45 protein-coding genes and 1 pseudogene (1 of these 46 running past the window's edge) are annotated in these 57671 nt (G+C 51.6%); 21 read left to right on the forward strand and 25 right to left on the reverse strand.

The window, feature by feature from the left end; genetic code table 11:
* The coding region (locus X965_RS09905) for a mechanosensitive ion channel family protein (protein WP_036417942.1) at positions 1–1149 on the forward strand (1149 nt) is incomplete at its 5' end.
* Between the two features lie 21 nt (positions 1150–1170).
* Here X965_RS09905 and X965_RS09910 read toward each other — a convergent pair.
* Positions 1171–1323, reverse strand: a pseudogene (locus X965_RS09910) (TetR family transcriptional regulator); the annotation flags it as partial.
* A 131-nt stretch (positions 1324–1454) separates the two neighbouring features.
* On the opposite strand from X965_RS09910, the gene X965_RS09915 reads away from it, so the two are divergent.
* Positions 1455–2564 (forward strand): S-(hydroxymethyl)glutathione dehydrogenase/class III alcohol dehydrogenase, encoded by a 1110-nt coding sequence (locus X965_RS09915; RefSeq protein ID WP_004236057.1) that lies wholly within the window; start codon positions 1455–1457, stop codon positions 2562–2564.
* Between the two features lie 21 nt (positions 2565–2585).
* Entirely contained in the window at positions 2586–3416 is an 831-nt protein-coding gene (gene fghA, locus X965_RS09920; RefSeq protein WP_036417946.1) for an S-formylglutathione hydrolase, read from the forward strand.
* Between the two features lie 6 nt (positions 3417–3422).
* Here fghA and X965_RS09925 read toward each other — a convergent pair whose 3' ends face one another.
* Together X965_RS09925 and X965_RS09930 are read right to left on the reverse strand one after the other, a co-directional pair.
* Positions 3423–3974 (reverse strand): RNA 2'-phosphotransferase, encoded by a 552-nt coding sequence (locus X965_RS09925; RefSeq protein WP_004236055.1) that lies wholly within the window; start codon positions 3972–3974, stop codon positions 3423–3425.
* 146 nt (positions 3975–4120) lie between these two features.
* On the reverse strand, positions 4121–5350 hold the full coding sequence (locus X965_RS09930) for an MFS transporter (protein WP_036417948.1): 1230 nt from the start codon (positions 5348–5350) through the stop codon (positions 4121–4123).
* 260 nt (positions 5351–5610) lie between these two features.
* Here X965_RS09930 and X965_RS09935 point away from each other — a divergent pair, with 260 nt between their 5' ends.
* A complete protein-coding gene (locus X965_RS09935; RefSeq protein WP_036417950.1) occupies positions 5611–7239 on the forward strand; it encodes a DUF4139 domain-containing protein in 1629 nt (542 codons plus the stop codon).
* A gap of 56 nt (positions 7240–7295) precedes the next feature.
* Here the strand turns inward: X965_RS09935 and arcC are convergent, their stop codons facing one another.
* The 5 genes from arcC to ygeW are packed head-to-tail and all read right to left on the reverse strand — an operon-like array spanning position 7296 to position 13407.
* Positions 7296–8228 (reverse strand): carbamate kinase, encoded by a 933-nt coding sequence (gene arcC, locus X965_RS09940; protein WP_004236052.1) that lies wholly within the window; start codon positions 8226–8228, stop codon positions 7296–7298.
* A gap of 46 nt (positions 8229–8274) precedes the next feature.
* Positions 8275–9666 (reverse strand): dihydropyrimidinase, encoded by a 1392-nt coding sequence (gene hydA, locus X965_RS09945; RefSeq protein ID WP_004236051.1) that lies wholly within the window; start codon positions 9664–9666, stop codon positions 8275–8277.
* A 54-nt stretch (positions 9667–9720) separates the two neighbouring features.
* A complete protein-coding gene (locus X965_RS09950) occupies positions 9721–10938 on the reverse strand; it encodes a YgeY family selenium metabolism-linked hydrolase (protein WP_004236050.1) in 1218 nt (405 codons plus the stop codon).
* A gap of 19 nt (positions 10939–10957) precedes the next feature.
* Positions 10958–12160, reverse strand: coding sequence for a diaminopropionate ammonia-lyase (gene dpaL, locus X965_RS09955; RefSeq protein WP_004236049.1), 1203 nt, complete (start codon positions 12158–12160; stop codon positions 10958–10960).
* Between the two features lie 59 nt (positions 12161–12219).
* Entirely contained in the window at positions 12220–13407 is a 1188-nt protein-coding gene (ygeW, locus tag X965_RS09960) for a knotted carbamoyltransferase YgeW (protein WP_004236048.1), read from the reverse strand.
* Positions 13408–13942: 535 nt separating this feature from the next.
* Between ygeW and X965_RS09965 the strand changes: the two genes are divergently transcribed.
* On the forward strand, positions 13943–15793 hold the full coding sequence (locus tag X965_RS09965; protein WP_004236047.1) for a sigma 54-interacting transcriptional regulator: 1851 nt from the start codon (positions 13943–13945) through the stop codon (positions 15791–15793).
* Positions 15794–15861: 68 nt separating this feature from the next.
* On the opposite strand, the gene X965_RS09970 is transcribed toward X965_RS09965, so the two are convergent.
* On the reverse strand, positions 15862–16515 hold the full coding sequence (locus X965_RS09970) for an oxygen-insensitive NAD(P)H-dependent nitroreductase NfsB (protein WP_004236046.1): 654 nt from the start codon (positions 16513–16515) through the stop codon (positions 15862–15864).
* Between the two features lie 97 nt (positions 16516–16612).
* Here X965_RS09970 and X965_RS09975 point away from each other — a divergent pair, with 97 nt between their 5' ends.
* On the forward strand, positions 16613–16984 hold the full coding sequence (locus tag X965_RS09975) for a helix-turn-helix domain-containing protein (RefSeq protein WP_036417952.1): 372 nt from the start codon (positions 16613–16615) through the stop codon (positions 16982–16984).
* Between the two features lie 27 nt (positions 16985–17011).
* Here the strand turns inward: X965_RS09975 and xdhC are convergent, their stop codons facing one another.
* The 3 genes from xdhC to xdhA are packed head-to-tail and all read right to left on the reverse strand — an operon-like array spanning position 17012 to position 20678.
* Positions 17012–17491 carry a xanthine dehydrogenase iron sulfur-binding subunit XdhC gene (gene xdhC, locus X965_RS09980; RefSeq protein WP_004236043.1) on the reverse strand — a complete coding sequence of 160 codons (480 nt, stop codon included), beginning with the start codon at positions 17489–17491 and terminating at the stop codon, positions 17012–17014.
* On the reverse strand, positions 17488–18366 hold the full coding sequence (xdhB, locus tag X965_RS09985; RefSeq protein WP_004236042.1) for a xanthine dehydrogenase FAD-binding subunit XdhB: 879 nt from the start codon (positions 18364–18366) through the stop codon (positions 17488–17490). Before xdhB ends, xdhC begins: the two co-directional genes overlap by 4 nt.
* Positions 18367–18371: 5 nt before the next feature.
* The gene (gene xdhA / locus X965_RS09990; protein ID WP_032099130.1) at positions 18372–20678 is read right to left on the reverse strand and encodes a xanthine dehydrogenase molybdenum-binding subunit XdhA; all 2307 of its coding nucleotides are present in this window, start codon (positions 20676–20678) and stop codon (positions 18372–18374) included.
* A 945-nt stretch (positions 20679–21623) separates the two neighbouring features.
* Here xdhA and X965_RS09995 point away from each other — a divergent pair.
* On the forward strand, positions 21624–22085 hold the full coding sequence (locus tag X965_RS09995; RefSeq protein ID WP_004236040.1) for a hypothetical protein: 462 nt from the start codon (positions 21624–21626) through the stop codon (positions 22083–22085).
* Positions 22082–25627 carry a hypothetical protein gene (locus tag X965_RS10000; protein WP_036417954.1) on the forward strand — a complete coding sequence of 1182 codons (3546 nt, stop codon included), beginning with the start codon at positions 22082–22084 and terminating at the stop codon, positions 25625–25627. Before X965_RS09995 ends, X965_RS10000 begins: the two co-directional genes overlap by 4 nt.
* Before the next feature lie 577 nt (positions 25628–26204).
* On the opposite strand, the gene X965_RS10005 is transcribed toward X965_RS10000, so the two are convergent.
* Positions 26205–26834 carry a response regulator transcription factor gene (locus X965_RS10005; RefSeq protein WP_036417956.1) on the reverse strand — a complete coding sequence of 210 codons (630 nt, stop codon included), beginning with the start codon at positions 26832–26834 and terminating at the stop codon, positions 26205–26207.
* Positions 26835–27228: 394 nt separating this feature from the next.
* Here X965_RS10005 and X965_RS10010 point away from each other — a divergent pair, with 394 nt between their 5' ends.
* From X965_RS10010 to X965_RS10025, 4 genes are all read left to right on the forward strand, one after another.
* Positions 27229–28227 (forward strand): LacI family DNA-binding transcriptional regulator, encoded by a 999-nt coding sequence (locus tag X965_RS10010; RefSeq protein ID WP_036417958.1) that lies wholly within the window; start codon positions 27229–27231, stop codon positions 28225–28227.
* A 762-nt stretch (positions 28228–28989) separates the two neighbouring features.
* Positions 28990–29898, forward strand: a complete 909-nt coding sequence (gene rarD, locus X965_RS10015) for an EamA family transporter RarD (RefSeq protein WP_036413900.1) — start codon at positions 28990–28992, stop codon at positions 29896–29898.
* Positions 29899–29999: 101 nt separating this feature from the next.
* Positions 30000–31178 (forward strand): formate-dependent phosphoribosylglycinamide formyltransferase, encoded by a 1179-nt coding sequence (purT, locus tag X965_RS10020; RefSeq protein ID WP_036418041.1) that lies wholly within the window; start codon positions 30000–30002, stop codon positions 31176–31178.
* 81 nt (positions 31179–31259) lie between these two features.
* A complete protein-coding gene (locus X965_RS10025; RefSeq protein ID WP_015422480.1) occupies positions 31260–31781 on the forward strand; it encodes a hypothetical protein in 522 nt (173 codons plus the stop codon).
* Here X965_RS10025 and X965_RS10030 read toward each other — a convergent pair.
* On the reverse strand, positions 31776–32291 hold the full coding sequence (locus tag X965_RS10030) for a DUF3592 domain-containing protein (RefSeq protein ID WP_004236033.1): 516 nt from the start codon (positions 32289–32291) through the stop codon (positions 31776–31778). The genes X965_RS10025 and X965_RS10030 overlap by 6 nt on opposite strands.
* A gap of 343 nt (positions 32292–32634) precedes the next feature.
* Between X965_RS10030 and X965_RS10035 the strand changes: the two genes are divergently transcribed.
* Together X965_RS10035 and yjiA are read left to right on the forward strand one after the other, a co-directional pair.
* Entirely contained in the window at positions 32635–34785 is a 2151-nt protein-coding gene (locus tag X965_RS10035; protein ID WP_004236032.1) for a carbon starvation CstA family protein, read from the forward strand.
* 139 nt (positions 34786–34924) lie between these two features.
* Positions 34925–35884 (forward strand): GTPase, encoded by a 960-nt coding sequence (gene yjiA, locus X965_RS10040; RefSeq protein ID WP_015422481.1) that lies wholly within the window; start codon positions 34925–34927, stop codon positions 35882–35884.
* Between the two features lie 112 nt (positions 35885–35996).
* Here yjiA and X965_RS10045 read toward each other — a convergent pair whose 3' ends face one another.
* A complete protein-coding gene (locus X965_RS10045) occupies positions 35997–37304 on the reverse strand; it encodes a serine dehydratase subunit alpha family protein (RefSeq protein ID WP_032097801.1) in 1308 nt (435 codons plus the stop codon).
* 422 nt (positions 37305–37726) lie between these two features.
* Complete coding sequence (locus X965_RS10050; protein ID WP_004236027.1) at positions 37727–39073, reverse strand: MATE family efflux transporter; 1347 nt, start codon at positions 39071–39073, stop codon at positions 37727–37729.
* 199 nt (positions 39074–39272) lie between these two features.
* Between X965_RS10050 and X965_RS10055 the strand changes: the two genes are divergently transcribed.
* The 4 genes from X965_RS10055 (at position 39273) to mtr (ending at position 43503) form a co-directional block, all read left to right on the forward strand.
* Positions 39273–40166, forward strand: a complete 894-nt coding sequence (locus X965_RS10055; protein WP_032097802.1) for a diaminopimelate dehydrogenase — start codon at positions 39273–39275, stop codon at positions 40164–40166.
* A gap of 380 nt (positions 40167–40546) precedes the next feature.
* Complete coding sequence (gene tnaC, locus X965_RS19550) at positions 40547–40645, forward strand: tryptophanase leader peptide (protein ID WP_015422482.1); 99 nt, start codon at positions 40547–40549, stop codon at positions 40643–40645.
* Between the two features lie 134 nt (positions 40646–40779).
* Positions 40780–42177 (forward strand): tryptophanase, encoded by a 1398-nt coding sequence (gene tnaA, locus X965_RS10065; protein ID WP_015422483.1) that lies wholly within the window; start codon positions 40780–40782, stop codon positions 42175–42177.
* An 81-nt stretch (positions 42178–42258) separates the two neighbouring features.
* Entirely contained in the window at positions 42259–43503 is a 1245-nt protein-coding gene (gene mtr / locus X965_RS10070; RefSeq protein WP_004236023.1) for a tryptophan permease, read from the forward strand.
* Positions 43504–43639: 136 nt separating this feature from the next.
* Here mtr and X965_RS10075 read toward each other — a convergent pair whose 3' ends face one another.
* Positions 43640–44467 carry a phosphoenolpyruvate hydrolase family protein gene (locus tag X965_RS10075; protein ID WP_024472758.1) on the reverse strand — a complete coding sequence of 276 codons (828 nt, stop codon included), beginning with the start codon at positions 44465–44467 and terminating at the stop codon, positions 43640–43642.
* An 11-nt stretch (positions 44468–44478) separates the two neighbouring features.
* Positions 44479–45693, reverse strand: a complete 1215-nt coding sequence (locus tag X965_RS10080) for a Tm-1-like ATP-binding domain-containing protein (protein WP_036417959.1) — start codon at positions 45691–45693, stop codon at positions 44479–44481.
* A 219-nt stretch (positions 45694–45912) separates the two neighbouring features.
* Between X965_RS10080 and X965_RS10085 the strand changes: the two genes are divergently transcribed.
* Entirely contained in the window at positions 45913–46563 is a 651-nt protein-coding gene (locus X965_RS10085; protein ID WP_036417961.1) for a TetR/AcrR family transcriptional regulator, read from the forward strand.
* 149 nt (positions 46564–46712) lie between these two features.
* Positions 46713–47741, forward strand: coding sequence for an AbrB family transcriptional regulator (locus X965_RS10090; protein ID WP_036417963.1), 1029 nt, complete (start codon positions 46713–46715; stop codon positions 47739–47741).
* Here the strand turns inward: X965_RS10090 and X965_RS10095 are convergent, their stop codons facing one another.
* Entirely contained in the window at positions 47742–48224 is a 483-nt protein-coding gene (locus tag X965_RS10095) for a hypothetical protein (RefSeq protein ID WP_004236016.1), read from the reverse strand.
* Positions 48225–48428: 204 nt separating this feature from the next.
* Between X965_RS10095 and X965_RS10100 the strand changes: the two genes are divergently transcribed.
* Positions 48429–50045 carry an amidohydrolase family protein gene (locus X965_RS10100; protein WP_004238940.1) on the forward strand — a complete coding sequence of 539 codons (1617 nt, stop codon included), beginning with the start codon at positions 48429–48431 and terminating at the stop codon, positions 50043–50045.
* A 70-nt stretch (positions 50046–50115) separates the two neighbouring features.
* On the opposite strand, the gene fbpC is transcribed toward X965_RS10100, so the two are convergent.
* The 6 genes from fbpC to X965_RS10130 form a co-directional block, all read right to left on the reverse strand.
* Entirely contained in the window at positions 50116–51165 is a 1050-nt protein-coding gene (gene fbpC, locus X965_RS10105; RefSeq protein ID WP_036417965.1) for a ferric ABC transporter ATP-binding protein, read from the reverse strand.
* A gap of 16 nt (positions 51166–51181) precedes the next feature.
* Positions 51182–53260, reverse strand: coding sequence for an iron ABC transporter permease (locus tag X965_RS10110; RefSeq protein ID WP_004238938.1), 2079 nt, complete (start codon positions 53258–53260; stop codon positions 51182–51184).
* A gap of 106 nt (positions 53261–53366) precedes the next feature.
* Positions 53367–54398: an ABC transporter substrate-binding protein gene (locus tag X965_RS10115; protein WP_004236012.1), complete on the reverse strand. Its 1032-nt coding sequence runs from the start codon at positions 54396–54398 to the stop codon at positions 53367–53369.
* A gap of 17 nt (positions 54399–54415) precedes the next feature.
* Complete coding sequence (uhpC, locus tag X965_RS10120) at positions 54416–55744, reverse strand: MFS transporter family glucose-6-phosphate receptor UhpC (RefSeq protein ID WP_004236011.1); 1329 nt, start codon at positions 55742–55744, stop codon at positions 54416–54418.
* Positions 55745–55830: 86 nt separating this feature from the next.
* Positions 55831–57378, reverse strand: a complete 1548-nt coding sequence (locus X965_RS10125; RefSeq protein ID WP_004238936.1) for an MASE1 domain-containing protein — start codon at positions 57376–57378, stop codon at positions 55831–55833.
* A 3-nt stretch (positions 57379–57381) separates the two neighbouring features.
* On the reverse strand, positions 57382–57671 hold the 3' end of the coding sequence (locus tag X965_RS10130) for a response regulator transcription factor (RefSeq protein ID WP_004236009.1). The gene runs 340 nt beyond the window's last position; only the last 290 of its 630 coding nucleotides appear in the window; its start codon lies off the right edge, out of view — the gene reads right to left on this strand; it ends in the stop codon at positions 57382–57384.

Raw genomic sequence — 57671 nt, forward strand, 5'->3', positions numbered from 1 at the left:
CTGGTGGTTATTCTGCTGGTCACCTGGTTTCTCGGGCGGCTTATATTTCTGCGCGTGGCAAAACGTTTGTTGTCGTTATTTACTAACCTGACTGACGACAGCATGATCCACAGTATTGCCAAGAAAAGTGCCTCTGTCGTGGCTGTCACGCTGGTGCTGTATATTAATAAGATGCTGCCGACCTTTTCGGCAGAAATGAATATTCTGTTTAATACTGTATGCAGCGCATTCCTGATTATTAATCTGGCTTCACTGGTTAATGACGGGCTGGATATATTTATCCTGCGCCATACCGGGCGTTCATCGTACCGTAACAGCTCGATAAAGGGGTATATTGAAATTGCCAAAATCGGGGTGTGGATTGTTTCCTTTATCCTGATTATTGCGTTAATGACCTCGCAGTCGCCGCTGATTATTATTTCCGGTTTCGGTGCCGTTGCAGCTGTTCTGATGTTTGTCTTTCAGCACACCTTATTATCCTTTGTGGCCAATATTCTGGTTTCCAACGGTAAGGTGCTGAAACTGTATGACTGGATAGAATTGCCCGGCAGTAATATCAGCGGTGAAGTGATTGATATTGCGCTGCATACCATTACTGTCCGCAACTGGGATAATACGATCTCAAGGATCCCGACAAAAGATTTCCTGACCGAAAAATACACTAACTGGCAGCCGATGTTCTCCTCCGGCGGCCGCCGTATTAAACGCAGTTTTTATATTGATCAGTCCTCAGTATCGTTTGCTGATGAAACGTTATTAATGGAGCTGCGGAATCAGGAGTCATTTCGTCAGTCTCTGGATGAAATACTGGCGGAAAATACCGGTTATGATGACGTAAAAGAGTGGATGGCGGCAAAAGGGGTCACTAATTTACAGCTGTTCCGCAAATATCTTCTTAACTGGATCAAAATGCGCGGTGATGTGCGGGCGGATATGTATCTGGTGATCAGAACCATGTCGCCGACACCGGAGGGATTGCCGGTTGAAATATACTGTTTTACCCGCTCCACCACCTGGGTTGATTATGAGGAAACTCAGTCGCAGATATTTGAATATGTGAATGCGTCGGCAAAATATTTCCGGCTGGATATTTACCAGCAACCGTCCGGTCATGATCTGGCGAATTTGCGTTACCGGGCCGGACGATAATGGTTTTCGTTTTTTTCGTTATCAGCAACTCCCCGGTGCTGATGTAAGCTGCACCTCAAACCCCCGAATCAGACTCTCCGGGCTGTGCAGAAAGGCCTGTTCACCATCATCACTGTCCATAATCTGCAGCGCTTCCCGCAATAACGGCGGCAGGTTTTCGTCCGGTGCCACCGGCGCGGTCGCGGCTTCCGTGGTGGCGGCCACCTGCTGACCGGCGCTATACAGGCAGCGCTGTTGTGCGGTATGGTGGACGGCATTCGTGCTTATCGCCTGCCATGATAAGCCTCAGACACAGAGGAACCGTTATGAAATCACGCGCAGCAGTCGCCTTCGGGCCGGGTTTACCCCTTGAAATTGTTGAAATTGATGTGGCACCGCCGAAGAAAGGTGAAGTGCTGGTGAAAATCAGTCACACCGGGGTATGCCATACCGATGCCTACACGCTTTCCGGTGATGATCCGGAAGGTCTGTTCCCGGTGGTGCTCGGCCATGAAGGTGCCGGGGTGGTGGTTGAGGTCGGTGAGGGCGTGACCAGTGTGAAACCGGGCGACCATGTGATCCCGCTGTACACCGCCGAGTGCGGTGAGTGTGATTTCTGTACCTCCGGTAAAACCAACCTCTGTGTTGCCGTCCGCGAAACCCAGGGCAAAGGCGTGATGCCGGACGGCACCAGCCGTTTCTCGTATAACGGTCAGCCGCTCTATCACTATATGGGCTGCTCAACATTCAGCGAATATACCGTTGTGGCGGAAGTATCACTGGCGAAAATCAATCCGCAGGCCAATGCGGAGCAGGTTTGTCTGCTCGGCTGCGGCGTGACCACCGGGATCGGCGCGGTACACAATACCGCGAAGGTACAGGAAGGGGATTCTGTGGCGGTATTCGGCCTCGGCGGTATCGGGCTGGCTGTGGTGCAGGGCGCACGTCAGGCAAAAGCGGGCCGCATCTTTGCTATCGATACCAATCCGTCCAAGTTTGAGCTGGCAAAACAGTTCGGCGCCACAGACTGCATTAATCCCAATGATTATGACAAACCTATTCAGCAGGTGCTGGTCGAAATGACCAAATGGGGTGTGGATCATACCTTTGAATGTATCGGCAATGTCAATGTGATGCGGTCGGCGCTGGAAAGTGCGCACCGTGGCTGGGGACAGTCAGTGATTATCGGGGTGGCGGGTGCCGGAAAAGAGATTTCAACCCGTCCGTTCCAGCTGGTGACCGGCCGGGTCTGGAAAGGTACGGCGTTCGGCGGCGTGAAAGGGCGTACTCAGTTGCCGGGAATGGTGGAAGATGCCATGAGCGGCAAAATCGAGCTGGCACCGTTTGTCACGCACACCATGGAACTGGATAAAATCAATGAAGCTTTTGATCTGATGCACGACGGTAAATCCATCCGCACCGTCATTCATTACTGATAACGTATTCAGGGAGATAATATGGAACGGATTGAACATCACGCCTGTTTCGGCGGCAGCCAGGAAGTCTGGCGTCACCATTCTGCGGTGACCGGTACGCCGATGACCTTTTCCGTGTTTCTGCCGCCGCAGGCAAAAACAGAGAAATGTCCGGTGTTGTACTGGCTTTCCGGGCTGACCTGCAACGAGCAGAATTTTATCACCAAAGCCGGGGCGCAGCGTTATGCAGCGGAGCTCGGTCTGGTGATTGTCGCGCCGGATACCAGTCCGCGCGGCAGTCAGGTGGCGGATGATAAAGAGTACGATCTTGGCCAGGGCGCCGGGTTTTATGTCAATGCCACACAGGAGCCGTGGAAAGCGCATTATCAGATGTATGATTATATTCTGAATGAGCTGCACACCCTGGTAAGCGGACATTTCGGCACATCGGAAAAACGCGGTATCTGCGGGCACTCGATGGGCGGGCACGGCGCACTGGTGCTGGCGCTGCGTAATCCGGATGCATTTCTCAGCGTGTCGGCATTTGCGCCGATTGTGTCACCGTCACAGGTGCCGTGGGGCGAAAAAGCGTTTTCTGCCTATCTGGGAGAGGATAAAGCGGCGTGGGAACAGTATGATGCGGTGAAACTGATTGAATCCGGCCACCGGGTGACGGATATGCTGGTTGATCAGGGGCTTGCCGATACCTTCTTCAGTAAGCAGCTGAAAACCGGGTTACTGAAATCCGCCTGCGAAACACACAATATCCCGCACACCATCCGTGTGCATGCCGGTTATGATCACAGCTATTACTTCATTGCGAGTTTTATCGCGGATCATATCGCGTGGCATGCAGCACGTCTTAACGCATAAACCCGGTCAGCCGGGTTTTTTCTGCGACAGGTATTTGATCGGTACATGCGGCGTCAGCCAGACGCCGTTATCCGCCAGATAGAACGGATAACCGGTTTTATGCATCTCCCCGGCGGCAATGGTGAGTACCACCGGTTTGCCGTGACGGGCACCGACAGTCAGTGCGGTATCTTCATCCGCGCTGAGGTGCACATAGTGCCGTGATCCGGCAATTAATCCCAGTTCACAGATATCACTGATAAACCGGATAGCGGTACCGTGATACAGAATATCCGGCGGTGTCTGCGGCGGGTAATCGATCGCCACCTGTCCGGCAGAATGCCCCTGTGCCGCACGGATATACATGCCGTCGGATGAGATCGTAAACCGCTTTTTGTCATTGGTTTCCACCACCTTTTCCAGCGTTTCACGGTCAAACGGTGTGCCGTGAGCAGCGGCCTGACGCAGGAGCACGGTGATATCTGTCCAGCCTTCATTGTCGAGGCGGATCCCGATGGAGTCCGGCTGGTGCCGCAGGACATAACTCAGAAATTTACTGATTTTATCGTATTGATTCATTTTCTTTTTACGGTTTTCGCCGGCGATCCGGCAGTGACATAATGGCTGAATTATACGCGCCTGTTGCGGTAAAGGGGAGGAATGACAGCGATAACTATGCGCTGTATCAGGCTCTGACGGCGGAATAACCGCCGTCAGAACAGATGTTAAATGGTACTGAGCTCGCGGTTACGGGTTTCCGCGCCGAGGAAAATGACCGCAAGAATGGCGATAACCACCGCTGCACTGAAGATCAGGAAAATGGTGCTGACAGCAAACTGATACTGAATCAGGTAACCGGCCAGCAGAGGGCCGAGGATCCCGCCTATCCGTCCGATTGCAGTGGCGGTACCGGCACCGGTGGCGCGGACACTGTCCGGATATTGCTCCGGCGTGTAGGCGTAGAGCGCGCCCCAGGCACCGAGGTTAAAGAATGAGAGCAGCATGCCCGAAATAACCAGTGCCGTGGCAGTTTCCGCGCAACTGAATCCATAAGCACTGATTGCTGTTCCGGCGAGATAGGTGACCAGCACGAATTTGCGGCCGTAACGCTCGATAAGCCAGGCGGCACTGAAATAGCCGGGCAACTGGGCGAGTGTCATGATCAGCACATACTGGAAGCTTTTTATCAGGCTGAATCCCTTGAGGATCGCCACGCCCGGCAGCCAGAGAAAAATACCGTAATAGGAAAACACCACACAGAACCACAGGATCCACAGCATCAGGGTGGCACGGCGGTACTGCGGCGACCAGATCAGTGCCATCGATTGTGCAATGGTGAGTTTCGGGCGCTCCTGTGCGGTATAGCGGGATACCGGCTCCGGCAGCTTTGCCCGCAGCCAGAGGGCATACAGCGCAGGCAGGGCACTGAGCAGCATCGCCGTACGCCAGCCGTAATCAGGGATAATATAATAGGCAATCAGTGCCGCAATCAGCCAGCCCACGGCCCAGAAGCTCTCCAGCAGCACGACCACACGGCCGCGCTCGTGAGGGGCTACGCTCTCACTGACCAGCGTAGAGGCTACCGGCAGCTCCCCGCCCAGTCCCATCCCGATGAAAAAGCGCAGCACCAGCACCACGGCCAGCGAACCGGCGACAGCAGTCAGCCCGGATCCCAGACTGAACAGCAGCAGAGTGATAATAAACACCGGTTTGCGCCCTTTCCGGTCTGCCATCAGACCGAAAACAAAGGCACCGACTGCCATTCCGGCGGCATTAAGACTGCCGATCCAGCCGAGCTGTGCGGCACTCAGCCCCCAGTCGGCCTGTAAGGCAGCCAGCAGAAACGCCAGCAGCCCGACATCCATGGCGTCAAATGTCCAGCCCATCCCGGCTATCCATAACAGCTTGTTGCGTGAAGTGGCAGGCGCTGCCGTGTGTGTCCGGAGTGTCGTCATGGTTGCGACCTTTTTTATCCGTCAGAAGAAAATGTGTTTAGTATACTAAACAATAAGCGTGCAAATGTTAATCATAAAATACCGTTTTAAAGAGACGGTAACATATAAAAAGCCCGGCAAACGGCGGACAGCCGCGCTTTTCAGGTTATTCCGTTATCTTCGTTACCGCAGCTGTTCTACTATGGTGAGTTATGGTGTACACAGCGGCCTGCCGGTATACGGTGCCGGAATCGTGATGATAATAATCAGGGAGTTAAGTAATGACATTAACCTTTGGCGTTAAAAGTACCCTGCTGATCGCCGGTATGGCGGTAACAGCCGCGGCGGCGGGCAAACCGAATGTAATTGTTCAGGATGTAAAACTTAACAAAGCCACGATTTTCCTGCGCGGGGCAGAGCTGAGTAACAGCGCAACACTGAATCTGCCTGCCGGTGACAGTGATGTGATCCTGACTAATGTGGCCGGAAATATTAATCCCGGCAGCTTATCCGTTATGCTGAATAATGATGATGTCATCATTCAGTCCGTCAATCTGCGCAGCGAAATTGAAAAGCCGGTGTATTCAGACGAAATCAATGCTATGAAGGCGCAGATTGAGGAGCAGGATCTGGCGATTCAGCAACTGAATATGCAGACGGAAGTGAATAACGAGCAGCTGGGTCTGCTGCGTGATCAGGATTTCTTCGGCACCGGCGGTGCGCCGCTGACACAGGAGCAATCCGTGCAGAAGCTGGATTTTATCCGCACTCAGATGGCAAAAATCTATGCGGAGCAGCTGGAATATTCCCGGCAAATCAAAGAAAAAACCGAAGCACTGGCACTGCTGAAAGCGCAGTATGAAGAGAAAGTCACACAGTTTAAGGAGCGCCGCACGCAGCTGGTGCTGAATGTGTCCGCGAAAAAAGCGGTGGCAGCGGAACTGGATATCGACTATATCACGCCGGATGCGGCTTGGGCGCCGTCCTATGATATCCGCAGCGCCGGTATGGATAAGCCGGTGACGCTGACCTACAAAGCGGATGTGATCCAGAACACCGGTATCGACTGGGATCAGGTGGAACTGGTGCTGTCATCCGCCGATCCGGTACAGAGTATTGCCCCGCCGCAGCTCTATCCGCAGTATCTGTCACTGTTCAATGAGTATGCCGTGATGGGTGAGCTGGCACCGGCTCCGGTGGCCATGATGGCGGAGGACAAGAAGGAGTACAGCCGCAATCGCTCAGCGAAAAAAGCCCCTGCCGGCGGGATCTCGTCGTTTGTTACCGCAGAGAGTAACGGTATCAGCCTGACGTACAGTATTGATAAACCGTATTCCCTGCCGTCAGTTCCTGAATCCCGTTCCCTGACCATCAAACAGACGGCGCTGGACGGAAAATACCGTTATATCACACGGCCTAAGATGGACGAACATGTGTATTTACAGGCGGTTGTGGAAAACGCACCGGCGCTGAATCTGCTCAGCGGTAAGGCGAATATCTATTTTGATAACCGTTATATCGGGCAGACTTATATCGATTCCGGCCTGATCACCAATGAGCTGGAACTGCCGTTCGGCATGAATAAAGATATTCAGGTCAGCCGTAAGGTGGACAGTAAACTGACAAAACAGCCGGGTATTCTGGGCTCTGCGGTTGAACAGAGCGAAGGTTATATGATTACCCTGTCATCTTTCGCCAAAGCGCCGCTGGTGGTAACGGTGTTTGATCAGATCCCGGTCAGTCAGGATACCAATATCCTGGTGAAAGATGTTAAAACCGGAGAAGGGACCGTTAATAAACAGACCGGTGAAGTGGAATGGAAAGTGGAGCTGAAGCCGCAGCAGGTAATGGAACTGCCGCTGAGTTACACACTGAAATATCCGAAAGAAAAACCAATCAGTGGTTTATAATTATTGCAGCAGAAAAACGGCCGGGAAACCCGGCCGTTATATTAACAAAAGGAAGATTAATCGCCGATAATAGTACCGGTTTTACCCTCAATACCGTCTTTGGCTTTATTCAGCAGAGTAATCAGTGCCTTGCGGCCTTTTTTACTGCGGCTGAAGGAGAGCGCGGCTTCCACTTTCGGTAACATAGATCCCGGTGCAAAATGTTTCTCATCGATATAACGCTGTGCATCCGCAGATGTCAGTTTATCCAGCCACTGCTCGTTTGGTTTGCCGAAGTTGATGGCAATTTTTTCCACGGCAGTCAGGATAATCAGCATATCCGCATCGATCATCTCTGCCAGTTTGGCGCTCGCCCAGTCTTTGTCGATAACCGCATTGGCCCCGCGCAGGGTGTTGCCGTCGCGGATCACCGGAATACCGCCGCCGCCGACAGTGATCACCAGCTGATCAGCATCCAGCATGGCTTTGACGGTTTCTTTTTCAATAATATCAACCGGTTTCGGTGATGAGACCACGCGGCGGTAACCACGGCCCGCATCTTCGCGCATCTCAAACCCTTTCCTGCTCAGGGCTTCCGCTTCTTCTTTGCTGTAGAACGCGCCGATAGGTTTGGCCGGGTTTTTAAATGACGGATCCGCCGCATCCACTTCCACCTGTGTCACGATAGTGGCAACCGGCTTATTGATACCCCGGTTCAGCAGCTCTTCACGCAGTGCGTTCTGCAAATCGTAACCGATATATCCCTGGCTCAGTGCCACACAGACTGACATCGGCAGAACCGGTGATTTGGCTTCGGTTTTGCTGGCAGCCTCAAATGCGCCGGTTATCATCCCCACCTGCGGGCCGTTACCGTGTGTGACCACAACGCGGTATCCCTGAGCAATCAGGTCGGCAATCACGACAGAGGTGGTTTTGACGGCAGCCATCTGTCCCGGAAGATCATTTCCCAGTGCGTTGCCGCCCAGTGCTAATACGATTGTTTTTTTCATCCTTTTTTACCCGTAATGAATTAGTTGAAACGATAATCGGAAAAAATTAATAACACCGGTGCGGAGCCTTAAACGGACGGCGTTTCAGGAAACGGCCGCGGCCGGGTTCAGCAGTAAATTCGCCGTCACGGTAAACAATATCACCGCGCGACAGTGTGCAGCAGACTGCGCCCTGTACCGTCATGCCTTCGTACGGGCTGTAGTCCGCGTTATCATGCAGATCCGCATGGCGGATAGTGGTTTCCTGCGCCGGGTCGATAATGGTGATATCACCGTCTGCGCCCGGGCGGATCACGCCTTTCTCCGGCCAGATACCAAACAGTTTTGCCGGCATTGCACTGGTCAGGGAAACAAAGTGTTCCGGTGAAATCCGTCCCTGCATCACGCCTGCAGAAAACAGCAGTAACATACGGTTCTCAACACCCGGCAGGCCGTTCGGACAGCGGGTGAAATTCCCGCCGGACAGCGCCAGACGCTGCTGATACGGGAAGGTGCAGTGATCGGTGGCGACCACATCAATCGCGCCGTCATCAATACCCAGCCACAGGGCATCGGCTTCCCGGCGGTTACGCAGCGGCGGGCTGAGAATAAATTTCAGGCCGTCATCGCGCTCATAACAGCGTTCATCAAGGAACAGATACTGCGGACAGGTTTCTATCCAGACCGGCTGGTGGCGGGCTTTCGCCATCTTCAGGTAATCGAGACCCAATCCGTTGGAAAGGTGGACGATATAGAGCGGCGCATTGCCGCAGATATGCGCCAGATTAATCATCCTGCCGATTGCTTCCGCCTCACATTCTGCCGGACGGCTCAGGGCATGGAAAATCGGTGAGGTTTGTCCTTTCTTCACAAACTCCGCTTTGCGCTGTGCTATCACCGCATCATTTTCCGGATGCACGGTGGTCAGCGCCCCGGCGTGGTTAAGCTGTTGCAGGGCACGTAAAATATCCGGATCATCGAGCTTGTACTGATAAGTCAGATAGAGTTTGAAGCTGCTGATCCCGTCCGCCACCATCAGCGGAATTTCATTTAAAATATCGTCGTTGATATGCTGGATCACGCCGTGAAAACTGTAATCGATAACGGCGCGTCCTTTGGCGTAGCGGTGATAATTCTCAAGCTGGTGGTGCAGTGAACAACCCGCCGGACCAAATCCCATATGATCGATAATGGTGGTGGTACCGCCGCAGGCTGCCGCACGCGTGCCGGTGTAAAAATCATCACAGCTGCGGGCAAGGCCGACATCAATATTAAAATGGGTATGAACATCAATACCGCCCGGAAAAACATAACATCCCTGTGCATCAATAACGCGGTCATCTGTCTCCGGTGCAATATCCGGTGCAACCTGTGAGATCAGGCCGTTTTCAATCAGAACATCCTGCCGGTATTGTCCGTCCGCATTGACAACGGTGCCGTTGATAATCAGTGTGCGCATAGGGGGTACTCCTGAAAAAGCCCCGCACATCAGTACGGGGCCGGTAAGACAAGATTATTTTTTCATTTCAGCCATGTAGCTTAACGGAATGGCCGCGTACATCGCCGCACAGGTCACCAGGTGATCTTTCCAGGTTTTTTCGTTTGGTGCGTGAGCTTCAGGCTCTTTGCCCGGACCAAAACCGATAACCGGAATGCCGTGACGACCCATGATAGAAACACCGTTGGTGGAGAAAGTCCACTTATCAACAACCGGCTCTTTGTTGAACAGGCCGCGGTAAGCGCGATCCAGTGTCTTCACGGTGAAGTGATCTTCTTCCACTTTCCAGGTCGGGAAGTAGCACTCTGTCGGATAGACCAGACCGGTCCAGGAGGCACGCTCATAGGTGTACATAGAGACCACGCCTTTCGCTGCTTTGACAGCCGGTAATGCGCGGATTTCTTCCAGTGCGCCTTCCCAGGTTTCGCCCCAGGTCAGGCGGCGGTCGATAGAGACTGCGCAGCTGTCAGCAACAGCACAGCGGCTTGGTGAGGTGTAGAAAATTTCAGAAACAGTCAGTGTGCCCTGGCCGAGGAAATCGTCAGTGGCCAGACGTTTTGACAGCTCCTGCAGTTCACCCAGAATCGGACCCATTTTGAAGATTGCGTTGTCACCGCGCTCCGGTGCGGAGCCGTGGCAGCTGATCCCCGGAACATCAATGCGGATTTCCATACGGCCGCGCTGGCCGCGGTAAATCTGGCAGTCAGTCGGTTCGGTACTGACCACGAATTCCGGTCTGATTTTGTCCTGCTCGATGATGTACTGCCAGCACAGACCATCACAGTCTTCTTCCTGAACAGTCCCGGTCACCAGCAGGGTGTACTGGTCTTCCAGACCTAAATCTTTGATGATTTTACCGGCATAGACCATAGAGGCCATGCCGCCTTCCTGGTCAGAGGTACCGCGTCCGCCGATGATTTCGTCGTTTTCCATACCTTCGTACGGGTCGAATTCCCAGTTTTTGATGTTACCGATACCCACGGTATCGATGTGCGCATCCATGGCAATCAGGTGCGGACCGTGACCGATATAACCCAGAATGTTACCCATCGGGTCGATATCCACTTTATCAAAGCCGACTTTTTCCATCTCTTCTTTGATACGGTGAATCACGCGTTTTTCGTCGCAGCTTTCGCTGGGAATTGCCACCATGTCGCGCAGAAAACGGGTCATATCTTTTTTATAGTGTTCAGCTTTTTTGACAATTTCATCAAACGGGATTTGCTTAGCCATATTTCAATACTCCAATTAGTTAATATTTCTGCGCCGGGTTTTTACCTTCCCAGACAACTTCACGGTAATGTTTGGTATCTGTGTCACCTTCGGTGTTGATCACGAGGATGACGGAATCACTGTTCAGGCCGAGTCTTGCCATCAGTTCCGCACGTTCCGGATGATAGTTAACCGCAGCCAGCACACCGAGACCGACCGCGCCGGATTCACCGGAAATCACGCGGCTGTCTTTGCCGTACGGGTTACCGAGGACACGCATGCCGAGGGCAGCCACCGCATCTTCACAGGAGATAAACTGTGTCGCGCAGTTACGCATCAGATCCCAGCCGATAGGGTTCGGCTCGCCGCAGGCCAGACCCGCCATGATGGTGGCCATATCGCCGCCGACATTGACGATTTCGCCTTTCAGGCTGGAACGGTAGAGACAGTCAGCCAGATCCGGCTCGACAATAATGGAATGCAGATTTTTTGCCCCGAACTCATCGACCAGATAGCCCAGCACACCGCCGGCCATCGCACCCACACCGGCCTGTAACAGCACGTGGGTCGGACGCTGAATCTTCATCTCTTTCATCTGGGCAACCGCTTCGGCAGCCAGTGTGGTGTAGCCCTGCATAATCCAGGTCGGGATCTTGGTGTATCCTTCGCAGGCGGTATCCTGAACCACGATCCAGCCGTGTTTTTTGGCATTTTCCATGGTGAGACGGACGGTATCGTCGTAGTTCATATCTGTGACGATACACTCCGCCCCGAGGCCGGTAATGTGATTCACACGTTCCTGTGCGGAGCCTTTCGGCATGTACACCACCGCTTTCTGACCGAGTGCGCGTGCCGCCCAGGCCACACCGCGGCCGTGGTTACCGTCAGTGGTGGTGGCGAACGTCATTTTTTCAGTCAGAGTGCTTTTGAGTTTCTCGAAAGAGAAATCGTTAATATCCATGTTGTACTTTTCGCACAACAGGTGGGCGATAGCATAAGAGCCGCCCAGAATTTTGAATGCATTCAGATCAAAACGCTGTGACTCATCTTTCACCAGGATATTACGCACGCCGAACAGCGCGGCGAGATCTTTCATGTCATACAGTGGTGTCGGATGGTAACCCGTAATTTTCTCATGAAACTTCAGCGCCTTATGTGCTTCTTCACGGGAAAAAAGCGGGGAGTGTTTACCGTTGAAATAACGGTTATCTGAAATATCTAACTTCAGTGAGAAGACAGACATAGAGCCTCACCTCATATCATCGGGAAAAGAACCCGGCCGGTGACGGCCGGGATCCGGATTTATAAAATACGTTTACGTGCGTTTTTCAGCAGTTGCTCAAGAACCAGGGCAGGCTGCGGGAATTTGCGGGCCAGAATCATGGCGGAGATGATATACGGCTTCCAGCTGGCTTCTTTGTAAGTGGCGATACGGTATTTCTCGAATACAGCTTCTTCCACTTCCCCTTCCTTACAGGAAACACCGGTGATATCCGCAGGCAGACAGTGCATGTACAGCGCTTCGCCGTCTTTGGTCAGCTTCATCATCTCTTCAGTACAATGCCAGTCTTTATGGTTGGCGTTCTGTGCCAGGCAGCGCTGCTCAAGGGCTTTCAGGCCGTCATGGTCATTGGCACGCAGCAGTTCGGTACGCTGTTCCATGACTTTGTAAGGTGCCCAGGATTTCGGATACACGATATCCGCATCTTTGAACGCTTCTTCCATCGATGTAACCTGCTTAAAGCTGCCGCCGGATTGTTTGGCGTTGTTTTTCGCCACATCAATAACGTCAGGGATCAGGTCATAACCTTCCGGATGCGCCAGCGTCACATCCATACCGTAGCGGGTCATCAGACCGATGATGCCCTGCGGTACAGAGAGTGGTTTACCGTAGCTTGGTGAATACGCCCAGGTCATGGCGATTTTCTTGCCTTTCAGGTTTTCCAGTGAACCGAAGTGCTCACGTAACCAGGCCAGGTCAGCCATAGACTGTGTCGGGTGGTCGATATCACACTGCAGGTTAACCAGCGCAGGACGCTGCGGCAGAACGCCTTCCTCAAAACCTTCATCCAGAGCCGCACCCACTTCACGCATATAGGCGTTACCGGCACCGAGGTACATATCGTCACGGATACCGATGGCATCCGCACAGAATGAAATCATGTTGGCCGTTTCACGTACGGTTTCGCCGTGAGCAATCTGAGATTTACCTTCGTCGAGGTCCTGCTGGGCCAGGCCGAGCATATTCAGTGCAGAAGCATAAGAGAAACGGGTACGGGTGGAGTTGTCACGGAAAACAGAGATGCCAAGGCCATTTGTGAATACGTTGGTTGCGATGTTATCGGCACGCAGCCCTTTCAGTGCAGCTGCAATATCAAGCACCATCGTCAGTTCATCCTGACTCTGTTCCCAGGTAAGCAAAAAATCCTTTTGATGAAGATTAGATTTCAGTCTGGCGATATCTTTCAATAATTCATTAACGTTTTTCATCTTTAAATCCTATGTGAAATGGCCGGTGACAATTGAATATGCAGTGAGAAGAAGGCATTTCTGCATGTGTACTGTGACTATTAACAATAAGCATGCCAAATCAGCCGGAATGATCTTCCGGGGGTGAAATGCAGGGCGGATTCGGGAGGGTGATCACAATTATCAGGGGCTGATGGCCGGGTTATGTGTGACAAATGCGAATAAAAGTTATTTTCAGCAAGGGTGAAAAGTCGCCGGTATCAGACCGGTGAGAGGGCGGAACCGCCGGAAGCGGGGCCAGAATGATAAACACCCCGGCGGATTTATCATATTGATAAAATAGAGTGACGGAGATTCCAGTTTCATTATCAAATCTGAAGAAAAGTGTGATTTTTGTACATACGTTAGAGTTTCGGTGATAAAGATCTGGCAATCTTGTGCTATCAGTGGGTGATAATTCAGCCCGTTGATAAATAACTATAATAAAATCATTAATTTGTCGCGTTATGAACTTTCTTTTCGATATGTCGTTTTAAGAGCATAGGAAGTCGTAAGCATGATCACTGAAAAATCACCATCTGTGCTGATGCAGATACAGCCGACGATTGTTCACTTCAGCAAAATGCTCGCCAGTGTGTTACAGCTTGATGTTGAAATCGTTGATGACAAACTGACAAGGATTGCCGGAACAGGGCTGTTTAACCAGCACCTCGGACATCGTCTGACCAATAATTCCCAGCTGCTCCGCTATGTGCTGGATACCAAAAAAGAAAAGATAGTCACGCACTCCTGTTTTGATCCGCTCTGCCTCAATTGCGCGGATAAAGATAACTGTAAGGAGAAAGCGTTTATCGGTACACCGATCATCTTCCAGGATCGCTGTATCGGGGTTATCAGCCTGGTGGCCGTCACCTCTGAACAGCAGGAGCGGATCCGGGATAACATCCATGACTTCTCGGATTATGTGCAGCATATTTCCAATATTTTTGTGGCTAAGCTGCTGGATGAACAGGAAGGCCGTAATGCCGCGCAGAAGGTATTACTGAGCCTGATAGAGTTTATGGATCAGGGCGTTCTGATCCTGGATGAGGCAAATCATCTGAAATTTGCCAATCCGCATGCTCTGAAGATCCTCAATGTCCCGCATGAAAAGATTTCCGGCAAAACCATTGCCATCCGTCCGCTGACCTATTTCAAGAGTCTGAACCGCGGGCATTTACAGCATATTGTCTCCTGGGAAGGGGAGAGCAATATTATTATCGGGCAGCTTCATGTGGTTAACGGCTGTCAGATGTTCCTGATGGCGTTCCATCAGTCTCACGCGGCGATTGATATGAATGAAGTGCGCCGTGATGAAAACGGATTGCTGATTGAACACCTGGTCGGGGAATCCGAACCTATCCGTCAGCTGAAACACCTGATTTCCCGTGTGGCACCGAGCCCGTCGAGTATTCTTGTCACCGGCGAGAGCGGCACCGGTAAAGAAGTGGTGGCGCGGGCTATTCACAAGCTGAGTAACCGCAGTGAAAAACCGTTTATCGCTATCAACTGTGCGGCGATACCGGAGCAGTTACTGGAAAGTGAATTATTCGGTTATGTGAAAGGCGCGTTTACCGGCGCGTCCGCCAACGGAAAACAGGGTCTGATTCAGGCGGCAGATAAAGGCACGCTGTTCCTGGATGAAATCGGCGATATGCCGCTGATTGTTCAGGCGAAATTATTACGTGCGATAGAATCACGCGAAGTGCAGCCGATTGGCTCAAGCCGGACCATCCCGGTCGATATCCGGATTGTGTCCGCGACCAACCAGAATCTGGAACAGTTTGTCAGTGAAGGTAAATTCCGCGAGGATCTCTATTACCGCCTCAATGTTATCCCGATTGCCCTGCCGCCGTTGCGTGAGCGTCACGGCGATGTGGAGCTGCTGGTGCACCATTTCCTCAATGTGCATACCAGGCGCCTCGGTCTGGTGTATCCGGGCATTTCGGATGAGGTGATGGCGGTCATTAATGCATGGCCGTGGCCGGGTAACCTGCGTGAGCTGAGTAACCTGGTGGAATATCTGGTGAACGTGGTGCCGCCGGGTGAGGTGATTGATATCTCACTGCTGCCGCCGAACTTTGCCAGACATGCGGCGCAGATGATAAGCGGCACTGCCGCACCGGTTCAGAATACCGGGGATATTCACCGCAGCGAAATTACCATTCCGGTCAGAAGCGTACCTGCGGCAGCAGCGGATGAGGATCCGGCACTGCACGGGGAAACCATGCTGGAAGAGATGGAAAAACAGATGATCCGCGAAGCACTGCAGCGCTATGACAACAAACGTCAGGCAGCAGAGGAGCTGGGGATCGGTATTGCCACTCTGTACCGGAAGATTAAGAAGTACGAGTTATCCGCCGGGTAGCAGAAAGCGGAAGAAAATGTGTGTGCCGAAGCCGCACGGATGTTACCGGTCCGCGCGGCTTTTTCGTATCAGATAACGGTCATGATCTGCTCTTCCGGCAGGCGGGATTTCGGCAGCGCGGCGTTAAAGTCATCCTCTTTGCGGTAACCGAGCGACACAACGGCTACCGGTGCCAGCCCTTTGGCGGATAAACCAAATTCGGTATCCAGGGTATTAAAATCCATTCCTTCCATCGGAACAGCATCCACACCCAGCGCGGAAGCACCCAGCAGCAATGTCCCCATGTTCAGGAAAACCTGTTTTGCCGCCCAGTGCGGCAGATCACCGAGTGTTTCTTTATGGAGATTAACAAAGAAAGTCCGGCCGCCGTTATTCATCGCTTTGTGTTCCGGCGTGGTGTAACGGCCGTCTTTGTCTTCCTGTTCCAGAACGCTGTTCATGTAGGCTTCATCCACATCTGTTTTTGCGCACAGCAGCACAACATGAGAGGCGTCGGTAATTTTGGCGGTATTAAATTCAAAGCCCGGGCGGGTGGATGCCGCGATCCGGTTTTTCCCTTCCTCACTGGCCGCAATAATAAAATGCCACGGCTGGATATTGACGCTGGACGGGCTGTAGCGCAGCAATGTTTTGATACTGTTCATCACCTCATCACTGATTTTTTTCGCCGGATCAAAGGATTTGGTTGAATAACGCTGCATTACAGCCTGAGTGATGGTCATGATGGCATCCTTATAAGGTAATTTACATTAACCGGCGCAATGATAAACTATGATATGTTTTTAACAAGTACGTACATTTTTGGTATATAGGTACAAAATGGATACTGTCAGAAAGACGCGTTACGAGTCGTATGCTTATGAGGCCTGTCCGGTTGAGGCAACACTGGAAATGATGGGCGGGAAGGGCAAGGGAATGATCCTTTACCATCTGATAAGCGGCATCAAACGCTTTAACGAGCTGAAACGGCTGCTGATATTTATTACCCCGCGTATGCTGACAAAACAGTTACGGGAGCTTGAGATAGCGGGGCTTGTCCACCGCAAGGTCTATGCGGAGGTGCCGCCGAAAGTGGAATACAGCCTGACGGACGCCGGGCAGTCGCTGGTACCGATCTTACTGATGCTGAAAAGCTGGGGGGAAGAACACGCCCTGCCGGTACTTTTGCAGCAACAGACACCGCCGTCCTGAAGACGGACGGTGTCTATTTTCTGCGGTTTACTGATTACGCTGGAGTTTATCCGCGGCATTGGCAACCATCTGATAACCGGTGCAGCGGCACAGGTTACCGGCCAGGCCGTGGCGGATCTGACGGATGGTAAGGGTCTGCCCTTTGTGTTTTTCCAGCAGGGCGGTGGTCATCATAATCAGGCCCGGGGTGCAGAACCCGCACTGTACCGCGCCGCTGTCCGCATAAGCCTGCTGTACCGCAGACGGTTTACCGTGCTTCATCTCACCTTCGGCGGTTCGGATCTGCTTACCGTCCGCCCAGACCGCCAGATAGAGACAGGTATCCACCGCGATACCGTCGATAAGTACCGTGCAGGCACCGCACTCACCGACAGAGCAGCCATGTTTGACACTGATAAGCCCCTGCTCACGCAGGACATCGGACAGCCGTGCCGCCGGTGACACCGTCAGTTCCCGTACCTGTCCGTTGAGTGTGCAGCTGATGGTTTTCCATTCTTTGATATTCATGCGATTTTTTCTCCCAGACGTTCAGCCGCCGTGCGGATCACCCGCTCGCTCAGGACGCGGATCAGGTGTAAACGGAACTCTTTCTCTGCCCGCCATGACGTGCGCGGTGCCACATCCTGTTCAATCGCCTGACTGACAGCTTTCAGAGTGTCTGCGGTGACCGGTTTTCCGATCGCAGCCGCTTCCGCGTGTTCACAGCGGACCGGTGTCGGTGCGGCAACCCCGAAGGCGAGGCGCAGTTCCTCAAAACGTCCTTCTCTGATATCACACAGAGCCGCGCAGTTAATGGTGGCGATATCCATCGCGCCGCGCATGGCGTATTTATAAGCGGCGGAGCCTTTACCACGGTAATTCTCTGGTGAGAAATGGAACGCGATCAGCAGTTCACCCGGTTCAAAGGCCACTTTACCCGGACCGGTATGGAAGCCGCGCAGTGGTCTGCGGCGGATGCCGTCCGGGGTGGCTATCTCCAGCTCTGCCTGATAAACCAGGGACGGACAGGCAGAGTCGCCGCTGGTGGCGCCGTTACAGATATTGCCGCCGTAAGTGGCAACGTTGCGGATCTGCGGTCCGGCAATGGTGGCAGCCGCTTCGCTCAGCGCGGGCAGACACTTGTTGATCACCGGGCTGTCAATCAGTTCGGAGAAGGTGGTTGCGGAGCCGATACGGATATGTCCCGCATCATCACAGCTGATCCCGCGCAGTTCCGGCAAATCATGGATATCCACAATACGGCGGAAGCGTTCATTGAGGTGATGAAGCTGGATCAGCACATCCGTTCCGCCCGCCAGCAATCTGGCCTGCGGATCCGTCGTCAGCAGTGAGACGGCATGTGCGACACTCTCTGCACGGTGATAAGTTTCAAAATCATACATGGCAGTTACCCCCTGATAAGCCCGGCATTAACAAATTCCCGGTACAGCCGTTTTGGTGTCAGCGGGATAGTATTGACAGAAATACCCGTCGCCATACGCACGGCGTTACGGATAGCGGCAGCCGGCGCAATAATCGGCGGCTCACCCAGGGACTTATGGCCGTATGCGGACTGCGGCTCGTAGGTTTCGACAAACCCGCACTCCAGATCCGGCAGGTCAACCATGGTCGGCATTTTGTAGTCGAGCAGGTTCGGGTTATGAACAACCCCGGATTTCTCGTTGATCAGCATCTCTTCAAACAGCGCCCAGCCGATCCCCATTCCCATTCCGCCGTGGACCTGGCCTTCCGCCAGCTGCGGGTTCAGGATCCGGCCGGAATCGTGCATATTGATGATCCGGTTAATGGTCACCTGACACATCGGAATATCCACGGTGACATCGACAAAAGTACAGCCGAAGGCCGGCGGGTTGGTCTGTGTTTTATGAGAGGATTCAGCAGAAAGCTGACCACCGATCTCCTGATGATAAAAACTGTGCATTGCCACTTCCGCGACGGTGGTGACAACCACGTCCGGCTGCGCCTCAAGCACCACATTGCCGTCGAGAATGGTCATATTAAACGCGGCCTGGTGTGTCATCAGCGAGGCATGATCGAGGATTTTCTGCCGCAGTGACAATGCCGCTTCTTTCAGCGCCGGTGCGGTGACATAACTCTGCCGTGACGCGAACGCGCCCGGGTCAAACGGGGTGATATCCGTATCCTGGGTGGAGATCATCTGAATGGTACTGACCGGCACGCCGAGGGTTTCCGCCACCATCTGCGAGAACACGGTATCCGAGCCCTGGCCGATTTCTGTCGCGCCGACCTGCACATTGATATTACCGTCCTGGTTCATCAGCAGACGGGCACTGGCGATTTCCACGCCGACCGGATAGGTATTGGATGAATAACTGAAACAGGCTACACCGACGCCCCGGCGGATGTCTCCGCGTGTTGCCAGCGCCTCTGCTTTGCGTTCATCCCAGCCGAACAGCTCTTTACCGCGTTTCAGGCACTCAATCAGCCCCGCACTGTAAATCGTTTTCTTATTGACCGGGTTACAGTCACCGGACCGCGCCGCATTACGCAGACGGATATCCACCGGGTCGATATTCAGCTGTGCGGCGGCATCATCCATCAGGCATTCGAGGGCGAACGTGACCTGTGGTGCTCCGTAGCCGCGCATTGCGCCCGCTGACGGGTAGTTGGTATAGACGGTGGCGGCGGAATAGCCGTAATCGCAGCGCGGATACAGGTACGGGATTTTGTTCCCGCCCGCAGCCGCAATGGAGTGTCCGTGAGAGGCATAGCCGCCGGTATTGGACAGAACATCAAGATGATAACCGTTCAGTGTGCCGTCGGCGGTCAGTCCCATCTCCGCATCAATATGGAAGGCGTGACGGGTGCGCGAGGCAAAGAAACACTCTTCGCGGCTCAGCTCCACTTTCACCGGAATACCGCCGAGTTTCAGGGTCAGCCAGGCGGCCATCGGCTCTTCCAGCACGTCCTGTTTATTACCGAAACCGCCGCCGATATACGGCTTAATCACCCGGATATGCGACCACGGCATATCCAGCGCCTGGCCTATCACACGGCGCACAATGTGCGGGATCTGGGTACTCGATACCACGGAAATCTTATTATCCGCCTCCTGCCAGGCGTAGCAGGTGACGCCTTCCATATGGCAATGCTGAACCACCGGGGTATCAAAATGGCCGCGGAACCGGAACGGCGACTGACTGACTGTCGCTCTGGCGCTTTCCGCATTGATAGCGGTACGTTTCAGCAGGTTACCGCAGCTGTGGATTTGCGGGGCATCTGCGGCCAGTGCCGCCTCCGGTGAGGTGATAACCGGCAGCTCGTCATAAGTGACGCTGACGAGTGCCGCCGCTTTTTCGGCAGTCAGTTCGTCACGGGCAACCACAATCGCCACACCGTCGCCGTGGTGGCGCACATGGCGGTTCAGCAGCAGGCGGTCTGCCACATCACGTTTGGCCGGTTCCAGAGACCAGGCGTGACCGGCGGTGGCGAACGGGATCTGCGGCACATCGTTACAGGTGAATACCGCGACCACACCCGGCATGGCGAGCGCCTGTGACGCATCAACGGATGTTACCATCCCGTGGGCAATGGTACTGCGGACATATTTGGCGTAGTGCATACCCGGCATCGGCAGATCATCCGTGTAGCGCGCCCGCCCTGATGTTTTGCTCAGGGCATCAACGCGCAGGTAAGGCGTACCCAGCGCGCGTTTTCCGACTGCTTCAGACATTATTATTTCTCCGGCTTCAGGAAAAAGTAAGCATGCATAAAAACAAGCAATAAATACGCCAGCAGGGAGAAAAACAGCAATTTATCGGGGGATTTGTGACTGAGGTAAAAAAAATAAGGGTGTCCGGCAGGAAACGGCGGATTTTCCTGTCCCGCTTTCTCTCATATTGAGAGAAAAATGTGTCTGTATTGATAATCCCGGAGTACCGCAGAAGCAGAATGATAATTTATAGTTTGATAGTGTTACTAATCATATAATGCGTAATAAGCCTGATAAATTCTGTCGCTTTTAAATTATAAGAAGATAATAGATTACTAAGAAAATAATGATAATAATCAACCCGGAAAAAGGAACGGAATCCCGGTCGCATAATTGAAAAAAAGAGAATCCATAACGGAATTATTCATTTATACTGCCGTGAATCATCCGGGATAACAGCGGGTTATGTATTTGTTCTGTGTCTGTCGTTTTATTTTCATATTTACAGAATGGTTGTCTGCGGCGGTTAATCGATTTTATTCGTGAATAAGATATAATGCCGCCTCAGGTACAACTGTGCTTATATTCTTTTTATGATGGACAGATACCGGGTGATACTTATTTTTAAGACTTGTTACAAACTGTCCGGCAAATATTCCGGTACCGTTTTGTAAGGTAAACTGACTAATTTATGTTCTCGGCCTGTAAGAAACAGACCGGCAGAGCAGAATAATAACGAAGCCAAATCGTTGACGATGACAAGCGTGAGAATTCAGATTGTGCGGCTGCAGTAAGGTGTTCGGATAACAAAAAACGAATAGTTCAGACTCGCCCGCGACGTAGTGTATGTTACATAAGCCTGAGTTGTGACACGTCAGAGTTTATTTTCCACGGCTCTGGCTATACAATTGGTGCCTATTTTTGCACAACGCAGCAGTGGCCAAATTATTTCTCTAAGGTGAAACTATGTTATCCAAGACAGCACTGAACAAAATGGCGGGGATACTCCTGTTGGGAGGCGTTGTAACCCTGTCCGGCTGTTCATTAACGACACCCTCTGCGCCGAAGCCTGCGGCACAACCGGTTCAGCCGGCGGAGCAGGAGCCGGTGAGAACGACTGCACCTTTGCCAAGACCTGAATTACAGCAACCCTCCGGACAGATTTCGCCTGAGCTGAGTATGTGTGTTAAAGAACTCGACTCGCTCAAAACTATTTCTCCGAAAGATTACAGTCAGATGGTCGCCGGTTTCAGCGAAATCAGCCAGATCAACAGACTGTATCGTCAGCTCGAAAGAACCGCCAGCCCGGATACGCTTAAATTACTGAAGATGTCGATTGAAGCGAAAACCAAAGTGATGTGTGCCCAGGTTCGTTATTATTCTGTTCTGTCTATTGAGAATACCCTGGAGAAGGTTAACGGGTTATGAGACTGAACATCAGGTTGTGTATTACTGTCGCATTGTTTGCGGCAGTGCAACCGGCAACTGCATCTGAATTTAATCAGGTTATTGAAGATTTTGACCGTTATATTCAGACTGAAAAAGCATCAGGCAATTTTCCGGTATCAGTGCAGCAACCTGGCAGGTCTCCCGAAACCCGGGTTACACCGCCGGTAAATACGGCGGGTAAGGCCACTCAGTCACAGCGTCAGGGCACACGTAAAGCTGCCCGCACAGGAAAACGCACTGTTTCGTCCGCGCAGGAAAGCCGGACACAAACAGCTGCCGCACAGAAAACTGACACAACAACCCCGGGGATCTCCGTATCGGCACAATGCGAAAATATTGTGGTCAGGGAACCGGTTGTTGTGACCAATCCTGTTCCGATCGGATACCCGCAGTGGTCTCCGGCTTATCTGGTCCGTGACAGCCAGAAATGGGGCGGAAATCACCGGGGATTTGTGTTCTCACCTGTTCCTTCCCGTATGACCTCCTCACTGACTCTCACACCGGAAGCCTTGTTTGCCATCCCGGGTGAACCTTTCCGTTCAATGACGTATTTCTCTGATCTGCCGCTGACGGTTGCCCGTGTGCTGAAACCGGAAACCTGGTTTACGCCGTCGGATCCGCAGAAACAACTGCGCCTCACCCGCCTGAAATTACAGGACGTGAAGCGTGAACTCGCGTCACTGAACGAAAAGTACCGGAATGTTCAGCATAATTATGAACAGGCGCTCGCGGATATTGCGAAAAAAGAGACAGAGCTCAGCAATCTGACTCTGGCAAATAATGAGTTACAGACTGCGGCAAAAAGCGACAGCGCCAAACTGACCGCTGAGCTGGAACAGAACCGCAAAACGATTGATTCACTCAATCAGCAGATAAGCGAAAACCTGGCCCGTTTTGGTCAGGCGGAAGGTCAGGTCACGGCTCTGACAGCCGAAAAAGCCGATCTTGAAAAACAGATTGCGGCGCTGAATAAAGAAAAAGCGCTGGCAGATAAAAATCTCGCGCTGCTGGAAAGCAAAAATGCCGATATGGCAAAAATCACGCAGAAGCTGACGGAACTGGAAAAACAGCTGGCTCAGCGGGATGCGGAAAAACAGCAGCTGAATGACAAAATCCTCGCGCTGACCGGTGAAAACAGCAAACAGAGCGACGCGCTGAAAAAAGACCTGGCAGCACTGGCGGCAGAAAAAGCGGCACTGGAAAAGCAGATTACCGGGCTGAAATCCGATAATGCTCAGGCAGAGAAAAATCTCGCGCTGTTGCAGGATAAAAATGCTGGTATGGAAAAAATCACGCAGAAGCTGACGGAGCTGGAAAAACAGCTGGCTCAGCGGGATGCGGAAAAACAGCGCCTGACAGCAAAACTGCAATCTCAGGAAACCGAAAACGGCAAACAATCAGCCGATCTGGAAAAAAGGATCACCGCGCTGACAGCGGATAAATCGGCGCTTGAAAAACAGGTTGCGCAGCTGAATTCAGAGAAGAGCCGGGCTGACGAGAACCTCGCTCTGCTCGGCAGTAAAAATGCCGACCTCGCAAAACTTACGCAACAGCTGACGGCAACAGAAAGTAAGCTGAAACAAAGTGATACCGAAAAACTGGCACTGACCGCACAACTGGCGGAACAGGGCAGTAAAAGTGCGAAACAGAGCGCGGAGCTGAAAAAATCTCTCGACGGACTGACGGCAGAAAAAGCAGCACTGGAAAAACAGATCTCTGCACTGACCGCAGATAAAAACAGCGCCTCAGCCAAAAATACCGAACTGCTGAATGCGAAAACAGCGGAAATGCAGAAAACCACCGCGCAGGTTTCAGAGCTGGAAAAACAGCTGAAAGCAAGCACAGCGGAAAAACAGCGTATCGCGCTTGAATTACTGCAGAAAACCACCGATAACCAGCAGCAGAATGCGCAGCTGCAAAAAGATCTGACCGCACTGACCGCTGATAAAACGGCGCTGACCGGGCAAATCACCCGGCTGACCGAAGAGCAGGCACAGGCTGAAAAAAGTATCGCACAGCTGAGCAGTAAAAATGCCGATATGGAAAAAATGGTTCAGCAACTGAGTACGCTGGAGCAGCAACTGAAACAGCGTGATACCGAAAAACAGGCGCTGGCGGCACAGATTGCGGCCGGTAATGCTGACAGTGACAAACAGAGCGCACAGCTGAAAAAAGAATTCGCTGCCCTGGCTGCGGATAAAACTGCGCTGGAAAAACAGATTGCACAGCTGACGGCAGAGAAAGCACAGTCAGAGAAAAATGCGGCACTGCTGAATGATAAAAATGCCGATCTGGCGAAAGTCACCCGCAGCCTGACCGATACTGAGCAGAAGCTGAAAAATACCGAAACAGAAAAGCAGAAACTTGCAGATCAACTGGCTGTTCAGAATAAAGATGCGGCAGCACAGAGTGACAAGCTGAAAAAAGACCTCAGCACTCTGGCCGCCGATAAAACCGCGCTGGAAAAACAGATTACACAACTGAACGCCAAAAATACCGATAACGCAAAAATGGCAGCTCAGTTGCAGACACTGGAAAAAGAATTACAGCTGCGTGAGGCCGATAAACTTAAGCTGACAGCTCAGTTACAGAGCCGTGAGGCGGATAATGCCCGTCAGAGCGATAATCTGAAAAAAGAGGTGGCTGCGCTGATCGTGGATAAAGCCACACTGGAACAAAAAATTGCGCAGCTGACGGCGGATAAGCAACTGCTGTCGGCAAAAATATCTGGTGCAGATAAAGAGAGCAGTACTGTTCAGGCGGATAATGCCGGACTGAATAAAAAATTAGCGGCAGAACAGCAGCGGGCTGCTCAGCTGGATAAAGCCTTAAAAGAAAAAACACAGCAGATTGAAGCACTGGCGAAATCTGATGCGGAATTAATTAAGCTGAATACTCAGCTTGATAACCAGAAAAAGCAGCTGGCAGATAAAGATGCAGAACTCGCCAAAGCGGCGGCTAAGCTGAAAGAAAATGCCGATCTCTCGGCAAAATACACCGCATTGCAGAAAGAAATGGATAAGCAAAAGGCGGTTGTCAGTGCACAGCGGACAGAAAATACCACGCTGAATACACAAATTGCGAAAGCAGAAGAAAAAAATAAAGCCGTGACGGCTTATACTTTCCAGCAGGTTGGTGAGCTGAATAAACGGAAAAACCAGGAGCTGATCGCCCGCCTGGAGCGCCAGAATTATTCCAAAATGACGCCGGACGTTTATTACCGTATCACCAAACAGGGACAGAAATATAAAGCGCTGAAAGGAAAAACAGTCACATTTGCGATGCATGAGGAACTAACTGACGGTAAAGTAACCGTGTCATATCCGGTAAATGCACCGGCGGTTATTCCGTTCAATGAATTACCGGGTGACCTGGCTAAATTCGTTTCACTTGCCGGCGCAGGCGGTGCGGTTGATGTGTATATAAAACCGGAAGGCGGTTATGGTGTCGCCGGTATTGAAGGGCAGATACCACCGAACTCAATGTCTATGATCAAACTGAACGTGCTGAAAATAGAATAATCCGGCGATTATGTGAATACTGAAAGCATCCTGTAACGGATGCTTTTTTTATGGCGTATTATTACAGGAAGACAGCGAATTTCAGGGAATAACAGCGGGGCATGTCATTATTGCTGATTGGCAGTATCAGCATGAAAACACGCAGGGGAAGAGTGGTATAAAGAGAAGGGAGTTTTCAGGCAGCACACAACTCCGGTTTACCCATAAGGTGGGTAAAGTGCATTTTGTTTCATTTGTAACAAAATATTAAAATGAGTAATCAGGTATTAAATACTATTAATGAAGTTTTATATCTGTATTACAGGATGTCAGATCTCATTATGTCAGGTTTTCCGGAATATATGACTGCCGGTATGTGTCGTTAATATCAGAGTGATACCCTGGTGTATTATCATTACATTACAATTTGTCACCAGTGGTAACACTGGCGCAATCCGGAATATGATAGAAATGACAATCTGTATTAACAGTGAAACATCAGAAGCAGTTAAATAAGCAAGCAGAAGCAGGTAAAATCATCGGTATATTTATTAACTACAAAAGCGGAATATAAAGTTTATTATAAAAACGGAAATGCTCAGATTGAATCTGAATAGTTTTTATAGAAATCATATTCCTGCACCAGTTGTAGTAATGATTTAATACGCAGCTTGGTATACATATTAGAACGGTGTACTTCAACAGTACGCGGCGATAATGATAATTTTTGTGCAGCTTCTTTACTGGTATTTCCTTCCAGAATCATATCCATGACCTCTTTCTCACGGGCAGATAACTTGCTGAATTTATCTTTAAAGCGTTGATATCTATGGTACTTAGTGAGGCTATTTTCATATTGATTAAATGCGTCATGAATCGCATTAACTAACAGCTCTGAATTAATCGGTTTCTTGAAGAATTCCAGAATACCCGCTTTAAATGCACGACGGCAGGTCTCAAAAGACGGATAAGCGGTGATAACAATCACAGGAATAATGCTTTTCAGGCGTTTGAGTTCATCGATAAGATAGAATGCCTCAGCAGATGATTCTCCCACTTCCAGAATAATACATTCACGGGCATGCTCTTTTGGCGTATTAACATAATATTTCAGAAAAGCCTGCTCAGATGAATAAGATTTTACTTCACAATTCATATTATCAAGCATGAATTTGATATTGTTGCCTGGTAAATCAGCACAGTTGATTAAATGAATAACGGCATCCATAAGTTACTCCTCAATTAAAATAGGACACAAAACAAACCGATATTAACGGATAAAAATAAGGGCATAATTACTTAGGTTTATTTACGCAAATTTTATGTATTGTAGATAAGATAACGTCGAGGAAATGTTTAAATGGATAAGTAAATTTCATTTCGGAATCGGTGTATGTTTTTTAATAAAAGCAAAATAATGTGGATGTTTTTTATTTTTATTTTTATAAAACAATATGTTGCTATTGTTTAAAGTTCGTTTAATTTATGGAGTAAGGGGTTTTTTATGAAATAAACATTTACATTTGCTCTTGGGGTTACAGACACAATATGTTATAAATGGCAGCTCACATTTTTTCTTTTTCACGCGACAGAACAAACACTTATTTTCTACTGATAATAATATGGCATCACTGAAAGATGTTGCCCGCCTGGCATCAGTCTCACTGATGACTGTTTCAAGGGCAATAAATAATCCGGAACTGCTGAAGCCTGAGACGTTGAGACAGGTTCAGCATGCTATTGATGTTCTGAATTATGTACCGGATTTATCAGCCCGGAAAATCAGAGGTAAAAATACAAATCTGTCGTGCATGGGGGTATTAGCAATTGATACCGCCTCAGCCCCGTTTTCTGTTGAAATACTGCTGGCTATTGAGCAGTGTGCAGAAAAATATGGCTGGGACCACTTTGTTGTTAATATTTCATCCGGAGATGACCCGGTTGCGGCTGTCCGCCAGATTTTATCCCGCCGCCCTGACGGTATTATTATTACCAGTGCAGAATTGCGTGAGATAAACATTCCTGAGTTACTCCGCGACAGAAACCTGGTATTAACGAACTGCTATGATCCCGGAAATACAGCGTTACCGTCTTATATTCCGGATGATTATCATGCTCAGTATGATGCAACAGAATATCTTATTCAGCGGGGTTACCGCCGCCCGCTTTGTATCTGGCCGCCGGCGGAATGCCTTTCATCCGGTTTGCGCCGTGATGCGGTTCAGAATGCATGGCTGAATGCGGGATTGTCAGCCGGTCAGCTGAATCAGCACAACATCACATTATCTGATATTTATTACCGGGACGTTGTGACACTGATAGATCAATACATTGACGGTAATTCACCGTTATTTGACTGTATTATCTGTGGTAATGATCAGATAGCCTTTGTTGTGTATCAGGTTTTATTAACCCGCGGTATTTCTGTTCCGGAGCAGGCCGGTATTCTCGGCTGTGAAAATATGACCGGTACCGGAGAACTTTTTTATCCCCCGCTGACCACTATCCGCTCTCCGTATCGCCTGCTGGGTGAAACAGCGGCACTGCATCTTATTGAAGTACGGGTTTCGTCAGGGCGGACTTATGTCCCCTGCCGGATGCTCAGCAGAGAGTCACTCTGATCCCCGGCTGTTACACAATCCTTTCTCTTTTTTCCTGATTTTTATCCGTTCACGTTTGGTTAATTTTTTTAATTAACCAAAGGCAGGCTGCCGGATAAAAAATCAGCGCAGCGTTATTTTTGTAATTACGGACTTATCTGTCGTTTTGAGTGCAACATTAAGCGTAAATTTCGCTTTAGCTAAACACAAAACTTTCAATGTTGTATTTTAATGTTGTTTCTTTGATTTTTGGTTCGTAGTGGTAATTATTATTACTTACCTTTCAATGTTAACGTTAAAATAGTTAATTAAAAAAAGGTAATGATATTTTTCAGAGACAAAGCTACCGCACGAAAGATTTTTCAATCTCCGGAGGGAAATGTCTGACGTGTTGCTCTGTTTATCGTGGCAATGAACATTAAATGATTATTTATCGTTTTTCATCAATGCATTACGAGAGGTTGTAGTTTCCAGAGTATAAAAAATCAGGGGATCTATCTGGCTATAATCACTCAAAGTTAACGTTAACATCAAATGTTAGGAATTATACCCAAAAATGATTTGTTAATGATACTTATAATGTTAACGTTATCAATATGAAAATCAAGCGAGACTGATATTTTATAGTTATATCTGCGTAGTAAAAAGCGTGGTTTCAGTGAACATAATATGATGTATACGGGAGAGACCGGTGACGGGAAATAAATTGAGCAGGCGCATGGGATTTTTAATGCAGGGGGGTATGATAGTCATAACATAATGATAAACAGGATTGGCTGAACCATGTTTTTACGATCCGGCGCGATGCTGGCGATTTTTTCTTATTTTCTCTGGGGGATCACACCGCTTTTTTACCGCCTGCTGCCGGGGGTGCAGCCGCTGGAGTTATTATCCCAGCGCGTCCTCTGGTCAATTCCGCTGTTATTATTTGTCCGTTTCTTTTTAAAAAACCGTACCCGGGTAAAAGCGGTATGGGCTGATAAACGCTCGCTGCTGCTTTGTCTGCTCAGTACCAGTGTGATGGCAATATCCTGGTGCACCTTTACCTATTCAATGACCCATGATTTGGTGCTGGAAGCCAGCATGGGATATTTCATCACCCCCTTGTTTTCTATTTTACTGGGTGTCATCTTCCTGCATGAACGCCTGAAACCGGCAGAAAAAACCGCGCTGATTTTCGTCTGTGCCGGGGTGGGTTATCAGCTTTATCAGTACGGCAGCCTGCCGAAACTGGCGCTGATGATGGGCTCTGCGTTTGCACTGTACGGCTTTATCCGCAAATTTATCCGTTATGACCTGACGACTTCACTGCTGATTGAGAGTCTCTGGCTGCTGCCGGTGGCTATTGTGTTGTATTTCTGGCTTGAAAACAGCGGAGCGGGCACATTCAGCACCGCAGATACCTTTACCCGCATCTGTTTTATACTGACCGCGCCTGTTACGCTGCTGCCGCTGCTGTTCTTCACGGCTGCAGTGCGTTCCACCACACTGACCACCATCGGTCTGGCACAGTATCTCGAACCGACCATTCAGTTCCTGCTGGCGGTGTTCCTCTTTAATGAGCATTTTGATTCTGTCAAAGGCGTCAGTTTCTCATTGATCTGGCTGGGATTGTTGTTCTGTATCCTGTCTCTTATCCGCCATCACTGGAAAAATACAGCAAAAGCCGGTCTGGGTATAAAACCCCGCTGAGCGCTGTGACAGCCGGTGATTTGCTTATTTCGTGACTAAAGCAAACGATTGCGTATATAATGGCGCGCAAATTTTCCGGTATTTCTGAACAGGTGACAGTGATGACAACATTAGGTACGGCATTACGCCCGGGTGCCACAAAAGTGATGCTGCTGGGCGCAGGTGAATTAGGCAAAGAAGTGGCGATTGAGTGCCAGCGGCTCGGTATTGAAGTGATTGCTGTTGATCGTTATGACAACGCGCCGGCCATGCATATCGCACACCGCCGCTATGTGATCAACATGCTGGACGGCGCGGAGCTGGAAGCTGTGATCCGGAAAGAACAGCCTGACCATATTGTGCCGGAAATTGAAGCGATTGCGACAGATACATTATACCGTTTGGAGCAGGAGGGTTTTCATGTCGTGCCCTGTGCCAATGCGGTAAAACTGACCATGAACCGCGAAGGGATCCGCCGCCTGGCCGCAGAAGAGCTGAGGCTGATGACATCAGAATACCGTTTTGCGGATGATGAGGCGTCTTTTATCCGTGCCGCCGGTGAGATTGGATTTCCCTGCATTATCAAGCCGGTGATGAGTTCATCGGGTAAAGGGCAGAGCATTATCCGCGATGAAAGCACATTGCACGATGCCTGGCTGGCCTCTCAGGAAGCAGGACGCGCCGGAAAAGGGCGGGTGATTGTCGAGCGGATGATTGATTTCGATTATGAAATCACCCTGCTGACTGTCCGTGCGGCAGATGGTGTGCATTTTTGTGCACCGGTCGGGCACCGTCAGGAGCGCGGGGATTACCGTGAATCCTGGCAGCCGCAGGCCATGCCGGATGCTGTTCTGGCACGGGCACAACAGGTGGCGGAGACTATCGTTAACGGGCTGGGCGGCTATGGTCTGTTCGGTGTTGAGCTGTTTGTCCGTGGTGAGGATATTATTTTTAATGAAGTTTCTCCGCGTCCTCACGATACCGGGCTGGTCACACTGATTTCACAGAATATCTCTGAATTTGCCCTGCATGTGCGGGCGTTTCTCGGATTACCGGCCGGAGAGATAGTTCAGTACCGTCCGGCTGCCTCAGCGGTGATCCTGCCGTCACTGCGCAGCGATGATGTTCGTTACAGCGGGCTGGAGCACGCCCTGACCGGGACTGTGCAGTTGCGTCTGTTTGCCAAACCGGAGATTGACGGCTCCCGGCGCATGGGCGTTGCCCTGGCGCTGGCACCTTCTGTTCAGGAGGCGGTAAATACTGCAAAACAGGCGGCGGCATCAGTAGTCGTCACCGGCTGACCGGGGTAATATCTGTGATGGCCTTCCCGTATATATAAAGAGGAAGGCATCACAGACCGTGGTCAGGCAGAGGAATAACCGATGAGATGCAGAATACCGGGAATCGTATTTGTAATGTTGCTGCCGCTGACCGCATTTGCCGGTACGGATGTGCAGGCAGAAAAAGCCCGTGAATGGGTGCGGGCCCGCGCGGATGAACCGTCAGTGGCGGATAACTGCTTCAGGCCGGATAATCCCTTTGAGCTCTGTCTGTACCGGGATAAAGATACCTTCGGCAGCCATTTCGTTGACCGTAATCTGCAGGAACCGTATCAGCCGTACTATTTCGACAGTGCGCCGGACGAACCGGAAGACGGGCGTTACCGTATCCGCTCCGGCAATAAAATCGGTTATGCGGACAGCGTCACCGGGCGGGTGGTGATCCCCGCCATTTATGACTGCACGTACGGCTTTGTCAGCGGTACCGCCGAGGTTGGCGTGGGGTGTGAAGAGGAAACCGACGGCGAGCACTCCTGGTGGACCGGCGGTCACTGGTTCCGTATTTCACCTTACGGCCTTATCACCGGATTCGGCCGGACACCACCGCCGGACAGCCGTTTATGATGCTGCACCGTAACGGCGGCGGGCCAGAATCCGCAGGCGCCAGCTGTGCAGAATATAGGTCACCAGCAGAATAAAGGCGACCACTCCCCAGACAATCATTTCACCATAGCGGGCACCGAAGTCCGCTATCTGTGCTTTGCCCGGATTATCCTTCTGATAATAAACACCCACCGGACCGTTTTCACACTGTGACTGGCACAGCAACTGATCTGTTGAGGTAAAGGTCACGATTTTATTATCCGCTGTCACGAATTTCACCACCGGCCAGCCGACCAGTTGCTGTCCCGAACGGGTATCGCGCATTTCTGTCCGCAGATAACCGGTTATCTGCCCGTCAGCATAGACATCATTCTGTTGTGTCTGCCAGGTCTGATAAATCATAAATCCGGCGAGGAAAACCACACTGAAGGTCAGCAGGCGGAGAACCCGCTGAAACAGCATATTGCGTTGTGTCTGCTTATCAGCATAAGCACGGAAGTTGCCGGGAGGTGTGCCGGGTTTTTTAGTCATATCGGTTACTGTCTTCTGTCGGTTTCAGGTCATAAATCACGGAGAAAAGCGGATAAAAGCACGCTTTCATAAAAAATTAACAAAAAGCACGAAAAAATTTAAAAAACATAACGTTAACCCGATCACAAATTTTACCGTCCCGGGAGGCGGATAAAACCGCCCGGCTGTAAAAAGTGACCGCTTAATCTGCTATACAACCGCTTACGGGATAATCCCCGTTTCCCGCCTTGATTTTTCTATCATAAAACACACTTGCAGGAAGTTTCTATTTTATTCGGCTGAAACACTTTTTCCGTACGGATACGGATCATTTTGATTATCACAGTCACATTTAAGGTGCGTTATGAACTCTAATCGCTTATTTAAGCACATTCCCTGGTTTATCCTGGGGATTATAGGTGCTTTCTGTCTCGGCGTTGTCGCATTACGCCGCGGCGAGCATGTCAGTGCATTATGGATCATTGTTGCATCGGTATCAGTCTATCTGGTGGCGTACCGCTACTACAGCCTGTATATCGCAACAAAGGTTATGAAACTGGATCCGACCCGGTCAACACCGGCGGTGATTAATAATGATGGTCTGAACTATGTTCCGACTAACCGTAACGTTCTGTTCGGCCACCACTTTGCCGCGATCGCCGGTGCGGGTCCGTTAGTCGGACCGGTACTTGCCGCGCAGATGGGGTATCTGCCGGGCACACTCTGGCTGCTGGCCGGTGTGGTGCTGGCGGGGGCGGTACAGGACTTTATGGTGCTGTTTATCTCCTCGCGCCGTAATGGTGCATCTCTGGGTGAGATTGTTAAAGAAGAGATGGGAACCGTGCCGGGCACTATCGCGCTCTTCGGCTGCTTCCTGATTATGATCATCATCCTCGCCGTGCTGGCACTGATTGTGGTGAAAGCGCTGGCAGAAAGTCCGTGGGGTGTGTTCACCGTCGTATCCACTGTGCCGATTGCCCTGTTTATGGGGATCTACATGCGCTATCTCCGGCCGGGACGTGTCGGTGAAGTGTCTGTCATCGGTATTGTGCTGCTGGTGGCGGCTATCTGGTTCGGTGGTGTGATTGCACACGACCCGTACTGGGGCCCTGCGCTGACCTTTAAAGATACCACTATCACTTATGCCCTGATCGGCTATGCGTTTGTTTCCGCTCTGCTGCCGGTGTGGCTGATTCTGGCTCCGCGTGACTATCTGGCAACCTTCCTGAAAATCGGTGTTATCGTCGGTCTGGCTGTGGGTATCGTTATCCTCAACCCGGATCTGAAAATGCCGGCAATGACACAGTTCGTTGACGGAACCGGTCCGGTCTGGAAAGGTGCTCTGTTCCCGTTCCTGTTTATTACTATTGCCTGTGGTGCGGTTTCCGGCTTCCACGCCCTGATTGCTTCCGGTACCACACCGAAACTGCTGGCCTGTGAAACCGATGCCCGTTATATCGGTTACGGCGCTATGCTGATGGAATCCTTTGTGGCGATTATGGCGCTGGTTGCAGCCTCCATTATCGAACCGGGTCTCTATTTTGCGATGAACACCCCGCCTGCGGCGCTGGGTATCACCATGCCGGATCTGCATAACCTCGGTACCGCAGATGCACCGATGATCATGGCACAGTTGAAAGATGTGACCGCTCAGGCGGCCGCGACGGTCAGTTCCTGGGGCTTTGTGATTTCGCCGGAAGAGATTTTACAGACCGCCAAAGATATCGGTGAGCCGTCTGTTCTGAACCGTGCGGGTGGTGCACCGACACTGGCGGTAGGTATCGCGCATGTGTTCCACAAAATCATTCCTGCAGCGGATATGGGCTTCTGGTACCACTTCGGGATCCTGTTTGAAGCACTGTTTATCCTGACTGCACTGGATGCGGGTACCCGTTCCGGCCGCTTTATGCTCCAGGATCTGCTGGGTAACTTCGTTCCGTTCCTGAAGAAAACTGACTCCTTCATTGCCGGGGTGATCGGTACTGCCGGTTGCGTGGGTCTGTGGGGTTATCTGCTGTATCAGGGCGTGGTCGATCCGCTGGGCGGCGTTAAGAGCCTGTGGCCGCTGTTCGGTATCTCCAACCAGATGCTGGCGGCTGTTGCCCTGGTTCTGTCCACCGTCGTTCTGATTAAGATGAAGCGCAGCAAATATATCTGGGTAACCACTATTCCTGCGGTATGGCTGCTGATTTGTACCACATGGGCGCTGGGTCTGAAACTGTTCAGTGACAACCCGCAACTGGAAGGCTTCTTCTGGCTGGCGAATGAGTACAAACGCCGTATTGCTGAAGGTGTCGCGTTAACGCCTGAGCAGGTCGCCAATATGCAGCACATCGTGGTGAACAACTACACCAACGCCGGTCTGAGCATTATCTTCCTGGTTGTTGTGTACAGCATCATCTTCTACGGCATCCGTACAGCGATGAAAGCGAGCAAAAACCCGGAACGTACTGATAACGAAACTCCGTATATCCCGGTTCCGGAAGAGGGAATTAAAGTCTCCTCCTCACACTGATAACAGCATGCAGTAACGCTGAAGTCTCATCCCCCGTATGATGTCAGTCACATTGTACGGGGGATATTTTTTATTATCCGAGTTATTTGTTACTCTGACAGCCTTTGTTCCGCTGTCTGTCTGTAAGAAGGACCCGATTATGCAACCTATCTCCGTGACTATCCTGACCGGTTTCCTGGGTGCCGGTAAAACCACACTGCTGCGCCATATTCTCCACGAGGAGCACGGGCAGAAAATTGCTGTGATTGAAAATGAATTCGGCGAGGTGCCTATCGATGATGAAATTATCGGTGACCGCGCCACGCAGATAAAAACCCTGAGCAACGGGTGTATCTGCTGCAGCCGCTCGAGTGAGCTGGAAGATGCGCTGCTCGACCTGTGTGAAAACCTGGACAGCGGCAAAATCGATTTTGACCGCCTGGTGATTGAATGCACTGGTATGGCTGATCCCGGCCCGATTACACAGACCTTCTTCTCCAATGAAAAACTGTGTGAACGCTATGTGCTGGACGGCATTATCACGCTGGTGGATGCAGTGCATGCACAGCAGCAACTGGATCAGTTCACTATCGCCCAGGCACAGATTGGCTACGCGGATCGCATTCTGCTGACCAAAACGGACGTCGAGCCGGATAATGAGGCGCTGCTTGCCCGTTTGCAGCGGATTAATGCCAAAGCGCCGGTGTATAAGGTGATTAACGGTGATATCGACATGAACCTGCTGTTTAATGTCGGCGGTTTTATGCTGGATGACAATGTGGAAATCAGCAAACCGCTGTTCCGCTTTGCGCCGAAACAGCAGAATGACATTCAGTCTCTGGTGATCACCATGGATAAACCGGTGGAAATCAGCGCCATTTCCCGCGCCATGGAAACGTTGTTGCTCAGCTATGCTGATAATATGCTGCGTTACAAAGGGTTACTCTGGATTAAAGATGAGCCGCGCCGCCTGTTATTCCAGGGCGTTCAGCGTCTTTACAGTGCAGATTTTGACCGCGAATGGCGTGAGGATGATGTAAAACAGAGTGTGCTGATTTTTATCGGCATGCAACTGCCGGAGCAGGAAATCCGCAATGCGTTTGCCACGCTGACGGCATGATAACAGCGGATATTCACCCGCTCAGGTCGTTGTAAAAATAAAGCATGAAAAAACCGGCCGGTGCGGCCGGTAAAGGAAAGGGGGCTTCCTTAAAAAGCCAAACCCGGAAAAATCAGGCTGATTTTGCCTTGTTTGCCATGATTTCAATAATCTGCACGTCGGTGTGCTGCATAGACAGGCTGGCCAGCGCACAGAGGTTAGCAATGGATTTATCCACATCGGTACAGACGATGCCGTCGTTACCGCTGACACACTGCTGATTCATCGCCATCAGCACCGCTTTATAGGCTGCGCTGACACCACTGGAGACTTTCATCGCGCAGCTGTTGGAAGCACCGTCACAGATAATACCGGTGATATCCCCGATCATGCTGCTGATAGCCATCGCCACCGGCTCATATTTCCCTTCAAATAACCATGCGATACCGGCTGCGGCCCCCATTGAGGCGGTCGTGGCTGCACACAGCGCCGAAAGCGGCGGGAACTGGCTGTGAATATAAATCGCCATCAGGTGGGACAATGTCAGGGCACGGATAAGCTGCTCTTCATCCGCCTGTAAATATTCCGCGACCACCACCACCGGCTGGGTAGCGGCGATCCCCTGGTTACCGGAACCGGAGTTGCTCATGGCAGGCAGCTGCGCGCCGCCCATACGGGCATCCGAGGCTGACGAGGTGCGGATCATAATGTCGGACAGCAGATCTTTTGACAGCAATCCGCGCTCACGCTGTTTCTCCAGCGAACGGCCGATTTGTAACCCGTACGGGTTGGACATGCCTTCGCGGGCCAGGGCATCATTCAGATCAGCGGCCTGACGCATAAAATTGATCATCGAAACCGGTGCCTGAGTGGCGAAATCATAAATATCACGGGCGCAGGCATCCGCGAACGGATTATCGCTGCCGCCCTGATGCGTGATCGCATCATCCTGATAAATAATCGTGCCGTTATGGCTGATTTCCGTTACATGGGTATGATCGCCGCAGATAGTGACGGTGGCCTGATCGTCGCCGCTGTATACGGTGGCTTCAGAGTAAAGCACGTGGCTGCACGGTTCTTTGATTTCCACAGACACCGCGCCGGAGGCGAGAAAGGCTTTCCCGGCGGCGATATCGTCCGCAGTCACCCCGCACAGGACATTCAGACCGGCATCCGGCTGTCCGCCGATAGCGCCGAGTGCCGCAGCGACCGGCAGGCCGGTCATGCCTGTTCCCGGAACGGTCACGCCGAGGCCGTTTTTCATCAGGTTCGGGGAAACATAGCAGCGGATTTGAGTCGGTGCAGCGCTGAGGCAGGCCGCTGCTTTTGCGGCGGCCAGTGCCAGAGAAATCGGCTCGGTGCAGCCTGTCGCCGGTTTGACTGACTGACGCAGTGCCGCGACAAAATTGTTCCATTGAGCAGGGGTGTGATGTGTTGCCATTTTTCAGCCTTAAATACGCGAATCCGTTATGCGGCTCAGTGTACCGAAAGGGAAGCAGAAAAATCCTTTCACAATTCAGGGGTATTTGCAGAATCCGGAGAAAAACTTTCTCCCGGAAATAAAAAATAGGGCGGATAGGGGGGAAAAAAGCAATAAATCGTCCGGTGGTGAAAAGAGATAAAAATACTTATCTAACTATTTGATTTAAATAAAGTATCGAATATGATTTGTATGCATTATGTTATGCATAAATAAAAAAGTGTGATGAGGCCCCGTGACAGCAGTCACGAAAAACTGCGTTAATAGCTGTTTGTCAGAGCATAACTCTGTATTTTTTCTCTTATCTGCATGGTTGTGGTGTTATCAGCTGGTTTGCCAGATAATTCCCGCTGCGCAGCCGCAGCAGGAATTCTGCCGGAGGATCAGCCCTCAATATCCAGCCGTTTTGACTGCCATTTTTTCGAGCGCCAGCGCCAGGTATTGACGAGCCCGCGCAGCCACTCATCACACAGAAAACCAATCCAGATCCCCAGTATTCCCATTTCCAGTTTGATCCCCAGCACATAGCCGACCGGCAGTGCCACACACCACATAAAGAACAGGGCGGTACAGAGCGGGAAGCGGGCGTCACCGGCGGCACGCAGGGCGTTCACCATCACAATATTCAGGGTCCGGCCCGGCTCGAGGAAGACTGACAGCAGGAACAGCGGCAGCAGCAGTTTTATCACCGCCTGGTCATCACTCAGCCCGTAAGCGAGGTGGTCGCGGAACAGCCAGAACAGAAAGACAATCGGGATGGTGCTGAAAAAGCCGGTTTTCAGGCTTTTCATGCCGCGCTGATAGGCATCCTCAAAACGTTTTGCCCCGACCAGATGCCCGACCAGAATCTCATTCCCGATACTGATGGTTATCCCGAACAGCATAATAAACAGTGATAGCTGGAAGTAGATGGTCTGCGCCGCCAGTGCGGTCTCGCCCATCAGCCCGATAAAGGCGATAGCGACCATATAATGCAGCATCCAGACCAGGTTTTCCCCGGCAGACGGCAGACCGACATGCAGGATCTGCTTCAGCATATTTCTGGACCAGTGAAACAGCATGCGCGGCACGAATTTAATCCGCAGGCCGTAAAAGAGCAGGCCGCACAGCAGCGCCACCGCGATCAGACGTCCGGCCACCGTGGACCAGGCGACACCGACCAGCCCGTACTGCGGCAGCCCGAACAGACCGTACAGCACAATACAGTTACCGACGACAGTCACCACGTTGGCGATCAGCGTGACATACATCGCCGGTTTGGCTCTGCCGTAAACCCGCAGACAGGCTGCCAGGATGATGGTCACTGCTTCCGGAATTAAACAGATCCCCAGAATATGCAGATAATTAAAGGCATCTTCCATCAGATGTTCCGGCGTATTCATCAGTTCCAGAATTTTATAGCCGAAAATAATGGTAAACCCGGCGGACAATAATCCCAGCAGCAGGTTAAACGCGATGGAAATATGAATAGCCTGACTGGCCTTATCCCGTCTGCCCGCTCCGATATACTGGGCGATCACCACACTGCACCCGACACTGATGAAGTTGAAAATAGTGATAAACAGGTCAAACGCCTGGTTGCCGACCGCCATTGCCGCCAGATATTTTGACGACACATGGCTGACCATCCAGGTATTAATCAGGAAGGTGGAAAAGTGTAATAACAGGTCGATAAAAATCGGCCAGCTTAAGGAAAAGAGCCCGCGCTCTGTCACATCAGACTGATGCATGACGACCTTCTGTAAAGAGTGTGATTTTTGTTCCGGGACGGATACAGGGAGCCGGATTCTACCAGGATAATATTACTGAGAATAGCGAAAGGTGAAAAATAAAACATTTTTTTCATAACTAATTAAGAAATCAATGTTTCCTTTCATAAATAAGTATGATTTCCTTATCAGACTAATCAATGATGACAGAGAGAATTCCGTGAAAAAAATACGAGCCGCCGTCGTTGGTTACGGCAATATCGGACAGTATGCGATTGAGGCGCTGGAAGCTGCCGCTGATTTTGAGATTGCAGGGATTGTGCGCCGCAACCCGTCTGCTGCTGATACAGATTCCGTGTATCCGGTGGTGGCGGATATCCGTGAACTGGGCAAGGTGGATGTGGCACTGCTGTGCTCGCCGACCCGTGCCATCCGTGCGGTTGCTTCAGAGATCCTCGCACTGGGAATTAATACCGTGGACAGTTTTGATGTTCACAGTGAAATTGTCGCGCTGAAAGAGCACCTTGACCCGATTGCCCGCGCCGGTGAGTGTACGGCAATCATCTCCGCAGGCTGGGATCCGGGTTCGGATTCCATTATCCGCACGCTGATGCAGGCAATGGCGCCGAAAGGGCTGACGTACACCAACTTCGGGCCGGGGATGAGCATGGGGCACAGTGTTGCCGCCAAAGCGATTCCCGGTGTGAAGGATGCACTTTCCATGACAATCCCGCTGGGTACCGGTGTTCACCGCCGCATGGTCTATGTTGAGCTGGAGCCGGGGCATGATATTGATACCGTGACCGCCGCGCTGAAAGCCGACAGCTATTTTGCCTCTGATGAGACGCACGTCCGTCAGGTGGACAGCGTGGATGCCCTGAAAGATGTGGGACACGGTGTTTCCATGACGCACAAAGGCGTGTCGGGTAAAACCCATAACCAGTTGTTTGAATACAGCATGCGCATCAATAACCCGGCACTGACCTCCCAGTTTATGGTGTCTGCGGCGCGGGCGACCTGCCGTCAGCAGCCGGGCGCATACAGTGTGATCGAAATCCCGCCGGTAAACTTCCTGGCCGGGGATATCAACAGCTGGATCAGCAAACTGGTGTAGTGATATTTCAGTCACAAAACAGCAATAAAAAAGAGGTGAGAACCTCTTTTTTATTGCCTGCAAAACCGATAATTAAATTAACTGTTATATACGTAATGTTATTGTTGTTTATTTTTTCTGTGAATACAAAAAAGGGTAAACAAACCGGACGCTTTCTGATGTTATTCTTATTTTTCTCCGTGCCGGCTGAAGATAAAAAAAGAACGCGTAATTAATTACCGAAGCAATTGATTAGCTGTGCTTAATGTATTTTGATTTTTTTATGAAATCATCATGATTATTTAATATATCAAAGTATAATAATTGAGATGTTCATCATAGACAAAAGGATTATTCAATGTAATTTTGTGCATTACTTATCCACCCAGAGGGCTTTGTGTATGAATTTCTTATCCATCCCAAGTCGTCTTGCCGGTGTCTGCTTTGTGCAGGCATGGTTTAATATTGATCACCGCATTTCCAACTTCTTCCCTGAGTGATTCTCCGTTTGCGTATTTACCACGAAAACTAATTAAAAACACGCTGATATAACGTGGCTGCATTCCTGTATTTTCTTTTCAGAAAAATGCAGCGGATAAATATATCCGGCAGCCCGAAACCGGAGAATAAAATAATGAAACGTATTCCAGAACCGTTCCGTATTAAAATGGTTGAAAATATCCGTATGACCACCCGTAATGAGCGGGAAGTTGCCCTGAAAGAAGCCGGATATAACCCGTTTTTATTACCGGGCGATGTGGTCTTTATTGACCTGCTGACCGATTCCGGTACCGGTGCCATGAGTGACCGCCAGTGGGCCGGGCTGATGATGGGGGATGAGGCGTATGCCGGTTCCCGTAACTATTATCATCTCTGTGATCAGGTGAAAAAACTGATTGGCTACCCGTTCACTATCCCGACACACCAGGGACGCGGTGCCGAGCAAATTCTGTTCCCGTCACTGATTGCCCGCCGCCGCAAAGCCGGGGCGGATAAACCGGTCTTTATCTCCAACTTCCACTTTGATACCACTGCCGCCCATGTGGAGTTAAACGGCGCGAAAGCGATCAATGTGGTCACACCGAAAGCCTTTGATACAACAACCTATTATGACTGGAAAGGGGATTTCGATTTAGATCTGCTCAATGCGGCAATCGCAGAGCACGGCGCAAAAAATGTGGCCGCAATTGTCACCACCGTGACCTGTAACAGCTCCGGTGGTCAGCCGATATCACTGGCAAATATGAAAGCCGTGTATGACATTGCCAAAAAGCATGATATTCCGGTGGTGATTGATTCCGCCCGTTTCTGTGAAAACGCCTGGTTTATCAAACAGCGCGAAAAAGGCTATGCGGATAAGTCGGTGAAAGAGATCGTCAAAGAGATGTATAAATACGGCGATATGCTGACAATGTCGGCGAAAAAGGACTCACTGGTGAATATCGGTGGTCTGTGCTGTTTCCGTGATGACGAAGATCTGTTTAACGAAGTGCGCACCCGCTGTGTGCCGATGGAAGGCTTTGTCACCTACGGTGGTCTCGCCGGACGTGATATGGAGGCGCTGGCTATCGGGCTGGAAGAGGGGATGGATGAGGATTATCTCCGCTACCGTATCACCCAGGTGGAATATCTGGGTGAGCGCCTGCGCGAAGCAGGGATCCCGATCCAGTATCCGGTCGGCGGCCACGCGGTCTTTGTCGATGCGAAGAAAATGCTGCCGCATATCCCGGGCGATCAGTTCCCGGCACATGCCCTCAATAATGAGCTGTTCCTGGAATCCGGCATCCGCGGGGTGGAAATCGGCTCACTGCTGCTGGGGCGTGACCCGGAAACCGGTATTCAGAAGCCGTCACCGATGGAGCTGCTGCGCCTGACAATTCCGCGCCGTGTCTATACCAATGACCATATGGATTATATCGCGGATGCCTTTATCCGGCTGAAAGAGAAAGCGGCGGATATCAAAGGGCTGACATTCACCTATGAACCACCGGTTCTGCGTCACTTTGTCGCCCGTCTGAAGCCTGTCATGTAACCCTGTCGTCTTACAGGAGGATGCGCTGCATCCTCCTGATTTCAAACATAATGGTAATACTAAGCCACCAGAGGTACTCTTATGGCTACTGTTCCTGCGTCCTCTGTTTCGCCGTCCGTATTCGGCGGAGCAATGATTATCGGCGGAACTATCATTGGTGCGGGGATGTTTTCCCTGCCGGTGGTAATGTCCGGTGCATGGTTTTTCTGGTCGATTGCAGCACTGGTATTCACCTGGTTTTGTATGCTGCACTCGGGATTAATGATCCTCGAAGCCAACCTGAATTACCGGATTGGTTCCAGTTTCGACACGATCACCCGCGATTTGCTGGGAAACGGCTGGAATATTATTAACGGCCTGACCATTGCGTTCGTCCTGTATATTCTGACTTATGCCTATATTTCCGCCAGCGGATCGGTGCTGAGCCACACCTTTGCACAGGCGGGGATCACGCTTCCGGCGCGCCTGGGCGGATTTCTGTTTGCCCTGGCGGTTGCCTTTATTGTCTGGCTGAGCACCAAAGCGGTCAGCCGGATGACGACGATTGTGCTCGGTGCCAAAATCCTGACATTCTTTATGACATTCGGCGGTCTGCTGTGGAATGTGAAACCGGCGGTATTACTGAACGTGGCACAGCCGGATGCTTCTTATCTGCCTTATGTGTTGTTTACCCTGCCGTTTTGCCTGGCCTCTTTCGGGTTCCACGGTAATGTGCCGAGCCTGATGAAATATTACGGCAAAGAGCCCGGTAAGATCCGCCGCTGTCTGACAATCGGCACACTGATGGCGCTGGTGCTCTATATCATCTGGATGCTCGGCACGATGGGGAATATTCCGCGTCCGGACTTTATTCCGATTGCGGAGAAGGGCGGTAATATTGATGTGCTGGTTCAGGCGCTGAGTGGTGTACTGCACAGCCGGGGACTGGAGCTGCTGCTGATTGTGTTCTCGAACTTTGCGGTGGCCAGTTCGTTCCTCGGGGTGACGCTGGGGCTGTTTGATTATCTGGCGGATCTGTTCAAATTTGATGACAGCAAAATTGGCCGCCTGAAAACCGCCGGGGTCACCTTTATCCCGCCGATGCTGGGCGGATTGATCTATCCGAACGGTTTTATTTACGCCATCGGTTTTGCCGGTCTGGCGGCGACGGTCTGGGCGGCTATTGTCCCGGCACTGCTGGCCCGTGCATCCCGTAAACGCTTCGGCAGCCCGCAGTTCCGGGTCTGGGGCGGTGAGCCCATGATCTGGCTGATCCTGGGCTTCGGGGTACTGAACGCGGTGGTACATATTTTGTCGAGTTTCAGCCTGTTGCCGGTTTACCGGTAAGCCATTACGTAAGCGGCAGGATTGTTGAGATTAATGATCCTGTCCGCTGACTCATGAGGGCGGATTTTTGATATAAAAAATGCCTGCAATATATATTGCAGGCACCCGGTGTTGACTTAAAAAATAAATAATTTAATTATCTTGTTATATTTTTAAACGCTTCTGTGGTGGCTTTTAATGCCACTTCTGTCGGTAAACGCTCCATGGAACTGGCACCGTAAAAACCGTGGCAGTCCGGGCAGCGATCTAAAATGTATTGTGCATCTTCCGGGGTCGCGATAGGGCCGCCGTGACACAATACAATAATATCCGGACGGACAGCTTTGGCCGCTTTCGCCCAGTCATTGATCATCTCAACACAGTCATCCAGCGTGGTGGCGGTTTCCGCCCCGATATTACCGCCGGTGGTCAGACCCATATGCGGCACAAGAATATCCGCACCGGCTTCGGTCATGGCAATGGCATCTTCACGACTGAAGACATACGGTGTGGTCAGCAGATCTTTTTCATGTGCCTTGCGGATCATCTCCACTTCCAGCGCATAACCCATGCCGGTTTCTTCCAGATTGGCGCGGAATTTACCGTCGATCAGGCCGACTGTCGGGAAGTTCTGCACGCCGGAAAACCCGGTGGCTTTGATATCGTCCAGGAATTTATCAAACTGACAGAACGGATCCGTGCCGTTGACACCCGCCAGAACCGGCGTATGTTTCACGACCGGCAGCACTTCTTTTGCCATATCCATGACGATTTCGTTGGCATTACCGTAAGCCAGCAGACCGGCCAGTGAGCCGCGTCCTGCCATGCGGTAACGGCCGGAGTTATAGATAACGATGAGATCGATACCGCCGGCTTCCTCACATTTTGCTGACAGACCGGTACCGGCACCGCCGCCGATAATCGGCTCGCCGCGTGAAATCATGTCATTGAATTTTTTCAGTAATGCGTCACGGGAAAGTGGCATCTTGTGTCTCCTTATTTCGCCCGTAATTGCTGGTGTTGATCAATGACAAAACGGGTAAATTCCGGGTCATTAATGTGATACGGGCATTTGCGTAAAATACGTTTTTCTGTTTGTTTATAATGAGTTTCGAACGCCTCAATAAAGGCGCGGTCTGCATCCGGCGACCAGAAAGGCATACTTTCAGCATCCAGGGCGGAGAAACCGCCTTCCGGAATGATAAAAATGACATCGCCGTGACACTGGTTGAGTTTTTCCGCAATCCAGCGCCCCATCTGTGCATTTTCTTCCGGGGTGGTACGCATCAGGGTGACCTGGGCGTTGTGGTGATAGAACTGACGATCGGCGTATTTTTCCGGTACGGTGGACGGGCGGCCGAAATTGACCATATCCAGTGCGCCGCAGGAGCCGATATACGGCGTCTGCGAACGGGCAATGGCGCCGAAACGGTCTTCATCACAGGCCAGAACGCCGCCGAAAAGATAGTCACACACTTCCGTGGTGGTCAGGTCAAGGATACTGTCGAACAGATGGTCATCCGCCAGTTTTTCCATCGCTTTACCGCCGCTGCCGGTCGCATGAAAGACCAGACAATCGTAATCCGCTTCCAGTTCTTTGCTGATTTGCTGGATACACGGTGTGGTGACGCCGAACATAGTCAGGGCAATGGCGGGTTTATCAGTAACCTGCTCTTCCTGACAGAAATAAACCGCCCCGGCAATCTGATTAGCCGCATTACGGAGAACTTTACGTGAAATTCGGTTCAGGCCGGAGACATCAGTGACAGAGTAGAGCATGGCAATATCGCTTGCGCCGATATAGCCGGAAATATCACCGGAGGCCATGGTGGAAACCATGAGTTTAGGGATGCCGACAGGCAGGGATTGCATTGCTGGTGTAATCAGTGCCGTTCCACCGGATCCGCCCAAACCGAGAAGTGCTGCAATATCATTTTGTTTTGCAAGGAAACGTTCAAAGGCAACAGCCATTGCCGCGATAGCACGGCCGCGGTCGCCGCAGAAAACCGCGCTTTCGCCGTCAGGGTGACAGGCGGCGACGTCGCGGGCGCAGACATCCGCTTCCCGGGTCAGCTGACCGGGTTTTGTGGTTAAATCCACAGTCTTTACAGCCAGGCCGGTGCGCTGGATCAGCTCACTGACATAAAAAATCTCATCACTTTTGGTATCGAGCGTTGTGGCGATATAGACAGCGCCTTTATTGCTGTTCATGGTTAACCTCAAAGGGATATCGGATGTCTGATAACGCATCATAACCAGAATGAGACTGTAGTATCATTTTGTTTGGCTGATTTTGAGACATGCATCTCAATTTGTCTATCTTTAAATCAGTTTTTTGATAAAAAAAACACCATAAGGGTGTTGCCTGCGGGGATGTTGTGTAAGATAGCCGCGCAAAATTCACAGAAATTCGTTAAAGGAAAATCAGTTATGGCCTGTACTGATGATGGGGCACCTTACTCCGGCACGCGTAAGCGGACATTTAATCTGCTGGTTAATACCGCGCTGGCACTGTTTGAACAGGGCGCGATACCGTCAGTCTCTGAGCTGGCAGCGGAAGCTGGTGTATCACGGGCAACGGCTTACCGCTATTTTCCGACACAAAGTGATTTGATCGCCGCCACCGTGGATGCGAGCCTCGGCCCGATTCTGACCTGGCGCTCCGACAGCCCGGAAACCCGCGACCGGATGGAGCAATTGCTGGCTTTCGCTTATCCGCAGATGTTCCGCCACGAAGGTGCACTGCGTGCGGCATTGTATGTGTCGTTGCAGCAGTGGGCGCAGGATCGCTCGGCTTCGGCCAAATCCCAGACTAATGATGAGAAAAAACTGGTCAGAGGGCACCGCAAGGCGATTCTGGCTAATGTCACCGAGCCGCTGAAGGCGCATGTGGATCAGGAAACACTGGATAAAGTGATCCGTGCATTCTCGCTGGTGTACGGTTCGGAAGTGTTCCTGGTGATGAAAGATATCTGGAAGATGAATGACGGTGAAGTCATCGATATTACCCAGTGGATGGCAAAAGCGATTCTGAATCAGGCCATGGCGGACAGCCGGGCACAACAGGATGAGCAGCCGTAATCACGGCTGTTCTCTTATCTTCCGTGCACCACACTGATTTCCGCCTCTGACGGTGAGAAAGTTACGCGCATAATTATATCCCCTGTAATTAATTGATTCCGGTGATAGACTGATTTTCTGTTCCGGCAACCGGCTGACATTATAACAATATGAATATTATCAAAACTGCAGCAGGGATTTCGGCCTGTTTTGCGGCCGGATTATTGCTGGCATACCTGAACGTGCCGATGGCGCTGATGTTCGGCCCCATCATTCTGATTATTATTGCGCACCGTTTCAATGTTTCGCTCACTATTCCTAAGGGAACATTAACCTTTGTTCAGATGGTGCTCGGAACATCCGTCGGGCTGATGTTTACCCGTGTCGATCTCAGTCAGTTTGATCATCTTCTGCTGATTATGCTCATCATGGTGTCGTGTCTGGCGGTGCAGTTTACCGTCAGTTTTCTCTGGTTCCGCAAACGGGTGGGGTGGTCAGTTCAGGAATCTCTGCTGGGAGCGGTGCCGGGGGCAATGGCGGCAATTCTGGCGCTGATGGATCACACCGGTACACCGCCGCAGAAGGTAGTGATTTCTCATACTATCCGCCTGATTATTCTGATTATGCTGGCGGGGGTGGTGGTCGGGAGTGATCATCCTGTCCCGCCGCCTGCGGATATTCCGCCGCAGAGTCTGGTGTCCGTGCTGTGGCTGCTGGTGATTGTGGTGTGCGGGTATCTGTCCGGCAAAGCGCTGGAAAAAATCAATGTCCCGGCACCGTTTATGCTGACATCACTGGGCACGGCGATTGCGGTGCAGAGCATGGTGAGTACTTACATTGTTTTCCCGCTGCTGCTGAATGATATCAGTATGACGCTGATCGGCATGTATATCGGGAGCTATTTTGTTCTGTTTCCGCTGAGATCACTGCTGCGCAATATGGTGACGTCCGCTCAGGTGGTGCTGATCAATATTGTGCTGACTGCACTGATTGCATTCGGGGCGTCTCACCTGACCGGTTTTTCCTTCCCGATGCTGCTGCTCTCCTGGGCGCCCGGCAGCATGGAAGCCATGACATTCGCCGCAATTGCGATGGGGATAGATGCGGGTTTTGTCATGCTTAACCATATTCTCCGCATGCTGATTATTCAGAGCGTGCCGTCAGTGGTGCTGTATATTCAGGAACGGAGGAGTAAGTAATTACTCCGCTTTTTTCACTGTCAGCCGCACAGAATAGACCGGGTCTGAGTTTCCGCACATGTTGCGGTAAGACATTCCTTTGATATTTACCCTGACTTTCCCGCGCTCCGCCGGTGTTCCCTGCAAACGGGCAGCGATCAGCGGGCGCTGATCGGCTTTCATCACCCGTGTCTGCCACTCCTCACCGGTGATAAGCGGTATCCATTCCCCGGCCTCATTTTTTGACATCAGTGTGACCGTCATCCAGTCCGGTTTCTCACTGACATAAAACGGGATCATTCCTGCGTGCCGGGTGATTTCAATCGTTTGCTCATACGGCTGACCGGTCACCGCATCCGGTGCCGGGATTTTGGTCACCGATTCTGACGGCGTAAATATAGCCATACCGCCGCACATGGCACCATAAAACACCCCGCAGCCGCTTAACATCCCGCACAGCAGCAGTACAACGGTTCCCCTGAGAAATGAATGAGACAGGCGCATTATGGTTTCTTCCCTGATATTCATGCAAAAAATAAGTTTGCCAGTATAAAAAAAGATCACAACAAAAACTGTGCCCGGTATCTGTCAATTCAGGAAATCACACAATATGTACTGGTTAATACAAATGAGTCTTGTTAGACTTTAAAAACCGTACTAATTAGTACACTTATGGTGTCTGTTAACCGTGTGAGGAGTAATAATCAAATGACAGAAAAAGCGCAGGATCCTTCAAGACGATCTTTCCTGAAAAATGCCGGTCTCGGCACAATGGGGCTGGCGGCCGGTGCGCTCGGCAGCCATTCTGCATTAGCAGGCGGCAATGCCGTGCTGACAGGGGCAGATGATAAAAATAAAAGTTATATCAAAACAGATAAGCGTAAGAAGCTGATTTATAACGGCTATCTTATCACTATGGATGAGCAGTATGGTGATATTGAAGACGGTGCGGTGCTGGTTGACGGCGATAAAATCGTCGATGTCGGCCCGGTGTCCAAATTTGCCGGGGTTGATGCGGAGCTGATTGATGCGGACGGCGGTATTATCCTGCCGGGGATTATCGACAGCCACCGTCATACCTGGATGTCACTGCTGCGCGGGATCTCCGCGGATATGTCACTGGCCGGTTTCCTCGGCTCTACTTTCTACGGCATCGGTTCAGTCATGGAGCCGGAAGATATCCGCATGGCGGCACTGGTGGGATCGGTTGAGGCACTGAATGCCGGGGTAACCACCATTCTTGACTGCTGTGACTGTGTTAACTCACCGGATCATGCGCCGGCGGCGATTGAATCCCTGCGTGCCTCCGGGATCCGCAGTATCTATGCTTATGGTATGCAGGCCTATGATTATAAAGGCAGTAACCGGTTCCGCAGCCATCAGCAGCGCCTGGATGTGATGAAAAATATTCATCAGCAATATTATGGTTCCGGTAATAAAACCCTGAACCAGATGGGTGTGCTGCTGAGTGATTTCGGTACCATTCCGTTTGCGCATACCGCGAAAGAGATTGAGCTGGCCAATGACCTGGGTATCTTTGTGGCATCTCATACCGGTGCGGCAGAAAAATCCATTCTGCTGAAAGGGTTACATGAGCTGAAACACAATAATCTGCTGAAGCCCGGCCATCTCCACATTCACTGTACTTCGCTGGATAACAGCGAGTGGAAAATCCTGAAAGAGACCGGCGGTAAAGTCTCTATCGCGCCGGAAACTGAAATGCAGATGGGGATGGGGCGTCCGCCGTTCCGCGCCAGTCTTGACCACGGTTTTAAACCCGGCCTGAGCAGCGATATTGTCTGTGTCGGCTCCGGTGACCTGTTCTCGCAGATGCGTCTGGGTCTTCAGTTCCAGCGTTGTATGGACAGCGAAGCAGAAGCAAACCGCACCGGCAAAACCACCACCAAAATTGACCTGAGTGTGCGCGATGCGCTGACCTGGGCAACACACGGCAGTGCGGAAGCGATGGGGATGGAGAAAGAGATCGGCTCGATTACCAAAGGTAAAAAAGCGGATATTATTATCGTTTCCCAGAAAGAAGCCTTCGTACCGTCCAGTTATCCGGCGGGCTCAGTGGTTCTGCAGACCACATCATCCGGTGTGGATACGGTGATTATCAACGGCGATGTGAAAAAACGCTTTGGTAAGCTGACACAGCAGAATACCGACAAAATCCGTTCTGATGCGACAGAAGCACTGCGCCGTATTCAGAAAGCGGCGAAAAAGCTGCCGAAACAGACAGCAGAAGAGGTGGCAACCTTCTTCGATGCCGCTCAGGAGCAGGCGCGTGAGAATTTCTCAGCCGGTTACAGCTATAAAAAATAATTGACCGGGCAGTGTGAGCAACACAAAAAACCGCTTCCGTGAGGAAGCGGTTTTGTATTTCAGGGGAAAATTACTGCTCTTCCGGCAGAATAAACATACCGTAAGGGTGGATTTGCAGGAACAGACTGTCGCCGACAGACGGCTGCAATTGTGTGGCATTAATCTGCAGCAGCATGGACTGGCCGTGCCAGTCGACGGTCACTTCATACTGCGGCCCCATATAGGCCACATGAGACACGGTGCAGCGCTGGCTCTCATCACCCAGCAAACTCAGGGTAATGGCCTCCGGACGGACACCGACAGTAACGCTGCTTTTGTCCGTGACGAACTGCGGCGGACGCGGCAGGCGGTAGCTGAAAATCTCAACGGCATCACCGGTCAGTGTCGCCGGGAAGATATTGGCATCACCCATAAAGCTCGCCATAAACTTCGAGGCAGGCTGACGATACAGCTCCTGCGGCGATCCCAGCTGCATAATTTTCCCTTTGTTCATCACCAGTACCATATCCGAGACCGCAAAGGCCTCGCTCTGGTCGTGGGTCACATACAGAGAGGTGATATTAAACTGCTGCTGCAATTCACGGATTTTTTCCCGCATGCTGCGGCGCAGGTTGGCATCGAGGTTACTCAGTGGCTCATCAAATAACAGCACTTTCGGTTTGAGGATCAGGGCACGGGCCAGTGCAACACGCTGCTGCTGACCACCGGAGATCTGATCGACAAAGCGATCCGCGAATCCGGCCAGATCCACCAGCTCCAGTGCTTCCTCCACCCGCTCTTTCACTTCCGCTTTCGGGCGGCCCAGCATTTTCAGCCCGTAACCGACGTTATCGCCGAGGGACATATGCGGGAACAGCGCGTAAGACTGGAACACCATACAGATATCACGCTGCTGGATGGAACGGTCTGTGACATCTTCGCCGTCAATGAACATCTTACCTTCGGTCGGTTTTTCCAGCCCCGCCACCAGACGCAGCACGGTGGTTTTTCCGCAGCCGGACGGGCCGAGCAGGGTGACCATGCTGCCCGCCGGAATAGAAAGACTTAAATCGTCGATGACCGTGTTGGTGCCAAAGCGTTTAGTCACATTTTTTAATTCAACAAAACTTTGTTGTGTCATGTCGGTTACTCCATGATTACTGTGCATTTTTGGCTTTGGAACGTGAAACACGGGCTTCGCCAATCAAAAAGTCGAACAGGAAAATAATCGCCAGCATCACGACGATCAGGATTGAGCCATAGGCAATGGCCACGCCGTACTCGCCGTCTTCCACGCGGTTCAGAATATAGGCGGTTGCCACACGGGTGTCTGGTGTCACGAGGAACACAATGGCACTGACCGTGGTGATGGCGCGGACAAAGCTGTAAATCAGTGCCGACAGAATCGCCGGACGCAGCAGCGGCAGCAGGATGTGGAAGATTGTCCGCATCGAACCGGCACGCAGGCTGAGTGACGCCTCGTCCAGGGATTTGTCGATTTGCCCCAGACCGGCGATACCGGCACGGATCCCGACCGGCACATTTCGCATCGTCATGGAGATAATCACGATTGCCGCCGTCCCGGTTAAATAGAACGGAGAATCGTTAAAGGCGAGGATGTAAGACACACCCGCCACGGTTCCCGGCACCGCGAAGCAGAGCATCGTGGTAAATTCGATGGTCTTTTTGCCGCGGAATTCCTGGCGCACCACAATGTAGGCGATCAGCAGGCCGAGCACGGCGGTGATTGGTGCGGCAATCCCGGCGTAGAGCAGGGTATCGAGCAGTGAAGGCCATGCGCCGTCATTCATGCCCTGACCGAACAGCTTGATAAAGTTATCCAGGGTTAAGGTGTAATCCACGCCCCAGTTCACGGTAAAGCTGCCGTAGAAGATGCTGCCGTACAGTACCAGGTTGAAGACAACCCAGATGGTGAGGAAGGTGGTGACAAACGCAACCAGCGCGGCAGGCAGCGGCTGTACATCACCGCGGTAAGATTTACCGGACACCGTGACATAAGAACGTTTGCCGATCCACATATACTGCACACAGAAGACCAGCAGCGAGAAGACCAGCAGGGAGGCGCCGAGGGTACTGGCCGCCTGATAATCGAGCTGGGAGCCGGTGATATAGAAGTAAATCTGGGTGGCAAGCACGTCAAAGTTACCGCCGAGGACCAGCGGGTTACTGAAGTCTGCCAGTGACTGTACAATCACAATCAGGAAGGCGTTAGCCAGCGCCGGTTTCAGCAGTGGCATAAAGACGTTGAAGAACGTCTGGAAACGGTTGGCGCGCAGGGTGTAAGACGCTTCTTCCAGCGACGGGTGAATGGTTTTGATGGCACCGTCGAGGATCATAAAGGACATCGGCGTAAAGGCGAGCACCTGGGCCAGCCAGATCCCGGTAAAGCCGTACAGCCAGTTGGTGTTTTCCAGCCCCGCATACGTGGCGAGGAATTCGGTCACATAACCGGAACGTCCCATCATCAGGGTGACACCCAGGCCGACAATAAACGGCGGGGTGACAATCGGCAGGATGGAGAACACGCGGCCGATAATTGCCGAGCGTTTTGCGATACGGCTGGTATAAATCGCCAGAATCAGACCGAAGAAGGTACAGCCCGCACCGACTGCCAGTGAGAGCATCACGGAGTTCCAGATGACCTGCACAATATGGGACTGTGTGAGAATCGACACAAACGCGAACGGCGCGAAATCCCCGTTATTGTCGGTGAACATCGGGATAAAAATCGCGATACTCGGGAATACAATAAACAGCGCAATCAGCCCGACCACCGCAATCAGTGAGCCGATAACAAACTGGTCACCACCCAGCCATTCCAGGCGTTTGAGGGCGAGGGTCATAATCATGCCGAGCGAGATAAACAGCACAATGGCGGAATAGCCGAGACCTTTTCCTTCCCATACGGCGCTGACTACCGCCACCACTGCCGTCAGAACGGCTACCGCAATATCGGTATAGTGGCGTCCGCGCTGGTCGCGGGAAGCGGGTGTCAGTGAGCGGAAAAACAGTACTGACGGCAGCAGATACCAGAGCCAGCTGACATTCAGCCCGTGCCAGCCGTAAGCGGCAAGAATTTCATCTGATGTGGAGTCGGTTAAACCATAATCCAGGCTCCAGGACGGCAGCAGGGCAAAGCCCAGCCACGCGATCAGCAGCCATAAGAAGATGGAATCCCGTCCCTGTTTTGAAGGCAGAGTCAGGGTTTCAGACATTAAAGAATCTCCCTTGCCCGTCTTCATTCAGGAGAATGAGACAAGACAATATAATTATTATAATAAAAACAAGACCGCGCGGCAGAACACCGCGCGGCAGACAACATTACTTACTCATTTTGACTTCGGTGACCCACTTGTTGATCAGATTCTTACGGGTTTCAGCATCACCGTATTTATCCATATCGTAGTTGATCAGTTTCAGATCAGAGAGTTTCAGTGACATTGGTGAGGATTCAGCCGTGGTATTGGTCAGGATCTGGTAAGATTTACCCTCTTTCCAGCTGATTTCCTGGGCTTCTTTGGACAGCACGAAATCCACGAACAGTTTGGCGTTGTCCATGTTACGGGCATTTTTCAGGATACTGATACCACCGATTTCATAACCGGTTCCTTCACACGGGGAAATTAACTCCAGCGGTGCACCGTTTTCCACTTCCAGGGAATAGTCGTGCAGGAAGCCGATACCGATAGCGGATTCACCACGGGCGGCGTTACGCGCAGGGGCAATACCGGATTTGGTGTACTGGGAGATATTGCTGTTGAGTTTTTTCAGGTAATCGAATGCCTGATCGGTGCCCCACAGCTGGTCAAATGTCGCCAGCGCAGTGTAAGCCGTACCGGAGCTCTGCGGGTCAGCAATCTGGATTTCGCCTTTGTATTCCGGCTTGGTCAGATCTTTCCAGCAGGTCGGGATTGGCAGGCCTTTCTCTTTCAGACGATCTTTGTTCACACCGAAACCTAAGATGCCGACATAAACCGCAGAAGAGTAGTTGCCTTTGCGTTTGGCCGGATCACGGAACTGCGGCATGATCTGATCTAAATTCGGGGATTTGTACGCCTCCAGCAGATCCATCTCACCCGCCTGTGAATGCGGATCTAATGTACCGCCGTACCAGACGTCAGCCTGCGGGTTACGTTTTTCCGCTTCGATCTTGGCCAGGGTGCTGCCGGAACCGTTACGGACAAATGTGGTTTTCACATCGTATTTTTTGGCGAAAGCCTGTGTTTCAGCTTCACACATGGCGTTGGTCGCGCTGCAGTAAACCACCAGACGACCGGCGGCATTAGCGGATGTGGTAACAGCAGCCAGTGATAAACCGGCGGCAGCGAGAGCAGAGAGGGTCTTGAGTTTCATTATCAGTTCATTCCTTATTATAGGGTTCTGTCATCGGAGAGTGAAACAGAGCCTGCCAGATGTTCCCGCTTGCTGACATTAGCTATCAGCAGCGGCATCAGCAGTAATCCCGTCAGTGCCGCGGCACTGGTCAGCAGGGTAAACATGCCCTGCCAGCCGTAATGTGCCATGACCTGCGCGAGCGGCCACCCGGCCATTGCCGCCCCTAAGTAGGCGTAAAGACCAAGGTAACCCGTTACCGTACCGGCGGCTTTTTTATGGCAATATTCTGTCGCCGCCAGTCCGATTAACATTTGCGGCCCGAATACAAAAAAGCCGGTACTGAAGAAACACGCCGCCAGCAGTCCGTAGTGATGAATCGGTATTAACCACAGGGCGCTGACAGCAATAAACAGGCCGAGGGAAAACAGCAGAATCATCGGGGCGCGCTGACCACGGAATAAAATATCCGACCCCCAGCCCGCACAGACCGCACCCAGCAAACCGCCCAGTTCAAACAGTGACAATGTGGCATTGGCACTGAGCAGATTGCTGCCGTGTGTTTCGGATAACCACAGGTTTCCCCAGTCATTGATCGCCATCCGGATGAGATAAACGAGAATGTAGGAGAAACCGAGTAACCAGATCATCCGGTTACATAAAATTGTCTCTTTCAGGATCACCCGCATCGGCAGCGGCGGGGATAACTGCTCCTGACGCAGTTCTGACGGGTCATGCCGCCATTGTCCGACAGTCGGTAATCCTTCCTCCTGTGGCGTGCCGTGTAACCGGCTGCACAGCCACAGGCCGGTCACCATCCCGATAATGCCCGGCACTATCAGGGCGGTCTGCCAGCTGTAACGGGTTGCCAGCCAGGCGGTCAGCAGCGGCAGGGTAATGCCGCCGAGGCTGATGGAGATATTCCACAATCCCCACCAGAAGCCGCGTTCATTGCGCGAATACCAGTGTGTCAGGATGCGCGCGCACGGCGGCCAGCCCCAGCCCTGGAAAAACCCGTTCAGTGTCCAGACAATCAGCAGGGCAGGAAATGACAGGCACCAGGCAAAGACAATATTCAGCACGCCGGTCATAAACAGCCCGGCGCCCATAAACCAGCGGTAACCGGTGATATCGTGGAAAATCCCCGATACAAATTTTGAGATGCCGTAACTCAGGTAAAATGCGGTCGCTATCAGGCCGATATCGCTTTTATCGAGATGCAGTTCTGTCTGCATCACCGGCATCACAAAGTTAAAGCTCTTGCGGGTCAGATAAAACGTGGCGTAACCGATTATCATCGATAACATCAGTTTATTGCGCCAGAATCGATAGGTTTTATCCATGGTTTTGGTCTGTTTTCCGGCCATTACGTTATGTCCCGTTCAGGCTGCAAATGTAATCAATCTGTCAATAAAAAGGATGAGAGAAGGTAGTAGATGACTAGGAATAAGTCTTAGTTTTCGTGATTTTCATCAGAAAATGTGGGCAGGTTAACAATAATCCGGGTCCCGCCGGTGGTGGTCAGTGTCCAGTCGCCGCCGAGTGCCCTGACCCGTTCCTCAATACCGCGCAGACCAAAGCCGCCGCGGCGTTTGCTCTCCGGGATACCGATACCGTTATCAGAGACATGGAGCTGTATCGTGTCACGTTGCTGTCTCAGTATGATGAGGATGTGGGTGGCTCCGGCATGCTTACTGATATTATTTAACAATTCCTGTACAAGCCGGTAAAGCGTGAACAGCACAGTTTCATTTTCCGGCGGCTGTTTCAGTTCATAATGAAACTCGCACTGAATGCCGTTTTCCCCGAACGCAAATTCCGTAATCAGATGGCGCAGTGCATTTTCAAGAGACATTTCACTCAGCACCGGCGGACGCAGTTCCCGTAAAAGCTGGCGGGTGGACTGATGAATTTTCTGTGCCAGTTCATTGATTTGTGCTGCCGCACGGCTGCTTTGCGGATCCGGCGCGGTTTTTCTGACCAGCATCGACTGGATCTGAATCGCCGTGATGTTCTGGCCGATTTCATCATGCAGTTCGCGGGCAATCGCTTTTTTGACATCCTCTTCCGTATGCACCAGTTGCTGCATCAGGTCACGCCGCGCCTGTAATTCCTGCTCCAGCCGTTCGCGGTAGCGCTGCAGATTACGCGACAGCTGCTGCTGACGGCTGATGGCAATCCCGAGGCCGATACCAATCAACGCCTGGGTGCTCATAAACATCTGCAATTCCTGTAAATCGGCAAATGCGCCGTTAAACTGGCGGGCAAAGGTGATGATCAGACTGCCGAGCAGGGCAGAGAGCACGCCGCCCTGCCAGCCGTAGCGGTAGGCCATAAAGACATTGGGGATAAACACCAGCAGCACCAGCAGGCGCTCAATTTCCGGGGTAAAAAAGAGCTGGGCGCTGAGCCCGGCCAGACAGAACAGAAAACACCACATCAGCAGCGAAGTGCGCAGCTGCGGATCCGGCGTGCCGTAATCCAGGATCAGGCGGAAATGCTGTTCATGGAGATATTCATAGATCAGATAGACAAACGGTGTCAGCAGAATACCGCCGGTCAGCGTGGTGAGGAAAATCTGGGTCACACTCAGCGGCGTCAGCAGGCTGAACACCAGGGTATGCAGCAGGCTGTTGATACCGACACCGGCGATCAGCAGTAACAGGCGCTGCCAGTAAAGGGTGTAGCGCCACCAGGTGGTCTGGATAATAAAGGCGGTGATAAGACTCAGCAGCGGCGACAGCAGGATCACCGGCTGTGACAGCAATTGTTCCTGTGCCAGCCAGATATTCAGCAGCAGCTCCGCCAGCAGCAGGGTCGGCCAGAAGCGCCGCCACAGCAGGATCATCAGCGCCAGCCGCAACCCTTCCGGCAGGAAAAAGGCGGACAGCACACTGTTCTGACTGAGATAAAAACCGATGATCCACAAACCTATCCAGGTCAGGGAATAGGTAAACAGCAGAAATACCGACTGTAACAGCAGACGAGCGCCGCGCCTCATGGCTTATTGCCCCGCGATAAGGTGATGCGCCAGGGCAAAATGAACCAGATCGATCGTACTGTCACACTGCAGTTTGCCCAGCACATTGGCGCGGTGGACATGGACGGTTTTATGGCTGAGTTCGAGTTTATCCGCAATCGCCCGCACACTCATCCCGGCCACCAGCAGATCAAACACCTCACGTTCACGCGGGGTCAGCTCTTCCAGCGCCCGGTTTTCCGGCGGTGACTGGCGCAGTGCACGCATGGCATCCGCACACAGATAGCAGCCGCCCTGATGCACGGAACGCACAG

The sequence above is a fragment of the Morganella sp. EGD-HP17 genome, assembly GCF_000512315.2.
Classification (GTDB): domain Bacteria; phylum Pseudomonadota; class Gammaproteobacteria; order Enterobacterales; family Enterobacteriaceae; genus Morganella; species Morganella morganii.

What these genes read in the sequence shown, in the direction of transcription:
- X965_RS10005 (WP_036417956.1), bottom strand. Translation starts at nt 26,834, where the DNA reads ATGGATGCCGTTATTCATTTAATCAACTGTGCTGATTTACCAGGCAAC.
- X965_RS10045 (WP_032097801.1), bottom strand. Translation starts at nt 37,304, where the DNA reads ATGGCAACACATCACACCCCTGCTCAATGGAACAATTTTGTCGCGGCA.
- X965_RS10010 (WP_036417958.1), top strand. Translation starts at nt 27,229, where the DNA reads ATGGCATCACTGAAAGATGTTGCCCGCCTGGCATCAGTCTCACTGATG.
- X965_RS09975 (WP_036417952.1), top strand. Translation starts at nt 16,613, where the DNA reads ATGGATACTGTCAGAAAGACGCGTTACGAGTCGTATGCTTATGAGGCC.
- X965_RS09935 (WP_036417950.1), top strand. Translation starts at nt 5,611, where the DNA reads ATGACATTAACCTTTGGCGTTAAAAGTACCCTGCTGATCGCCGGTATG.
- X965_RS10030 (WP_004236033.1), bottom strand. Translation starts at nt 32,291, where the DNA reads ATGACTAAAAAACCCGGCACACCTCCCGGCAACTTCCGTGCTTATGCT.
- X965_RS10080 (WP_036417959.1), bottom strand. Translation starts at nt 45,693, where the DNA reads ATGAACAGCAATAAAGGCGCTGTCTATATCGCCACAACGCTCGATACC.
- purT (WP_036418041.1), top strand. Translation starts at nt 30,000, where the DNA reads ATGACAACATTAGGTACGGCATTACGCCCGGGTGCCACAAAAGTGATG.
- tnaA (WP_015422483.1), top strand. Translation starts at nt 40,780, where the DNA reads ATGAAACGTATTCCAGAACCGTTCCGTATTAAAATGGTTGAAAATATC.
- X965_RS10115 (WP_004236012.1), bottom strand. Translation starts at nt 54,398, where the DNA reads ATGAAACTCAAGACCCTCTCTGCTCTCGCTGCCGCCGGTTTATCACTG.
- X965_RS10075 (WP_024472758.1), bottom strand. Translation starts at nt 44,467, where the DNA reads ATGCCACTTTCCCGTGACGCATTACTGAAAAAATTCAATGACATGATT.
- uhpC (WP_004236011.1), bottom strand. Translation starts at nt 55,744, where the DNA reads ATGGCCGGAAAACAGACCAAAACCATGGATAAAACCTATCGATTCTGG.
- fbpC (WP_036417965.1), bottom strand. Translation starts at nt 51,165, where the DNA reads ATGACACAACAAAGTTTTGTTGAATTAAAAAATGTGACTAAACGCTTT.
- X965_RS10025 (WP_015422480.1), top strand. Translation starts at nt 31,260, where the DNA reads ATGAGATGCAGAATACCGGGAATCGTATTTGTAATGTTGCTGCCGCTG.
- rarD (WP_036413900.1), top strand. Translation starts at nt 28,990, where the DNA reads ATGTTTTTACGATCCGGCGCGATGCTGGCGATTTTTTCTTATTTTCTC.
- X965_RS10095 (WP_004236016.1), bottom strand. Translation starts at nt 48,224, where the DNA reads ATGCGCCTGTCTCATTCATTTCTCAGGGGAACCGTTGTACTGCTGCTG.
- X965_RS10035 (WP_004236032.1), top strand. Translation starts at nt 32,635, where the DNA reads ATGAACTCTAATCGCTTATTTAAGCACATTCCCTGGTTTATCCTGGGG.
- yjiA (WP_015422481.1), top strand. Translation starts at nt 34,925, where the DNA reads ATGCAACCTATCTCCGTGACTATCCTGACCGGTTTCCTGGGTGCCGGT.
- X965_RS10000 (WP_036417954.1), top strand. Translation starts at nt 22,082, where the DNA reads ATGAGACTGAACATCAGGTTGTGTATTACTGTCGCATTGTTTGCGGCA.
- X965_RS09925 (WP_004236055.1), bottom strand. Translation starts at nt 3,974, where the DNA reads ATGAATCAATACGATAAAATCAGTAAATTTCTGAGTTATGTCCTGCGG.
- ygeW (WP_004236048.1), bottom strand. Translation starts at nt 13,407, where the DNA reads ATGAAAAACGTTAATGAATTATTGAAAGATATCGCCAGACTGAAATCT.
- X965_RS09965 (WP_004236047.1), top strand. Translation starts at nt 13,943, where the DNA reads ATGATCACTGAAAAATCACCATCTGTGCTGATGCAGATACAGCCGACG.
- tnaC (WP_015422482.1), top strand. Translation starts at nt 40,547, where the DNA reads ATGAATTTCTTATCCATCCCAAGTCGTCTTGCCGGTGTCTGCTTTGTG.
- X965_RS10090 (WP_036417963.1), top strand. Translation starts at nt 46,713, where the DNA reads ATGAATATTATCAAAACTGCAGCAGGGATTTCGGCCTGTTTTGCGGCC.
- arcC (WP_004236052.1), bottom strand. Translation starts at nt 8,228, where the DNA reads ATGAAAAAAACAATCGTATTAGCACTGGGCGGCAACGCACTGGGAAAT.
- X965_RS09915 (WP_004236057.1), top strand. Translation starts at nt 1,455, where the DNA reads ATGAAATCACGCGCAGCAGTCGCCTTCGGGCCGGGTTTACCCCTTGAA.
- dpaL (WP_004236049.1), bottom strand. Translation starts at nt 12,160, where the DNA reads ATGTCTGTCTTCTCACTGAAGTTAGATATTTCAGATAACCGTTATTTC.
- hydA (WP_004236051.1), bottom strand. Translation starts at nt 9,666, where the DNA reads ATGCGCACACTGATTATCAACGGCACCGTTGTCAATGCGGACGGACAA.
- X965_RS10100 (WP_004238940.1), top strand. Translation starts at nt 48,429, where the DNA reads ATGACAGAAAAAGCGCAGGATCCTTCAAGACGATCTTTCCTGAAAAAT.
- X965_RS10085 (WP_036417961.1), top strand. Translation starts at nt 45,913, where the DNA reads ATGGCCTGTACTGATGATGGGGCACCTTACTCCGGCACGCGTAAGCGG.
- X965_RS10110 (WP_004238938.1), bottom strand. Translation starts at nt 53,260, where the DNA reads ATGTCTGAAACCCTGACTCTGCCTTCAAAACAGGGACGGGATTCCATC.
- X965_RS09995 (WP_004236040.1), top strand. Translation starts at nt 21,624, where the DNA reads ATGTTATCCAAGACAGCACTGAACAAAATGGCGGGGATACTCCTGTTG.
- xdhB (WP_004236042.1), bottom strand. Translation starts at nt 18,366, where the DNA reads ATGTATGATTTTGAAACTTATCACCGTGCAGAGAGTGTCGCACATGCC.
- X965_RS09950 (WP_004236050.1), bottom strand. Translation starts at nt 10,938, where the DNA reads ATGGCTAAGCAAATCCCGTTTGATGAAATTGTCAAAAAAGCTGAACAC.
- mtr (WP_004236023.1), top strand. Translation starts at nt 42,259, where the DNA reads ATGGCTACTGTTCCTGCGTCCTCTGTTTCGCCGTCCGTATTCGGCGGA.
- X965_RS10125 (WP_004238936.1), bottom strand. Translation starts at nt 57,378, where the DNA reads ATGAGGCGCGGCGCTCGTCTGCTGTTACAGTCGGTATTTCTGCTGTTT.
- fghA (WP_036417946.1), top strand. Translation starts at nt 2,586, where the DNA reads ATGGAACGGATTGAACATCACGCCTGTTTCGGCGGCAGCCAGGAAGTC.
- xdhC (WP_004236043.1), bottom strand. Translation starts at nt 17,491, where the DNA reads ATGAATATCAAAGAATGGAAAACCATCAGCTGCACACTCAACGGACAG.
- X965_RS09970 (WP_004236046.1), bottom strand. Translation starts at nt 16,515, where the DNA reads ATGACCATCACTCAGGCTGTAATGCAGCGTTATTCAACCAAATCCTTT.
- xdhA (WP_032099130.1), bottom strand. Translation starts at nt 20,678, where the DNA reads ATGTCTGAAGCAGTCGGAAAACGCGCGCTGGGTACGCCTTACCTGCGC.
- X965_RS10050 (WP_004236027.1), bottom strand. Translation starts at nt 39,073, where the DNA reads ATGCATCAGTCTGATGTGACAGAGCGCGGGCTCTTTTCCTTAAGCTGG.
- X965_RS09930 (WP_036417948.1), bottom strand. Translation starts at nt 5,350, where the DNA reads ATGACGACACTCCGGACACACACGGCAGCGCCTGCCACTTCACGCAAC.